The sequence below is a fragment of the Candidatus Vogelbacteria bacterium genome (genome assembly GCA_021414225.1).
Lineage (GTDB): Bacteria > Patescibacteriota > Minisyncoccia > Phycocordibacterales > XYD1-FULL-46-19 > JAIOOX01.
Map to the genome: position 1 here is coordinate 57,672 of JAIOOX010000001.1, position 40,456 is coordinate 98,127.

The window sequence follows — 40,456 nt, forward strand, 5'->3', positions numbered from 1 at the left end:
GTAAAATTTGAGTGGCTACGCGATCGGCCAGCTTTCCCGATTCATCTAACCCTTGTTTCGATTGTTCAGCCAAATCCCGTTGCTCTGAAGTATGGTAAAAAATAACTGAGCGATATTGCGTTCCAGTATCCGGACCCTGACGATCAATTTGGGTCGGGTCATGGTTCTCCCAAAAAACTTTTAGTAAACTCTCGTACTTAATCTTGGTTGGATCATAGGTAAGATGCACCACTTCAACATGACCAGTCTCATCGGTACACACTTCTTCATAAGTCGGATTAATCTTATCACCACCCATATAGCCCACAGCGGTCTCGATGACTCCTGTCAAAGTTCTGAAGGTTTCCTCCACCCCCCAAAAACAACCAGCCCCAAAAGTCGCTTGTTGTAAGTTTTGTTCCATTAGTTAATTATACCACCCTGGTCAATAACCCTATCCAGCGTGATGATAGCCCTCGCCTTTGATTATAGTGAGTGATCGATAGACTTGCTCGGCCACAATTAGACGAACAATCTGGTGCGGGAAAGTTAGTTTACCTAATGACCATACAATCTGACCTTTCTCTTTTACTTTCTTATCAAAACCATAAGCCCCACCAATTATAAAAACCAGGCGTTTATCACTTGACCCCATTCTTTCGTTCACTAATTCAGCTAATTTCTCTGACGAATAATTTATCCCTTCGTCGTCGAGTAATATACAAAAGTCGCCAGGCGCTAAAATAGACAAAATTTTTGAGCCTTCAGTTTTAGGATCGCTAGTGGGAATAATTTTCCAGTCAATCTGTGAATAATTTTTTATCCGTTTGGTATATTGTTCAATTCCCTCTCGAATAATGTCGTCGTGTTTCTTGCCGATCGTGATAATTAGAATCTTCATGCCGAATATTATAACAAACTTTGTTTGGGTGAAGTACAAAAAAAACAGAAACCCCACCAGACCGAGAGAGCGGGGCTCTGTTTGGTCTGGTGGGGACTAAGTTTGACTTGGTGTAGTAATTTGTTCACTTAGAAAAAAGAACTCCTCCGGAACTTCGAAAATTACGCACCTGGCCTTACCTATGGAACCCAACCCCTGCAACCAGGCTTCGCCTGTGAGCCACTGATAGTCTTCAAGCCGTTTGAAACGGTAGGTGACAAGTCGTGGCACACGTTCACACTGGGCCTCAAACTCAAGGGTGCCCGAATCGAGGTCCAAGAGGACTTTTTCGATAAAACAGACACCTCTCTCTTCACGCAATCTACCGGTAATGGCACCCTCAGCACAAACTTCCAGGAGTCCACTGAAGTGATTACCCGCCAAATCAGGGTCAAGGATGTTACGCGGCCCCCCTTGACCTGAGTTGGCCAGATCGATTTTTAATGCCCCAGGAACGAGAAAACCTTTCAAAAAGAAATATCGATTACCCAAATTTATCACCCCCTTTCTAATGAGATGTTCGGTCTGAAAACATTACTACCAAAAACAGGTTAGAAAAGCTAGTACTTACGAATCACCCCTTTCACTACTCCACCAATCGTTAAGGATTGTTCTGGATAGATCGCTTTAAAATCTTTGTTAGCTGGTTCGAGCCAGGATTTACCGTTTTTAGTTTTAAAATATTTCATCGTCCATTCGCCGTCCACCTCAGCTATGACAATATCACCATCACTAGCTCTATTGGTCTTCTCGACAATCACCATATCACCATCAGCGATATGCGCGTCGATCATCGAGTTCCCATCTACCTCTAGTAGATAGGTTTTCTCTTTTTTCTCGATCATCAAATCATCCAGACTAATACTATCAAGCATCGCTTCCTCCGCCATCGCCGGAAAACCAGCAGTCACCGAACCAAGTAAAGGTACTTCGCCAAAAATTTTATTTGGCAACAACTTCCCTTGGTTATCTTTAGTTACTATCCCCGCTTCGATCAACTTCTCTACCAAGCGATAAGCCGCATTAGAAGATTTGAATTGTAGCAGTGTCGCTATCTCGCGATACGACGGCATGCGCTTGTGCGTCCGATAAAAGTCTAGAATTTTGTTTTTGTATTGTTCAAACATTTAGAATAAGAAAGTAGAGACTAAACGAAAAGCCCGTGGCCAAAAATAAGACTTGGTACTCATTCGTCTCATTTGGGTAAGTAGTTGGCGGTGGCGACGGGCGTCATCGTGATAATCCAAACCAGTAATAATTTTAACGTCGATCTCTTTGTTAAGCTTGGAGAGCTCTCGCTCGATAGCTTGTCTGTATTGATTGTGATTCATAGTGATAATAAAGGTTAAACTTAATATCACTAGTTTAAGTGAACAAACGTTCACCGTCAATAATTTCCTTGGGGATAACTAAACTCGCTCGCCTGTTTGCTCACGCCACATCGCATAGTACAAACCTTTTTGCGCCACCAACTCTTCGTGAGTACCAGACTCACAAATCAACCCTTTCTCTAAAACATAAATCCGATCAGCGTGCATGATAGTCGACAAGCGGTGAGCAATCATGATCGACAAGTGTTCTTTGGTTAGGGATAACTCCCGGACAGTTTTAGTAATCTCTTCTTCGGTCAGCGAATCAAGGGCAGAGGTGGCTTCATCAAAAACTAGGATTGTCGGCTGACGCAGTAGAGCTCGAGCGATTGATAGTCGCTGTTTTTCACCACCAGAGACTTTCACCCCACCTTCCCCAATCAGAGTATCTATCCCCTTGTCTGCCCGAGCTAACAAATTCTGACAGGCACTTTTTTGGAGCACGGTCATTATCTCCTCATCGGTCGCTTTTGGATTCACAAACAGTAAGTTGTCTTTAATACTGCCAGCAAATAGTTGAGTGTCTTGGGTGACAAAACCAATTTGAGAACGGAACTCCGTGAAGTCTATTTCGCGTGAAGCAATATCGTTGTAATAAATTTCTCCACTATCCGACTGATACAAACCAACCAATAATTTCACCAGGCTAGTTTTACCCGAACCAGATGGTCCTACAAATGCAATGCTCTCACCTTTGGTCATACCAAAAGAAATATCTTTAAGGGCTTGATTGGTAGCTGATTGATAAGCAAAAGAAACATGGTCGAAAGTTAGTTTTTCAACTCGACCAAGCGGCTTAGGATTAGCTGGTACCACCTCTTTTGGTATTTCTAAAATTTCAGCAAACTTACGAAGTGATACTTCAGCTTCGCGATAACTGTTGATCACCCCTCCCATTTCTTGAAGCGGGTTAAAGACAAAGAAAGAATAGATGAAGAGTGAGAAGAATTCTCCAAACGTAATAGTTTGGGTGTACATTAAATACAGCATGAAAAACAAAATCGAAGTCCGTAAAAAGTTAATCAAAGTTCCTTGAACAAAACTTAAACTGCGCACATAGCGTAACTTTTTTAGTTCTAGATCAAGAATTTTTTCCGTCGTCGTATTGAGACGATTGATCTCTTGATCCACCAAACCTAAACTTTTGACCAATTCAATATTACGCAAAGACTCTGTCGTCGAACCAGCCAAGGCGGTCGTCTCTTTCATGATATCTTGTTGCACTACTTTCAACTTCCGACTCAGCACATAACTGATCCCTCCAATAATTGGGACAGTCAAAGCGTAGGCCAGGGCCACTCCCCAATAAATACTGATGGCGTAGATGGCGATAAAAGTGAACCCGATCAACGACACGAAAACAATATTAATAATCGCAGCGATAAACTTTTCGACGTCGCCTCGCACTTTTTGGAGTAAACCTAAAGTCTCCCCACTACGCTGATCTTCAAATACCGAATAAGGTAGACCTAAAGTATGTTTGACCCCATCAGCATACAGCTCCGCTCCCACTCGTTGAGTGACAGTATTCAGGTAATAGTCCTGAAAATTTTTGGCGACTCGTGACACAAAAGCCACACCGATCATGGCCAACATTAACCATAACGCTCCTTGCAAAAACTCGGCCTTGGAATACTGGTCAAAATTGGTTGTGTAACCATCTATCACGTGCCTAAAGATCAGTGGGTCAAGTAGTGAGAAAATCTGATTAATCGAGGCTAAGACTAAAACCCCCAAACACACTCGCCAATATTTTTTTAAATAAGATAATAATAATTTCATAGTTTAAATTTTTATTTGATCCATCCCTCGCCAAACATTGGAAGTGCCAATATCTTGATTGCCGGCGGATTTAACATACAAAAATAACTGCATTTTATACCCGGCCAGCATAGTTAGAACATTAAGTAAAAATAATCTCTTAGTTTGCTTAGTGCCAAACATTTCCACTTCTTGATCTAAATCTTCATCCGTAAACCGATTTAGTAATTCTGTAGTTTCAGCCAAAGACTCGTTCATTCGTTCGTCAAAATTAGCTCGAGTAGTACTCTCTGATTTAGCGGTATAGGCTCCAAAAACTGAATAATCAACAAGTGATATCATCTTCAACATCGACGGTGTCATAATACTGAGATATTGTAACAACTCTAGCAGGCTTCTTTGTTTATCAGTTGGCTTGTAACCATCCACACCATCTGGAATCTTACTAGCCAGGTGTTTAATTACATTCACTTCATGACTAATAGCACCCAAAAAATGATCTTTACTATACATAATGATTGTTGGTTAACTTTTAAGTCATGGCAGTATATCAAACAGAGCTCTGTCGAGCTATTCTCATTTTTCCTTCGGCCACTCAACCACCTCCGCCACCAACCTCTCTATCTTGTCAGCTAAACGCAATTTGGTTAAAACTGCTTTGGAAGCAATATTGTAATGTTTAATTTTGTCTAATTCCTCATCGATTCCCCACAAATCTTCCTCGGCTTGAGCCCAATCATCAGTGAAACTATTTAAATTAAGTGGCCGTGAATAACAACGCAAAGTTTTTACTCCGTCATAAGTGAAATACTCGTGAAAATAAGACATCACCAACTCTCGCACATTTTTATAAATTGGTTCTCGGTAACGTAAAACAGAGTGATTGGTTTTTGATAAAGCACCCCACAAATTATCCACTTTAAATAAAGTAATCACGTGATCCAAATCATCAGCTGTGGTTTGAAGATGAAGCAAGAGTGGTTCATGCCCGTGTAGTGACAAAATATAAGCCCCTAGAATTGCCCCCTCAATACAGTGAGCGTTGTTTTCGCGGATCACTCGCACTGGAGACTTGATGACATCCTCACCATCAGGTTCAAAATTAAATGGAATACTATTTAAAAAATCCTGAACCTTCGCTGGGGTGTTTAGTTTTTTAAGTAAATTGAGTTCAGCGGTGGTGAATTGAAGCATTGGTAGATTTTAGACCTCTAACACATAACCAAATCCGTTTTCGGAAGGAGTCACTTTGGCATAGCGACTAAAAAGACGCACTCTGGCTAACCGTCTTTGCTCTTCCCTTTCTTCAAGGGCATCTTTTCCAGATGGAAAGAACCAAAACTTTTCAATCCCAGAATCTTCAGCCACCATCTTAATACATTTGGTTATATATTCCATATTAACTCCCTCTAATCTATCAACTGGTTTATCGAAAGAGTTTTCGTTTAGTTGTGACGGATCAGCAAACGTTCCAAAAAGGATTTCTGGTAAATCTGGTTGATTTTTCCCTGTTGTATCTATAGCAACTGCAACATTTTTAAAAAAATATATCACAACGCCTTCTTTGTGTTCGGTTTTTTCAAACGAAAAATTTTCAAGTTCATTAGAACTTTCCTGGACTTGGTCAAATGATTGTCTTTCCATATTTAAAATTATACCCCGGAGTGGACGAGATTAGAAATTGGGTGCCGTAGTGGATAAGGGCACACTTAGTTAGGAATGTATTTGAGAGAAGGGATAATACAACGATTTATATTCCCAGGCTCAGTTAGGCTTCTTCCTAGTCACAATGGTAGTCAACGGATAATGAAGAAAGAATTTACCCCCTTCTTCCTCGACACCCAACATCTCTTCCGCTCCACGTAAACATTCTTCAGGAGTTGTTTTTGTCATTGCGTGAAGCTTGTAGAGAAAAACACCAATATCTTCTTTTTTGTCAAAAACCCATTTGGCATCAAAATCATAAAATTCGGGTTTTTCAAATCCGTTCAAAAAACATAACGTATCCGCATATTCTCGACTCCAAAAAGAAACTTCGTGACCGGTCACGCAATACTTAGCTACTCGATCATCAAAATGTTGGGCTAATACAGTTCCAGAAAAAACATCAGTGATAAGCATTCTAGCCCCAGGCTTTAAAGCACTAAAGAATCTTTTGAAACCTTCTGTTTTATCAAACAAATGATGTAGCGCTCCAAATGACCAAATTGCATCTACTGAATTAGGTTGTATGGTTAACGTATCTCCTCCTTCACGTCGAATTTCAATATTACTTCTTTTCAATTGGAGTACACCATCTGATTGATCTTCTGATGGATCAGTAACGATTACTTTACCGTTTGGAAGTACGGCATCGGCAATAGTTCCTGAAAAAACACCATTACCTGCACCGACTTCTAAAATAACTTCCCCTGGTTGAGGGTTTAGAAATCGTCGCATTACTTCAATGTCCCCTTTTCGAGCGTTAGGAAATTCTAGTAAAGCTTCACCATATAATTGAGCTCGTATACCATCAAATTCTGCCATATGGTTAAAACTCTACCAGGTTAGAAGTTAAAAGTCATTATATAAAACAAAAGCCGCTGGGCGAACCATACGGCATTTGTCGTAAAGATCCTACGATTTTCACGACAACTTTCTCATCTTATCAATGAGAGACGATAAACCTAGCTCGCTAGCAGCACCTTCCGAATGTTTGTCCCGAAAGATAAGCCAGCAGTGAACATGTCCAACCCTCTGACCAGCTTCTTGTCCTTGGTTAAAACTCAGATTGAATGATCTTCCAGCTATTGTCTGGCCAAAGTGATCACTTAAAAGCTGCTGCGTGGCCCCGTGCCAATCAGACGGCAAATCGATGATCGACTCAACATGCTCTTTGGGAATAATCAGAAAACGATCATCGATGACATTACCTCCTCCATCACAGGCGGCGACTAAATAAGCCATGTCATTTTGACACAAGGTTACCACCTTCCCATTCTCAACACAGAACGGACAGTCTTTTGGCATAAGAAAACCTCTTTTCTAAAGGATTTGGTTGTAGTTGGATGGTTCTTCTAGGTTAATTATTACAATATATTTAAATGATTGTCAACTTGGGTGCACTGCTCGCTTTTTGGAGAAGCTCCCAGCACACGCCAAAAATTAGAACTTGCCCTTCGATTACTCAGGACACTGGATTTTTATAGTCACTTCGTTCCTTAAAAATTCGTGGGTGCCTAGAGAGAATCGAACTCTCGATACCGGTTCCACAAACCGGAGTTTTGCCACTAAACTATAGGCACCATATGTTTTTACTTTCGCCAAAAAGCTATTTATAGCTTGGCGGTTCCTCTGTTATACCAGATTTAGCATTACTAAGTCTAGCTAAAGCGTATAGAAGACTCGATAAACGATTTAGATAAGGCAACGTAAATTCTCCTAATTTGACAGCTCCCTCTTCTGAGACACCCACCACCCGCCGCTCCGCCCGCCTAGCAATCGTTCGACCAATATCAAACAAGGCAGCTAATTCTGAACCACCGGAGACAAAGAAAGATGTGATCGGCGGTAATTCTTGTTCCATTCCGTCTACTAAAGTTTCTAAGCCTTTCACTTTCTCTTCAATAATATGTTTATCCGCTCCGGCCAACTCTGCCTGAATAATAAATAGATTATGTTGAACCTCGCCTACAATATCAGCAAAGGTTCTATCAGAAGCAATCGTAAAATTTTGTTCAGCCGACTTAACTTTACACAAACCCAAGAAAGAATTTATTTCATCCAAAGTCCCTAAAGCTTCAGCAATAGCCGAACTTTTAGAAATTCTTTGATCACAACCAAAAGTTTTGGTTGTACCTTTGTCACCTTTTCGAGTATAGAGCATAAGAAAATAATTCGGGGGGCGCAAGTCTTAAAACTCACGCCCCCCCCTAGAAGAATACATCTCTGGCGTTGGCCATTTGAGCTTCGGTACAGACCACCCAAGATTCACAACGCTCGTCGCTGGAACTAGATTCTACCGGGTACTGATCTCGCACCGCCTCTTCGGCTTCGGTCTTAGAATTAAAACATCCTTCAAGTTGGTACACCTCTGGCTGACCCTTGCCAGCAGGAGGGAAAAATATAACATTATATTTTTCCTTTGGCATGGGAGACCTCCTTTCTATCTAATTATAGACGAAGCAGACACCCCGCACAAGCAAGTTGTGCGGGGCTAAAAAAAAGGAAAGAACATCTGGCGGGTCAGTTTGTGTTTAGGGGCTTCAGGTAACTTCTGGCGACCCCAAATTCTCACATACTCAACACTGTCCAGTGGTGAAGAAAGAAGCTCTCTGTGTTTTTTCTTAACAAAAGCACAAGCCTGCCTAGCTGAAAAAGCATAAACTTCCCTGATAAACTCCACAACCTTATCTGGGCGCTTACCAAAAACATACCAGGTTTTCTTCTGTTTCCGTTTTTTCTTTTTGGCTTTTTTCTGTTTAGCCACAGGTATCACCCCCTTTCTATCTTTGACTTTACTCTCGGTAAATTAAAAATCAACTGTGCGCGGGGGGAGACTTGAACTCCCACGCCTTGCGGCACACGCACCTCAAGCGTGCTTGGCTACCAGTTACAACACCCGCGCATAGGTCATATTATTGTCTGTCTCCATCAAAAAAACAAGCGGACAATTGTCCGCTTGTTTTTTATTTCTCTTCAGTGGTTTCTGCTGGCGTTTCTGTTTCTGGTATCTCTTCACCCGTTGCTTCGGCGACAGCTACCTCATTGGCGGCAGTGATCACCTCTTCGGGTGTAACGTACAATTCTTCATCTTCGTTAACAGCCTTAACTCCTGTTTGTTTCATCCGACGACGAATCTCTTTAGCTGCTTTGTCACGGATATAATAAAGTTTAGCTTTGCGAACTTTAGAAGTTTTAACGATTTCAATCTTATCAATATTAGGAGAATAGAGTGGGAAAATCTTTTCCATGCCCACCCCACTAGCTACCTTGCGAACAGTAAAAGTCGCCCCTGGTTCAAAACCATGTTTGCGAGCAATAACCAAACCTTCATAAGCTTGAAGACGGGTCTTGCCTTTTTCCTGAATTTTTTGCCAAACTCGCACTGTCGTACCAGGGCGAAGGTCAACTTTTTGACGCTTAACCATATCGACAGACGAAACTTTGAAGGCGGTAGCTAATGACATAACAGTGAAGACATTATCACAAACTGGCTAGGTAATCAAGGGCAGAAGTGAAATCAGCCGGGGTTTCTGCCTCTAAATGAAAAACTTCCCCCTCTGGGCTCTTAAATTCCAAGATCTTAGCATGTAGAGCCTGGCGACCAAGTCCTGGTAAACACTCCCGACCGGGGGCATATAAGGAATCACAAACAATCGGATGACTGATAAACTTTAAATGCACCCTAATCTGATGAGTTCGCCCAGTCTCTGGTTTGACCTCCAAATAACTATACCCAGGAAATTGTTTAATCACTTGATAGTTCGTTTTAGCCTCCCGCAACTTACCCACCGCCTGTTTGTAGGCCGATCGGACCCGAGGATCTTTCCGACTACGACCAATTGCTGACTCTATGACCCCCTCTTCCTCTTTAAAGTTGCCATAAACCAGAGCTTGGTAGGTTTTTTTAATCTCGTGATTTTGAAAAGCTTCCTTTAACCAATCATAAGCTGACTGTTTTTTGGCAATCAATAAAATACCGCTAGTGTCTTTGTCTAGGCGATGAACAATACCCGGTCGATCAATTACTTCCCCGGAATCCAATTTCATTGACTCACCCACCCCTCGACACTCTGGATGGCACTTCAAAACCCAGTCGACTAAAGTTTGATTAGAAGAGTGACTATCACCATGAACAGCTAAACCGGCCGGCTTATTAACAGCCAAGAAATCATCACCCTCATAAACAACAGGAATATTAATCATCATGTCTTGATAAAATGACACAAATACTGTATTGTAGCAATGTTTGCAACCAAATAGGCGGGCGATTAGCTCAGTTGGTAGAGCAACTCATTTACACTGAGAAGGTCAGGGGTTCGAGTCCCTTATCGCCCACCACAAACAAAAAAGTCTTTGATCTAATCAAAGACTTTTTTGTTTGTGGGTGCCCCTGGTTGGAATCGAACCAACATTAACGGCTTAGAAGTCCGCTGTTCTATCCATTGAACTACGGGGGCAAGCTGGTTCGTTAACCCTCCAAATATACTGTCATTATAACGAAGGGTCAACAACCTTGGGTGCTGCTTTATAAAGTAAGTCAAATCGATCAGCTCTACGATCTAAAATAGAAACTGCCTCATCCAAATCTTTTTGATTAATTGTTGTTTTCTTGGCAATTTCTATTTGAATAGACTCAGCATCTCCGGCCCGCCACAAATTAAAATAATCAACAGCCAACCAACCACAAACAACCGCAGCTATCAGCAAAAAAACAGTAAGCAAAATAAACCAATCTCGATCAGGATTAATACTCTCCTGTTTGTCTAATTTACGAAGTATTAAAAGATTTTTCATAATTCAATTATTTTAGAGAAACTAATTATTCATTAAATAATGAACCTCAAGGTCAAACTAACCGTCCAAAGGCTTTTTCTCGGATCATCTGTAGAAACCGCCATGTCACTGGATTCAATAAAAACCGGGTAAGGCATAGTCTCGACTAGACCAATCAGTCTATAGATAGCAGAGAATGACCCGCTCCCTTTTACGATAAAAGTGGTTCCTTCATTACCGCCAACATGTTCCAAATTTATAACCACCCCAGCCTGCTTAGCGATTGATTCTAGAGATTCAATCAAAAGTACAATTTGATCTAATTTGAGATTAAATTTATCTAACTCTTCACGAGCTCCAGTAGTTTGTTTGTATTGTTGCTGAGCTTTAACTAAAGATATTTCTTGTTGTTTCTTTGTCGCTAAATCTGTGGCTAAATTTTCTAAACTGTGTACTTTTTGGTGAACAAAAAATCTAACAGCTAAAACCAGAATAATTAAAAACAAAGTTAGCATTAAAGCACTGATGGTTTTTAAAAATAAGGATCGGGGCATATACCAATTATAACTGATTTGTTTTAAGTTTAAGCTCAAGACTGAAAGATCCCGCTTTTTCTTTAATTAAGTTATCGACCGGAGAATTAACAGTTGCCACTTGAGCTGATTGTTTTAACTTTTCAACATAGTCAAGAAAAACTTTTCGACTAGTAAACTGACCTTTAATTGTCACCCCTTGGTTCTCACTACCACTATTATCAAAATTTAACGACTGAATACGAATACCATCTATTCTGTAAGTCATTATTAAATCTAAAACCGCCTGTAAAGAAATTTTATTATTAAGAGAGTTAATTATTGAGATATTACTATTAAGTCCAGCCACATAACTAGACACTTGCTCAAAATTTTCACTTTTATTCTCTGTAGGAACGCCACTCAACTCTCTAACCAAACTCTTTTCCTTCAATGATAAAACTAAAAAGATGGTAGTGGACACTACCAAGACAATAACCACTACTACAGCCGTTAGAACCACCCCAACAGTCACCACCCGATTGAGATATTCTTTTTTCAAAACTGATAAATTATTTGAAGGTAAAAGATTAATCATATATTTACTTGGCTTTATAGTAGGCAGCCCGCAAGGCTAAACCAATAGCCGTACTAAAACGTAAAGAATCTTCAAATGACAGCTGAGGCACTAAATCGACTATTTCTTTGGCATTATTCCACGGGTCACCAATAAAGACCGGTAAGTTTAACTGTCCAGATAAATATTCCACAAAACCAGGCAAAGAAGCTTGCCCACCACAAATCACAATTTTCTCAACTGGTTTTTCATAGTAATTAGACTCACTTTGTTCCGCCCTCCAAAACTCGATTACTCTTGTTAATTCATCTTTCAAGGAAGACATCATTGGGATGAGGGCAGTGAATACCTCCTCGTTATCTAAGGCTCGAGACAAGCCTTTGGTTTTTTTTAGCGTCTCTGCTTCTTTGGTTGTTATCTTTAAACTTCGTTCAATATTACGAGTCATGTCTCGACCACCGATATTAGATATTGTTGAAGTTAAGGCCACCACCCCTCTAGCCACTACCCCTAAACCGGTTCTTGTTTTACCAATATCTAAAATTAAAGTAGTGTCTCTATCGCCCGAGGCCAAGCAAGCCCTAGCTAAAGCTTGAGATTCTATTTCAAAAGCTAAAGGCATTAACCCGGCCTCCGACAAAACTGAAGCATAAACAGAAGCTTCCTTTTGAGGAAAAATAGAGACTACTACGTCACGCCCACCAGGACCAGCCTTGGGGGTGTCCACTAGTTCATAATCAAAGATAATATCTTTGATAGGCAAAGGAACATATTGATCCAACTGAAGCTCAATCGCCTGCTTCATTTCAGTTGGCGACATCTCCGGCAGAGAGAGTCTAACAATATAAGCTAATTCCTCAGGAAGAGCTGCCACTACCGCTGAAAATTTATAATCTTTTTTTAATTTTATTAAACTTTCAATTAAAATTTCTGGTTTTTTAATAACCCCAGACTCAATCACTCCTGGAGCCAGATCGACTTCTGCAAAATAATTTAAAGTTAACTTCTGGTTGGTATTAGAAATATTAACCAACTTCACAGATTGATCAGAAATATCTAAACCCACCGCTGGTATTGCTAAGAATCGAGGGGTGGGGAAAAATTTTAGAAAAGTAGAAAACACTACCCTAGTATACCAAATTTATATCCTAAGAAAGATGTTTAGACTGTGAACGACGATACCCTTTTAGTAATTCGTAGGCCGCCGGCATTAATGATAGACCGATAATAATAAAAATAATTATTGTAATGTACTCATCAACTCCAGGTATTAGTGAACCCAAGAAATAACCTAAGCTAATAAAACTAACACTCCACAACACTCCTCCCACGACGTTGTAATAAAAGAAAGTTTTATAGTTCATAGAACCAACACCAGCTAAAATCGGAGCGAAGGTTCGAACCACTGGTACAAACCGAGCCAACATAACAGTCTTAGCTCCATATCGATCGTAAAACTCTTGAGTTTTTTGAATATGACTCTTTCTGAAAAAGAAGGAGTCTTCTCTGGTAAATATTTTAGGGCCTACCTTGGATCCAAACCAATAACCAACATTGTCTCCCAAAATTGAAGCAATAGCACAACCTAAAATTAAAACTACAATATTAAAATGACCCTGAGAGGCCAAAAAGCCAGCGGTAAATAACAAAGAATCTCCTGGTAGAAAAAAACCAAAAAATAAACATGACTCGGCGAAGATTATACTAATCACCCCCAACAAACCTAGAGTCTGAATTAAAAATAGTGGATCAAGCCAATCAAACATACTTTTGTTTATCAATATAACTTTTTAAAATCAACGCGGCGGCCCGAGCATCAAACAGATTGTCCTTACCTATTATCCTTTGGGCTTCCTGACTAGTATAAAATTCTGGCTCAAAAACTACCTGACAGTTGGTTTTTTCGGCTAAAATTACAGCAAAAACTTTTATCTCCACCATTACTGGATTGGGACTACTGTCATAATTGGAAGACTCGCCTATCACTATAGTCTCGATACCCTCCTTTAGACAAATTTCAGCCACCTGATTAAGTACTTCTTTATTATTAGCTAAAACACTATGAGGCATAGCGAAACGACCAGTTTCGTCGGACAAAGCGAGGCCGATTCTTTTGGTGCCATAATCAATTCCCAATAAACGCATAGGATTATAATAGCACGTGGCCAGGGCCCACCAAAAAACTCTGTTTTTTTGGTGGGCCCCTTTAATTGATTTTCTTCAGTAATTTGTTAGGATTGTCAGGATAATCACCAAAGCAACATCCTTGGAGGGGTGGCAGAGTGGTCGATTGCACCTGTCTTGAAAACAGGAAGGCTGGTAACGGTCTCGCGAGTTCGAATCTCGCCCCCTCCGCAAAATAAGAAACGAAGAGACTATATTTTGCGAGAGTACTGAGGTACTCCGAAGTGCTTCCGCCAAAAAAAACAAATGAGTTGTATTTTTGCCGGATGGCACAGTCATCTGTGGCGCCGCAAAAAAAATCAATAGAAATAATATTTGTGTGTAACTTATTTTGTTCTGGGTTACACTCTTGTTACAATGATAACCAATGGACGAAGAAGAGCGCCAACTAAAAGTGCAGACAGCTCGATTGGAAAAAATACCCACCTTAGAGTGGCAAGCTTTTGAGTACAACTACAATGAAAAGAATTCAGATTGGTTTTGGATGGTCGGTATTGTCGGAGGGATAGCGGTTATTTTAGCTATCCTATTTAAAAACTTCCTATTTGCTATTATCTTACTACTGAGTACCTTCACTGTTTTAATGTACGGGGCTCGAAAACCAGAGCTAATCACTTTTGCTATCACTGCCAAGGGTATCAGAATAAAAAATGATCTCTATCCTTTCAAGAACCTAAAAGGTTTTGCTATCAAAGAAGATGACGACTTTGCTAAATTGATGATCCATTCTGACCGCTTGTTCCTTCCTCATATCATTATTCCACTTGAAGACATCGACCCCGAACTGATTCGTGAACGCCTTTCTATTTTTCTAGACGAGGAACACTTCGAAGAAACCTTCGTCGATATCTTTGTAGAACGTTTGGGATTTTAAAATCTGTATGCTAGTCTAATACTCGTTTAAATACAAACGCTCTTGTCGTTCAATGGATAGGACACTCCCCTGCGAAGGGAGAAATGCAGGTTCGATTCCTGCCAGGAGCACAAAAATAAGGCAGAAAATGTGGTAACATTTTCGAACTATACTTTTTGTAGTTCCTGGCAGGAATCGAACGCCGGAACGAACGAAGTCCAAAATTAGCAAATTTTGTTCGCGAGGCGGTGCCCAGGCAAACTTTTTGTGACGACAAAAAGTTTAGCCGCGGGAGATTCCTGCCTACCTATTCAGTCCAAAAGTACCCGCCCTCGTAGGGGGAGATTCCTGTTCTAATTTATTAATCCATGCTTCAATATTATCCATATGCAAACTAATCAAAAAGGCTTCCTTACCCCTTTAATAGCTGTCGTTGTAGCTGTATTGGTAATCGGTGGTGGAACTTCTTATTACTTTAAAAACAGAGACCAAACTTCTACAGTGGAAACCCTAGAAAAAGAAATCTTGACTAAAACTAACTCTCAACAAGATTCAATTACGAGCTGGAAAACCTATACTTCAGAAAAGGATATGTTTTCTTTTAAATATCCCCCTAGTTGGGACTTGGTTGATTCAGGTCACGGCATACTTCTTACAAATGGAGAGCAAAGAATAAGTATTAATGTCCGCCTAAGAAATATGGCTTACGAATATCAAAATACCTTAGAAAAAGATATTCGATCAAGAATCAGGGGTGAATTTTTATCTCAAGAAAAGGCAGACCAAAAATTATTCGAAAAGTTTATTGATACTAAAGAAGTGTTGGCATATGTATCACAATGGGAAATCACTGCCATGAAAGACACCTTTCAAACAACCCGAGTAGATTTTGAATTTAAAAATGAACCCATCGCAACAAATTCCATAAGTAGCTTCAAGAAGGTCATATCACTTACGACCGAAAAAGATTTTAACGACACAAATTTACTTAAATCAATAACGAACACTTTTACTCTCAGCAACTAAAATTCAACCTAAATCTACAAAAATCCCCTTACGGGGATTTTTTGGTTAGAATTTAGAATTTATTTAGCGGCAACTTTCTTGATCGCGGCCATTAATCGAGACTTCTTACGAGCGGCAGTATTTTTCTTGATTACTCCTCGCTTAGCGGCCTTATCAATTGCTTGATAAGCCTTAGCTAAAGCTTCTTTTGTGTTAGAGACATCTTTAGCTACAATCATTTTTTTAATAACCTTAGTGGTGTCTTTCATGATCGCCTTACGACGAACATTAAAAGCCGCTTTGCGAGCGGAACCACGTAAGGCTTTCTTAGCTGATGTAGTAATAGGCATGGGAGCAATAATAACCCATTTTCTTTAAATTGCAAGGTTGTTGGTGTATTATTGGGCCATGATTGGCACCCTACGAGGCACTGTAACCCAAACTACCGACCGAGCGGTTATCTTGGACGTCAACGGGGTTGGTTACCTAGTCTTTGCCTCCACCGAGACGTTGGGGCGGCTAAAAGAAGGCAGCTCGGCCGCTTTATGGACATACTTGGCTGTTCGTGAAAACGCCTTAGACTTATTTGGTTTTCTAGATAGGAATGAAAAAGACTTCTTTGAACTCCTTCTATCTGTGCCTGGGATTGGTCCAAGGAGTGCTCTAGCTATTCTCTCTCTAGCTCCGCCAGAAGTCCTGCGCAAGGCGATCCTCTCCAACAATACCGACTACTTAACCAAGGTCTCGGGTATCGGTCGTAAAAGTGCTGAGAAAATTGTGATTGAACTAAAGGACAAGATCGGTAAATTAGCCGAACACGAGCATGACGGCCTAGTTCAAGCCAGTGATGTAATAGATGCCCTCAAAGCTCTTGGCTATCCTCAAAAAGATGTTCGTGAAGCGGTTCAAAAATTACCACCTGATATGACTGACACTAGCGAACAAATCAAAGAGGCGCTTAAAATTTTAAGCCGCCAATAATTATGTACAAACTCACCCCCCTCCTTGATCTGACTGACTATGATGATAGATTGAAAAAGTTGGAAGCTCACTTTACTCAGAGTGAAACTTATCGACTGTGGCAGGAAAAAGCTGGCCGCGATGTTCGAGTTTTTGTATTAGAAAAAGAATCAGAAAATACTTTCACGCCAATTTTTGTTTTCTTAGCGCTTATTCACACTATTTCCTTTGGAAAAAAAATATTAGACATCCCCCATGGACCAGTAGCTCTCTCTAACCCCTCTGAAGAAGATAATAAAAACCTAATCAAAAAAATAAAAGAGTTTATTAAACAAGAAAAAATTGTCTTTGCTCGGATCAACTCTAAAAATAATCCTGGCTCTAATTTAAAACCAGTAGCCCAATTTCACTATCAAGCCGGCATTTTTCAACCTCGTTTTGAATGGTTAGTTGATACAACTCAAGACTTGGATACCTTAATGGCAAAAATGAAAAAAGGAACACGTTACTCTATTCGCTTGGCCGAACAAAAAGAAGTCAAAGTTGAAATCATAACCGATAACTTAGACCGGTATCTTGATGAATTTTATAATCTAACCATCCAAACCGGAAAAAGAAATGGTTTTCGATCTCACTCAAAGGAATATTATGAGAAAATCTTTAAAACTATTTATAATACTGATTCATTGTTTTTAACTGTTGCTTCTTATAAAAACAAAATTCTAGCTATGAATGTTATCTTTTGTTTTGGCAACCAAGCTGTCTACTTGTATTCCGCTTCGTGTGATGAACACAAAGATCTCCAGGCTTCATACTTAGCTCAGTGGACCAGTATTGAAGAAGTAAAAAGACGAGGCATAACTAAATACAGCTTAGGCGGCATCACTCCCGACGAGTTCCCCTCTCAATACCACTCTTGGCGATCAATCACTTCATTTAAAAAAAAGTTTCCCGGACAAGAAATTGATTACGGTTTATGGTTTGATATTCCTAATCAAACTTTGTGGTACTATTTTTATTGTCTTTACCGTTTTATCCAAAAAATTCGCCCCTAAACATCCATGAACACTCTCAAAAAAATCATTATTAAGCATCTCACGCCGAGCTGGACTCTACATACCTACCATTATTTATTGGCTCTGGCCGGTGCTTGTTTGTATCGTTTCCCTTCCCAACAAATGGTTGTCATTGGCATCACTGGCACCAAAGGCAAAACCTCTACTGCTAACTTTATTCATACCACTCTCAATGCCAGCGGCCATAAAACCGGAATCATTAGTACCGCCAATATCAAAATCGGCACCGAAGAATCTCTCAATAAATATCATATGACCATGCCTGGGCGCTTTACCATTCACAAACTAATGCGCCAAATGGTGAACACCGGTTGTACTCACTGTGTCGTAGAAACCACCTCCGAAGGGCTCAAGCAATATCGTCATATTGGTATTGCTTATGATTACGCGATTTTTACCAACCTCACCCCAGAACACCTTACTTCTCATGGTGGTAGTTTTGAAAAATACAAAGAGACCAAAGGTAAACTATTTAAAGCAGTAGCTGATAGAAAAAATAAAATTATATCCGGTAAAACAATTCCTAAAACAATCGTCGCTAACGCTGATAGCGATCACGCTTCTTACTTTTTAAATTTTAAGGTTGATAAAAAGATTACCTACAGCACCCAAAACAAAGGTAATGTAAACGCGAACGAAATCGGAACCACCACCCATGGTATTTCTTTTAAAGCAGACAACCACCAATACACCTCACCTATTTTAGGTACCTTTAATGTTGAAAATATCTTACCAGCTATTATTGTGGCTCAAGAAGAAGGCGGAACACCCGAACAGATTAATGTTGGGTTACATAATTTAAAAAGCATCCCAGGTCGAATGGAAATTATTGATGTTGGCCAAGACTTTACCGTTATTGTCGACTATGCTCACGAAAAAGAAAGTATGACTCGAGTCCTAGATACTGGCCGATCGATTGTTGGTTCTACTCACAAGGTAATCGTTCTGTTAGGGGCCGAGGGTGGTGGACGAGATAAGGCCAAGCGTCCAATCATGGGCGCCCTAGCCGGCCAAAAAGCCGACTTTGTGATTGTGTCTAACGTTGATCCCTATGATGATAATCCTCAAGAAATTTTAGAAGATATATCCAAAGCTTCTACTGAAAATGGTAAAACCTTGAATCAAAACCTTTTTGTTATTGCCGATCGTCGCGCCGGGATTGTCCAAGCTTTATTATTAGCCAACAGTGGTGATATTGTTTTAATCACCGGCAAAGGAGCTGAGCAATCAATGATCATAGGTAACCAGACTATCCCTTGGGATGATCGAAAAATTGTTAAGGAACAACTTGAAAAAATTCTCGCTTCGCGCTAGCGTGAAGCGATGCCTGAACTTCCTGAAGTCGAAACTTTAAAACGAGAGCTAACTAAAGCGGTGGTAGGAAAAACTATTACTTCGGTTGATATTGGTTGGCCTAAAACTATTTCCCCTCTTAAGCCAAAAGCCTTTAATGACCTAGTCTCTGGACAGAAAATTACTTCTATTGAAAGACGGGCTAAAGTTTTAATCATTACCCTCTCTGATCAAAACCATTTGATCGTTCATTTAAAAATGACGGGGCAACTTATTTTCAAACCAAAATCTGGTCAGATGGTTTCTGGAGGCCATCCACAACCAGGCGGTTTAGATAACTTACCCAATAAATTTACCCGAGTTAGTTTAAACTTTACTGATAGTACCGCTTTGTATTTCAATGACATGCGCAAGTTCGGCTGGCTCAGGCACATTAAAAATCATGAAAGAGAAAACATCTTTCTAAAAACCGGGATCGAGCCCCTATCCAAAAAATTTACCTATGAAACCTTTACCTCAATACTGGCCCGCTACCCGAAGCGAAATCTGAAACAGTTTTTACTTGATCAAACCTTGATTGCCGGCCTGGGAAACATTTATGTCGATGAGTCCTGCTTCATGTCGAGAGTCCGCCCCACCCGCCTAGTTGGCACCTTAACTAAAAAAGAGACAGCCGATTTATACCAAAATATTATCGCTGTCCTGAAACTATCCATCAGTAAAAAAGGGACCTCAGCCAAAAATTACGTTCGCAGTGACGGCTCCCAAGGTGGCTTCGTGCCTTATTTATTTGTTTACGGTCGAGCCAAACTCCCTTGTAAAGTTTGTAAGACCCCCATCACTAAAATAAAATTCGCCGGTCGCGGGACTCATTTTTGTGCCAAGTGCCAGAAATAATTAAGAAGACAAAAACTGAAAAACAACTATTCCGGTGGCTACAGAAACATTGAGCGACTCTTTACTCCCCTTCATCGGAATCTCGATAATCTCATCGCACAACTTTAAGATATTTTTGGGAATCCCTTCCGTTTCCTCGCCAAGAATTAACACGCAAGGCCACTGCGGTTTAAATTTTTTATAATTAACACCCCTCTCGTCTTGCTCCAAGGCAATTATTTGAACTCCTTGCTTTTTTAACTTTTTAATTAGACTCGAAAGACTTTTGACACTTTCCCATGGAACAGATTTTTCGGCACCTAAGGCGGATTTGGCAATTCGACTATTAGCTCGATTAAATTTGTCAGTCGGTGCTGGAGTCACCCCCACTAAATACACCTTACTCACCCCAGCTCCATCAGCGGTCCGCAAAATCGCCCCCACATTATAGGTACTGCGGATGTTGTCTAGTATTAAATATATTTCCTTCTTGTTTTTCATGGGTTATCGAGCTAAGCGAGAAATATAATACTAAGGTGAAGGCTTCGCAAGATCGACGGATCGAGACTTGAGGAATTTGTCAGCAGACAAATATCCGTACTCCACCTTAGTATTATATTTTGAGCCCTCATGTTAGAATAACAACATGTTTAACATCTTTCCGCAAACATTAAGTGTCTTCCCCCAATTACTAGACTACGGTTTTTTTGCTCCTTTAATCCTCAGGCTAGCGAGTGGTTTGTGTTTCTTGGCAGTTGCTTACAACGCTACTTTTACCTACAAAACCACCACCAAAGATATTCTCAAACACTTCCCGTGGTTAAAAGGTGAAAATTTCTGGATCGGCTTGTCTGGACTCCTCTCTTCTATTATAGCCATCTTCCTAATCATTGGTCTCTACACCCAAATAATGGCTATTTTAGCCATCTTGGCCGGCATTAAGTTAATGTTCCTAAAAACAGCTTACAAAGCTGATTACGGATTTGATACTTTCGCTTGTATCTTACTCATCGCTATTGGCCTCGCTCTTCTCGTCGCTGGCCCAGGTGCCCTAGCTATTGATCTGCCTTTATAAAACATAGACAAATCGGGTTTTTTCTAGTATTCTTTTTTTGTTATTTGCGCCTGCCCCGCTAGCTCAGTCGGTAGAGCAGCTCCCTTTTAAGGAGATGGTCGGGGGTTCGATTCCCTCGCGGGGCACAAAAACGTGAGTGTAAAAAGACTGGACTACTCCAGTCTTTTTCGCTTTTGTGAACCGGAAACATGTTTTTGTAACAACAAAAACAGTCGAGGTGGGGTCGCGACTTTTCTGAACTGGTGAGGAAAAAGTTGTGACCAAAAGTTATAGCCCCAAAATCACCCTCTCCAACGCCACCTCAAACTCCCTCTTCCCATGCCGAGCATCGGAATATAATTCTGTAAAAGATTTAGACATAGATTTTAGTTCAGCCATGGAAAATTTCAATAACGCTCGTTTAGTTTTTTGTAAAACAAATGGGTGCATTTTGACCGCTTCATCACTCTTAGCCCCAGCCACTAACAGCATATTCTTGACCTGACCCGCAAACCGCCAAAAGATCTCTTCAGCCGGAATTCCTTTATACAGCGCCTCTTGATACAGTACCCACAACTTCTGTTTATTCCTCTCCCCTAGACCATCAGCTAAAGAGAAAATATTAAAGGCGTCAGCTTTAGTGATATCTGTCTTAACATGCTCCAGAACCTTTTCGGCATATTTTTTAAATTTCGTCAGCAAGACTTTGGTCACTTCCCCTTCTAGCATTAAGACAATGTGTGGTGACTCGGCCAAATCTTTGATATGGCTATCGAGAAAATCTTTACCCTCAGGCGATTCAGTGAAACCACGCAAAACGATTAGATATTTAGAATCAAATAGTGAAGAACCAAATACCACTTCTTCTAGCTGGCTAACATCAAAACTATCACCATCCATGCGAAAGACGGCCGCCTCGGGACGCTTGGCCTGCAAAGTAGCTACTAGTTTATAAAAACTAGCTCGACTTTTTACTTCATCATTTCCATAGACAAGATAGAGCATAATTAGAATTTTATTTTCAAACCAACCGGGGCATGATCGGAGCCGTAAACATCTCCATCAATCCAAACTTTTTCAATTTTATCTTTTAACCTCTCACTAACCCAGAAATAATCTATTCTCCAGCCAATGTTCCTGTCTCTCGCTCGTGATTTTTGGTCCCACCAACTATACTCGACTTTCGTCGGATTAATGATCCGAAAAGTATCAACGAAACCAGCTTGTTCAAATTTATCCAACTTGATTCTTTCTTCCGGTAAAAAACCAATACTTTTGGCATTTTCCTTTGGTCGAGCAATATCTATTTCTTTATGAGCCACATTCACATCACCACAAAAGATCACTGGTTTAGTCTTATCAAGTTTTTTAATATAGGTTAAAAATTCATCAAAAAACTTCAATTTGTAAGCCAGGCGATGATCTTCTCCTCCCCCATTAGGAAAATAGATATTTAAAAAATAAAACTCAGGAAATTCTAATTGCACAATTCGTCCCTCCGTTGAAAGATTATTCTTACCAAAATTAGTGGTAAAACTGACCGGTTCGGTTTGACTATAAACCGCCGTACCACTGTACCCTTTCTTTTCTTGAGCGCTATGCCAAAAGGAAAAGTAACCAGTCGGATTACGAAGCTCTTCCGACAATAATCCAATATCTTGAACTTTGGTTTCCTGAAGAGCTACCACATCAGCCTTAGAGGCACCCAACCAGTCCAAAAACCCCTTCTTCTCAGCCGCTCGGATACCATTCACATTCCAAGAGATCAGTGTGTAGTTTTTGGCCATAGAGCCCCATTATAGCGCAAAATCTCTCTCGTTTTCTATAAGACCTAAACTTTAGGCTTTACCTCAATCACCTTCTTAAAATCTTCAAACAAGGTCACTTTTAAATGTTGATTGTAAATAGCCGCCGCTGGGTGGTATAAAGGTAAAATCCTGACTGGACCATAAATAGCTTGGGCTTGAAAAAATTGACCGTGATTTTGACTAATAGGAAGGTCAGCTTCAGCTAAACCAAATTTAGTCATAATATAACTCATCGAAAAACGTCCCAGGGTCACTATTAACTGTGGCTGAATAACCCCAATCTGCTGATCAAGAAACGGTCCATAAACAGCAATTTCCTCAGGCGAAGGATCACGGTTGGCCGGTGGGCGGTCTTTAACAATATTGGTGATGTAAACTTGGGCTCGAGAAATATTAACTGAAGCCAAAAGTTGGTCTAAAAATTTACCGGAAGCACCACAAAAAGGGCGGCCTGTTTTAGCCTCATTCTTACCAGGCGCTTCACCGACAAACATTATCTCGGCCGTATGGCTACCCTCTCCAATCACTGGTAAAGCTTTATTAGTTTGACGATAAGCAAATAAAGGTGAGGAGACTAAATTTAAAACCTCGTCACGAACAGTTCGAAGTTTAACATCTCGATCATCCAACATAAAATAAAATTAATTATCGCGCTCGTTAGCTGGTGGAGATATTTTTTTAATTAACAATTCAAAATACCAAAGGCCTGTAAAAATAAAAATCGTCAGAATCGCTGAAATAAAACCTAAGCCAAAGAAACCGAAGCCGACCGCCATTCCAATCCCAGCCGCAATCCACAAACCGGCCGCTGTGGTCACTCCTCGTAAGTGTTTACCGCCATTAAGAATAATTAGACCGCCTCCTAAAAAGCCAATTCCCATGACGATATTTGAAGCGATACGGGTTGGGTCAACATCAATCAACCCATAATACATACTAGTGACCAGTTGGGCTGTGATAATAAACAGAGCTGAGCCTAAAGAAACCAGGGCGTAAGTACGTACTCCAGCTTTTTTGTGAGCCATCACTCGCTCAATGCCCACCAACCCTCCAAATAACACCGCTGCACCTAAACGCAAAAGAATATCTAAATAAGTAAGAGTAATAATAGTCATAGGTTAATTATACCTTGACCCCTTCCTGCTGTAAAAGCTTTTGTTTATTTAACGAACCCCGATTGTATCCACCAACTTTTCCATCACTACGTACTACTCGATGACACGGAACCTTTGGATCGTGGTTCTTGGTTAAAATATTACCAACCGCCCTAAAAGCTAGTGGCCTACCAGCTAAAGCTGCCACTTCTTTATAGGTTAGAACCTGACCTTTGGGAATTTTTCTAACCACTTCATAGACAGCTTGAGAAAAGGTTTTCATTTTAAAAATATAACACAAAAACACCCGCTTTAAAGCGGGTGTTTTTGCTACAATCGGAAAAACGATTTAAGTTATTCTGTAGTTGTAGTAGATGCTGCATCACCAGTAGTTGTAGTGGTACTAGCATCAGTAGTGAAGCTACCATCTCCTTCAGTTGTGGTAGTTTCAGTGGTAGTAGTAGCTGTTGAATCATCAACCATAACGGCATTCTGGTTTTGCATGTACCATACAACTCCAGCGATGATTATAACAACAACTACAACGATTGCGATTACTGAATTTTTCATTGTGAATGTCAATTATTTGATAATCGACCTTTTGCTAAAACAGCAATAGGATTAGCCAAGGATAGCACTTTGGGGCTTAAAAATCAAGAAGCTTGGCAATGTGGATAAGGTATTGTCTAGTAAAACACCTATTTACTCAGGCTCCCCCAATCTGGCCCAGTGGCAATATTTACCACTAATGGAACCTCGGAAACAAGAGCTTCTTCCATGCCTTTTTTAATCAAAGGGGTTATTTCATTCAGATTATCTACCCTTACTTCATAAATCAATTCATCATGAACTTGGAGAAGTAGGTGAGCTGATTTCGCCAACCCCGCTTGATCAAGTAGTTGTTGAACTTTATTCATGGCAATTTTAGTAATATCTCCCGTAGCTGTTCCTTGAATCGGCGCATTCATAGCCATTCGCTCCGCTGAAGCTCTCAAGTAGGGTAGCTTTGACTTTAGCCCAGGGAAGTACCGACGTCGGCCAAAATATGTTTCCGTGTAACCTTGAGTATTGGCCTTATGGATCACCTCATCAAAATAATTTTTAATAGTAGGAAAAGTGGCAAAGTACTCATCATAGAATTGTTGCGCTTCCTCCCGAGTACTACCCAGGTTAGATCTTAGAGCATTAACCCCCATACCATAAATAATTCCAAAATTAATCACCTTCGCTTTTCGGCGCATTTCTTTGGTTACTTCGGTTTCAGACACTTTAAAAACCAATGAGGCCACTGCTCCGTGAACATCTTTTCCCTCTTTAAAAATGTTGATCAACGACCGATCCCCAGACAACAAAGCCAAGATCCTCATCTCGATTTGAGAATAATCTGCACCAACCCACACATATCCAGGACTCGCCACAAATGCTCGCCGAATCTTTTCACCAAAACCTTCTCGAACCGGGATGTTCTGCATATTAGGGTCGCTAGATGACATTCGACCAGTAGTAGTCCCAGTCTGATGCAACTTAGCGTGGAGCCGACCATCCTCACCAATCATGGTTGGAATAGTATCAATATAAGTAGACAGTAATTTCTGCAACTCTCGATAGTCTAAAATCTTACCAATCACTGGATGTAAATCTTTTATTTTTACTAATTCTGATTCCTTGGTGGAACGAGCACCTCCGGCTGTCTTTTTTAGACCTTTGGCAGTTAAATTAAGTTCATCAAACAGAATGGTGCCTAATTGTTTTGGAGAATTAATGTTAAACTCGTGCCCAACCAAGGCCCAAATTTCTTGTTCTAAAAGGTTTAGTTTTTTATGGTATTCAATTGATAAGGTTTTTAAATATTTAACATCCACTACAATCCCCCAACGTTCTGCCTCACTCAACAAATCTATAATCGGTAATTCTATATCCTCATAAAGTTTAACTAGATTCTGGTCTGACAATTTTTTTTGCAAAAATTTTTCAGCTTGAAGCCAATCACTTGTCTGACAGTAAGACAAAATATCTTCTGGAGTGGGATTGGTTTTTTCTGAATTAATTAGCCAGAGAGCGATCGCTAGTTTTTTCACTAATTTTTCATCAAGTGGATTATTAATGCTCTGTTTTTTAACAACCTGATTATCGGCCCGCACAGAGTCAGTATGAGCAAAAGCAGTTTTAACCCGCGATAAGAGTGATTTAAAGTCTAATTGCTGAAATAATTTTTCTACTTCACCAAAGTTAAAGGTGTTTACCCACTCTTTTTGTGGTAAAGAAAAATTAATTGGCGCATCGAGTCTAATTGTTGCTAAAGCTTTAGAAAACAAAGCTTCCTCTTCAAATTTTCTCAAAAGCTCTAGCGTCCGTGGTTTTAATCCGGCTTGTAAAAAAGGTTCGTCACTTTGTTTAAGTTTTTTATAAATATTTTCAATTGAACCAAAAGTACTAATTAAAGTCGTAGCAATTTTCTCCCCAATTCCCACAATTCCAATAATATTGTCGGACGGGTCACCACGTAAACCTTTATAGTCAGGTAAAAAAGTCGGTCCAAAACCAAAACGCTCCTTTACTAAAACTTCATTATATAAAACAGTATCATTAATTCCTTTCTTTAAAGTAAAGACCAGCACTTTATCATCAGACACCAATTGAAGAGTATCCATATCACCAGAGGCGATGATTACTCTTAGGTCCGGTTTATTTTTGGTTTCTGCAACAATCGTGCCAATAATATCGTCGGCTTCAAAGCCCGGCTTATCATAAATAGGAATATTAAAAGCAGTAAAAATTTCTCTAGAACGATCCATTTGCGCCACTAGAGCATCATCTGTTTTCGCCCGACCAGCTTTATAGGCTTCATACACCTGCTTACGAAAGGTGGGCTCCGGTAAATCATAACAAGCGGCCATATAATCAGGTTTTAACTCAGCAATAATCCTAATCAACATCGCCGCTAAACCATACAAGGCTCCAGTCGGTTCACCTGAAGTTGAAGTGAAGTCAGGTAAGGCATGATAAGCCCGATGTAAAATAGCGTGAGCATCAAACAAAACAAGGGTTTTAGTTTGATTATTTTTCTTCATAGGAAATTTCTCTAATCTCTTCATCAATAAACTTAAATGATATGGTTTGTGCGTCGGCTGGTATAACATCAGACACTTTTTCTGGCCATTCAATTATTACAATATTGTAAGGATCTTTTATGATCTCACCAAAACCAAGAGTCATCAACTCGGATCCCCCAGCTAACCGATAAGCATCGATATGGATTACCCTCTTCCACAAGGAAGAACCTGTTACTTGATAAATCTTTTCAATCACAAAAGTAGGGCTAGTGATTGCGTCTGAAATACCTAAGGCTTTCGCTAAACCTTGAGTAAAAGCTGTTTTACCAGAACCTAGGTCGCCACTTAAAGCTAAAATACTAGCTCCGGTGGTTTTTGGTCTTAGCCTAAAGACAATTGCTCTAGCTAAATCATAAGTCTCCATTAAATTACTCGTTCGAATAATCATAAAGCGATTGTAGCACGAAAAATATGTTAAAAAAGACATCAAAATCTCTAACCTGGTTGAAGTTAAATTAGTTTTCCCCTATTTTAAACTTGCGACTATAAAGCAATGTGCTAGAAATGGTATTTAGACGAACAGCAAGGATGAACTTTAGATAAAAAACGTGTACAATATAACTGCATGTCAAACTCTTTTAATGAAGAAAAGCAAGAAAAACGAATTGAGGAACTTCATCTTAAGGAAGCTGAAGATTTAGCTCAAGTCCTAGCCTCCCGCTATCAACTTCCTTATATCGATCTTTCAAAAACAGCCATAAACACAGATGCTTTGCGGTTAATATCAGAAGCTGAGGCCAAAATAGCAAACGTAGCCAGTTTTCGTTTGGTTGGCCGAACTCTCCATATAGCCATCCTATCTCCCAATAACTCTAAAGTTAAGGAATTAACTGATGAATTAAAAGAGAAAGGTTATCTAGTTACTCTATATCTTGTATCTGAGTCTGGTCTAAACAGAGCTTGGGGATTTTATGCTGAAGTTTCTAAAAGTACTGAAGCAACCGCTGGTCTAATAGATATCTCCGCTGAGCGAGTTAGTAAATTTTTGACTAATATCAAAAATATTAACGATATCAAACAGGAGATTGATAAAGAAACAGTCAACACTTTAGCTTCGGGAGGAATCTCCGGCACCTTGGAACTACTTTTGTCTGGTGCTCTGGTCACCAACGCTTCGGATATTCATTTAGAACCAGAAGAGACTGGTATTCGTCTCCGTTATCGTCTTGATGGTGTTTTACAGGATGTTACTAATTTTGATGAAAGAATTTACAAACAGATTCTCTCTCGAATTAAATTAATTTCCGGTTTAAAACTAAATGTAAAACAATCGGCTCAAGATGGGCGCTTCAGTATTAAGGCCCAAGAAGCCGAGATTGAAATTCGTACTTCTGTTATTCCAGGCTCATATGGTGAATCAGTGGTGATGCGTATTCTTGATCCAAAAAGTATTGCTGTCACCTTTGAGCAACTAGGGATTGAACCAGAACTATTTAAAGTTTTTGATCGAGAAATTCACAAACCAAATGGTTTAGTTCTTCTAACTGGTCCGACTGGTTCTGGTAAAACAACTACTCTCTATGCTTTCTTACGTCAGGTTAATTCTTCTGAAACTAAGATTATTACTATCGAAGACCCGGTTGAATATCACTTAAAGGGAGTTAACCAAACTCAGGTTAATGGCAAGAAGGGTTATACTTTCTTGTCAGGACTAAGAGCAGCCCTTCGCCAAGACCCAGATATTATCATGGTCGGTGAAATTAGAGATGGAGAAACAGCTAAAATCGCCATCAATTCCGCTTTAACTGGTCACTTAGTTTTTTCCACTCTTCACACTAATAATGCCGCCGGCGCTATTCCCCGTTTAATCGATTTGGGTATTAATCCTAAAATTATCAGTTCGGCCCTGACTCTCTCTATCGCCCAACGCTTGGTCCGCAAACTCTGTGTTAAATGTCGTAAAGAACAAACAACCACTCCGGAAGAAAACAAACTAATCACCGGCGTATTACAAAGTATTCCAAAAAAGAAACCTGGGTTTGATACTACTTTTTCTGGCACTATTTATGTACCAGGTGGTTGCGAGTTTTGTCATAACACTGGCTATAAAGGCCGTCAGGGTATCTTTGAAGCTATTGTTATGGATGATGTGATAGCCAATGTCGCCACCACCAACCCAAGTGAAAGAGATATTATTATAGCCTCTACTCCCCAAGGCATCCTCGATATGCGTCAAGACGGAATTATTAAAGTAGTCCAAGGTGTCACCTCTTTGGATGAGTTGGGTCGAGTAGTAGACTTGTTCGAAGAAATTTTGTAACAAAAAAGCACCCAGTGGTGACTAAGCGCTCCTTGCCATCAAGCTCATAAACCTCTAAACGATCTCTTGAGTAAGAAACTTACTTAAGTTAGGTAAATTATCAAGGATAGTTTTCGTCCCTTCCGACAAAATCGGAAAACCAAAACGTCCTGTCAAATGAACCCGTTAGACCGGAATCTAAATCGTTTAGAGGTTTATGCTCTTGATAAATAAACTAAACAATCTTATCTTAGCATATAAAGAATATTATGTCAAGTACCCCCTCCAACAACCTTGGTAGCCAGAAATCACCCCCTAAAGACGATCACTTTCTAGACAAATCTCTTAGGCCGTCTGTTTGGCCTGATTATATTGGCCAGGAGAACATCAAAAAGAACCTTCGTATTCTACTAGAAGCCGCCGTTGGTCGCAAACACCCTCCAGAACACGTCCTTTTCTATGGACCTCCAGGCCTCGGAAAAACCACTCTAGCTTATTTAATAGCTAAAGAACTTAACACTCAAATAAAAGTAACCTCTGGTCCCGCTATTGAGAAAGTTGGCGATTTGGCATCGATTTTAACCAACCTCTCTCCTGGAGATATTTTGTTTATTGATGAAATACACCGTCTCAACAAAATGATTGAGGAGGTTTTATATCCAGCTATGGAATCTGGAAACCTAAACATTGTTATTGGCAAAGGCCCAGGTGCTCGAGTAATCCAATTAGATTTACCACCCTTCACCTTAATAGCTGCTACTACCCGAATAGCCTTACTCTCCGCTCCTCTCCGGTCTCGTTTTTCCGGTGGTACCTTTCGATTAGAATTTTACACTGAGGAAGAGTTGGCCCAAATCATCAGACGCTCCGCTTCAATATTAAGTATCAATTTAGACCATGAGGCTAGTTTATTGATTAGTGCTCGTAGCCGTTTTACTCCCAGAATTGCTAATCACCTCCTTAAGCGTTGTCGAGACTTTGCTCAAATTAAAAAGGTAGAAATCACCACCTCAGTGGTTGAAGAAGCTTTAGAATTACTTGGTATAGATAATTTAGGTTTAACCAACTCCGATCGAGAGTTATTAAAAATAATTATTACCAAGTTTGACGGTGGACCTGTCGGAGTGGGCACTATTGCTACAGCTCTATCGGAAGAAGAAGCAACTGTGGAAGAGGTTTATGAACCTTACTTAATTCAACTTGGCTTTTTAGATCGAACCCCTCGAGGACGGATAGTCACCGATAAGGGTTATCAGCATTTAGGTTTAGATAGGCCGACCAATAAACTTTTTTAATATTATGTCCGGACATAACAAGTGGTCAAAAATCAAAAATAGAAAAGCGATAACTGACAGCAAAAAGAGTAAGATCTTTTCAATGTTAGCTAAAAACCTGACCGTGGAGTCAAAAAAAGTTAAGGGTGACAAAAATTCCCCCACTCTTCGAGCTGTTATTGATCGAGCTAAAGCTGCTAATATGCCAACCGACAATATAGATCGAGCTATAGCCAAAGGGGCTGGAGCTGATAGTGGTTCTTTTGAGGAGGTAATTTATGAAGCTTACGGCCCAGGAGGTATTGCTATTATTATAGAAGGAATAACTGATAATAAAAATCGCACCACTCCAGAGATTAAACATCTTTTACATTCTTGTGGTGGCTCTCTTGGTAGTCAAGGATCTGTCTTGTGGGCTTTTAGTAAAGGTGATGAGTTTTGGACGCCCAATAATACCCTCACCTTAAGTGAAGGTGATGAGGAAAAGCTACTCCACCTCCTAGATATCTTAGATGATCACGACGACATTAAAAACATCACAACCAATGCCGATTTTAGCGAATAATAAAATTATTATGGGCATTGACCCTGGTTATGATCGACTGGGTGTTGCAATAGTTCAAAAAGGAATAACCAACCAAGAAGAACTTATTTTCTCTGACTGTTTAACTTCGGACCGAAAAGACATCTTCCCAGAGCGGTTAAAAAAAATTGGTTTAGGGATTGAGTCTTTAATTAACAAATTTAATCCAGACTACTTAGTCCTAGAAAAACTGTTTGTCACCAACAACCAAAAAACAGCTATGATGGTTGGTGAAATTCGTGGAATGATCATGTATATTGGCGCAAAAGCCAGTCTCCCACTTTTGGAATACACCCCTTTAGAAATAAAATCAACCATTACTGGTTATGGTAAAGCAGACAAAGAACAGGTTATCTTGATGGTTAAAAATTTAATTAAAATAAATAGGGAGATTACTCACGATGATGAATTTGACGCTATTGCTATTGCTTTAACAGCCATCGCTCGAGAAGTGAACCTATAAAATAACACCTCTTATCCACATCAACTTAGAACAATGATTGCAAAAATAACCACCTTCTGTTACAAAATAACTACTTATAACAATAAGTAGTTATTAGATTAATTTGCTTTTGTCTTATGTCTTTAGACGATATCGCTAGTGGCCCTATTAGCCTTGGCGACGAACCATTAAATATTAATGATGAGGACCTATTAGAGGATCCTTTGGTAGAAGAGGTGGTGTCTGACGAATTTAGTTTACTAACACCTATTGAAACCGAAGATGATAAGGATGATATGGGTCTAGATGATTTAGAAAGTTACGATTAATCTTCTAGATAAATATAAAAAATCCTGGTTATTTAAATAACCAGGATTTTTTATATACAAAAATTTAATATGTGGTACAGTTCTGATTATATGACTTCAATCAAAAAATATTTTTCTATTAAAAAGATCTTGATCAAGCTTGGCTTAGTAGCTGTTATTTTCTTTTTTGCCACCAGCGGTTCCGCTACTTTATGGGCCATGACCTTACAAATTCCTGATTTTGATTCTTTTTTCAAAGAACGAAGTTTAACCCAATCGACTAAAATATATGATCGAACTGGTAAGGTTTTACTTTACGATGTCTTCGGAAATGCTCGAAGAACAACTGTCGCTTTAACTGATATTAGCCCTTACGCCCAAAAAGCGACAATAGCTATCGAGGATGCTGATTTTTATAATCACGGAGCAATAAAACTATCATCTATTGCTAGAGCCTTTTTAGTAAACGTTAGTTCTGGCGATATTCGTCAAGGTGGTTCAACTTTAACTCAACAAGTTATTAAAAATACCCTACTAACCCAAGATAAAAAAATATCTCGTAAAATAAAAGAGGTTATCTTGTCGGTTAAACTTGAGCAAACTATGAGCAAGAATGATATCTTGGCCCTTTATTTAAACGAAAGTCCTTACGGTGGAACTATTTATGGTATCGAGGAAGCGGCTCAATCTTTTTTTGGTAAAAAATCTAAAGATTTAACATTGGCTGAAGCAGCTTATTTAGCCTCTCTCCCCCAGTCTCCCACCTACCTATCTCCTTATGGCAAAAACAAAGACCGCTTAGACGCTAGAAAAAACCTAACTCTAAAAAAAATGTCTGATTTTGGCTGGATTACTAAAGACGAATATAACCAAGCCTTAAATGAAAAAGTTGTTTTCCTACCACCAGAAGGAAATGGTATTAAAGCTCCTCATTTTGTCTTTTATGTTATAGACCAACTAGAGAAGGAATACAGTGAAGAAACTCTAAAAAATAATGGTTTTAAGGTTATCACCACCTTAGATTGGGAGCTTCAAAAAAAAGCTGAGGAATTAGTTGATAAATATGCCACTAAGAACGAAAAAGACTTTGGAGCTAAAAACGTTGGTATTGTTGTCATTGATCCAAAAACTGGTCAAATTTTATCTATGATTGGATCTCGCGACTACTTTGACACAACAAATGACGGTAACTTTAATGTCACTACCGCCAAAAGACAACCTGGTTCAACCTTTAAACCTTTCGTTTACGCTACAGCTTTTATGAAAGGCTACACTCCGGAAACTGTTTTGTTTGATGTGCCAACTGAATTCAACACAAATTGTTCAGCTGACGTTAATTTAAATACCAATAATACTGCCTGTTATTCACCACAAAACTATGATGAATCTTATGTTGGTCCAATTACTCTTCGTAAGGCCTTAGGTAACTCTAGAAACGTTCCTGCAGTTAAATTATTATATTTAGCAGGTTTAAGCGACTCTATTAAAACCGCCCAAAATATGGGTATCACCACCTTAACCGATCCAAAACGCTATGGTTTGAGTTTGGTTTTGGGAGGTGGTGAAGTAACTTTACTAGAAATGACTGGGGCTTATAGTGCTTTTGCTAATGATGGGGTTAAAAATAAAACTGAATCTATTACTCAAATTATTGATCCTCAAGGTACTATTATTAAAGAATACAAACCTAACCCTAAACAAGTTATCCCAGCCAATGTCGCTCGTTTGATTTCTAATATCTTAAAAGATAATGACGCTAGACAACCTGTTTTTAGCGCCAACTCTGCTCTTAATGTTCCCAACTACGACGTTGCTGTTAAAACAGGTACCACCAACAATTACCGTGATGCTTGGATAATTGGTTACACCCCTAGTATTACTATTGGGGCTTGGGCTGGTAATAATGACAACACCCCTATGGATAAAAAAGTAGCCGGTTTAATTGTGGCTCCTTTATGGAATGAATTCATGCGTGGTTATTTATCTAATAAGCCAAATGAGTTATTTAATAGCCCTGATCCTATTGCAACCAACATAAAACCAACCTTGAGGGGTATTTGGCAAGGTGGTGAATCTTATATTATTGATAGTAGTACAGGTAAACCAGCCACTAATTCTACTCCTGATAACAACCGTAGTGAAAGAGTAATAAGAAGTGTCCACGATATATTGTATTGGGTTGATAAAAACGACCCATTAGGAACAAGACCAACTAATCCCTATAATGACCCTCAATTTAAGCTCTGGGAGCCTCCAGTAAGGGCTTGGGCGGCCGCTAGGGGCTTAGTTGATGAGTTGGGTGTATCTATCCCTAATACCCCAGGAATCTTTACTCCAGGGGTTGGCTCTGGTGTAAAAATAATCAATATAAAAAATGAACCTTATAACCTAACTGACACTGTCACTGTTAAACTTGATACTCAGAGTAATATTAGCCAAGCTGATTTTTTCATCAATAACATCTACCTAGCCTCTGTTACTAAAAACCCTTTTACTTACTCTTTTATACCAAAAGATCTAGAGGGTGTAGAAAATTCTAATGAAATAAAAGTAGTTACTTATGATATAAATAGAAACCGCAGTGAAGCTAAAGCCATTCTATTGGTTAATGAATCTTCACAATAGAGATGTTGGGTAGTTTTTCTTTAATATAACCAATTAAAGCTTCTTGTTGTAAAATCATCTCCGATTTAATAATCGGGGATGATTTTATTTTAATAATTCCATCTTTATAAACAATATCTGATTTTTCAATTTTAATATTTAAAACCTCCTTAAAAGCTAAAACTACTACGTCATTAATTAATAACCCCTTATCAAGTATCTTTTTATATTTTGATAGAAAACCACCAACTAAATCCATATTAAGTTCTTAGTGGCATTACTAATCCTTGAAAAGTTACATCATCAAATCCTTTTAAATATAAAGGTTTATTACTTTCATTAAAACCCAAAATAATATATTCATCATCAATAGACTGGAGAGCGTCTAACAAATAACGACTACTAATTGTTAAACTTAGTCCTTCTCCACTATAGGCTCGAGGGGTGATTTTTAAAATACTTTCTCCTGTTTCGTTATTCTTAGTACTAAGAGTCACTATTTCTTTATTTACATCAATAGTTAAACGATTAAATTTATCAGAAAAAACCCCAGCCAACTTTAAAGTATTAATAAAATCATTTTTATTAAGCTCTATTCTTGTTTTTAAATCTTTCGGCATCACTTGACGATAGTCTGGATAGACACCATCAATAATCCTGGAGGTAATATGAAGACCATCAGACATAATTGAGATCTGGTTATTATCGGTCATAATCACCAATTCCCCGTCAGTTGGTTGATCACTTAAAATTCTATTTATTTCTAAGGCGTTTTTAAGAGGAATAATTAAATTAATCAACTCTTTAGGGCTGAAGTTATCTAAAATAATAAACTTTTCTGATAATCTAAACCCATCAGTGGATACAAAAAACAGTTTCTGGTCTTCAGAATACAAATAAACACTAGCTATTTCTGGTTTTATATCAGATAAAGCAGCCGCATAAGCTACACTTTTAATTCCTTCTATAAAATTTTTAATTGATATATTAATAACCTTATCGCTTGTCACTTTAGGAATAATAGGAAAATCTTCTGTTGTTTGTGTTTTAAGATTAACTTGACCTTTATTGGTATTAATAATAAACAAATCTTCCTCTTTGTTTATTTCTATTTTTTCATTATTAGGTAAATTTTGAAGTAAATTATTAAGTAAAGAAGGGTTAACTGCCACCTTTAAATCACCTTCTATCTTAGCAGCTACTTCTATTTCTACTCCTATTTCTAAATTTGTTGATTTAACTATTAATTTTTTATTTTCTGTTTCTAAAATTATATTACTCAATATAGGTAAACTTAAATTCTTACCCACAGATCTTTCAGCTTGGTTTACAGCTTTCTGTAGCTTGTCTTTAATAAATTCTATTTTCATATACAAGTTTATTATTAGGGGTGTGGATTTGTGAATAAAAGCTATTTATGGTTGATGTATATAGGTTTTTTAGAATTAATTTCTGGGTATAAGTTTTTGATTAAAATTTAGAATTGATTTATTTTGCTCAAAAAGTAATTGTTTTCCGATGATTATCCCAGTCTTTTACTAAAGTTATACCCTATCTTATACCCAACCTATCCACACTAAGTGTTATATAGAAGGGTTCTAATTTGTTCTATTTCTTGAGTAAGTATTTGGTTAACTTTTAAATCAGTTTTTATTTTCTCATAAGCATGAATAACTGTTGTGTGGTCTCTACCACCTAATTTTTGACCAATATAAGGATAAGAAGTACTAAAATCCTCACGTAGTAAATACATGATTATTTGCCTAGGTTTAACAACCTCCTTTCTTCTAGTTTTTTCATATAAAAACCTCTCTTCAATATTATAAAAATCAGCCACTATTTTCATAACATCTTTAATAGAGATAGTTTTTTTAGGTTTAATATTGTTTTTAATTAAATTTTTTATTTCAGAGACTGTTAACATTCTTTTTTTAGCCTGACTCTGGCAGAGGATGGTATTTAAAGAACCTTCTAATTCCCTAACATTATCTTGAACAGTAGAAGCCACATACTCTAAAACCTCCTTAGGAACATCAAAATTCATAGTTTGAGCTTTAGTTTGTAAGATGGCTAACCGAGATTCATAATCTGGTTTAATCACATCTACAATCATTCCTCCTTCAAAGCGAGAACGGAGACGATCATCAATATTATCAATAAACTTAGGTGATTTATCTGAAGAAAAGACTATTTGTTTGTTGTTTTCATAAAAATTATTAAATAAATGAAATAATTCTTCCTGAGTCCCCTCTTTACCAGAAAAGAATTGAATATCATCCATAATTAAAAGGTCATACTTACGATACTTTTCTTTAAAATAATTACCCTTACCAGATCGGACCAGGTTAACGTAATCAATAGTGAAATTTTCCGAGGTTATATAATAAACTTTCTTATTAACATTTAGTTTTTTTAGGTAATTACCAATAGATTGGATTAAGTGGGTTTTTCCAAGTCCAGTATTACCATAAATAAACAGTGGATTATAATTAGTCCCTGGATTTTTAATTACCGCCTGAGCGGCTGCGTAAGCGACCTCATTGAACGGACCAGTTACAAAGGTATCAAAGGTGTATTTAGGGTTTAGATTGCTCTCCTTATTAATATAGAGGTCTTGAAGGCCTAAAGTGTTCTCAGTAGAAGGAGTACTCTCCATCTGTTGAGTTGCTTGTTTGTTTTGATTGTCACCTAATTTAGCAATAATGTATTCCAAACTTCTTATTTCGGGAGCGTGGGTGCGCAAAGAGCTTAAAATAGCCTTATGGTACTTATTGGTTAACCAATCACGGACAAAAGCGTTAGGGACGCTGATATAAACCACCCCATCGTCTTGTTTGTATATATGAGTATGCCTAAACCAGGTTCCAAAATTAGCCCTTGATAGAGTTAGTTCCATTTCTGCTAGCACTCCATCCCAAAGGGTTTTATTATTGACCATGATTTTAGTTAAAAGTTTAGGAACGGTTATGGAAGAATTATAGACCCGGTGGTTATTATAACAAAATCCTTAAAAATGTTGATAACCAGTGGATTAACTAGGGATATCTTTGTGGTGGTTGAAAAATATATCTATTACTGTATACTATCCAATTATGTCTATAACCTATCAACCTAAGCGTAAAAAACGCCGTCGAACCCACGGTTTTTTGGCTAGAAAGAATAGTCCAACTGGTAAAAATATTCTAATTCGTCGTCGTCGTAAAAAACGGGCTCGTTTAACGGTTTAATTTAAATACTGATCTATATGGCTGGGACTTCTCATAAAGTTTCCAGAGCCTTGTTTAAGGAGGTTTTTGTTGGTGGTCGAAGTACTCATTCGGCCTCCTTTACCCTTAAAAAAACAGTAAAACCAAACTCACTGACTTTATTTTCAGTGGTTGTGTCGGCCAAGGTGGCTAAAAAGGCGGTTAAAAGAAATTTAATCAAAAGACGGATTAGGGCTGCTTTGGTTGAGTTAAAATCTAGTATTCAACCAGGAAGTGTTATTATAGTCTTTACGAAGCCATCTATTGTTTCAATGTCTTATACGGAAATAAAAAAACAACTAGATACTTCTTTGAGAAGTCTTTAATTATCTAAACTATGATTTATTTCTTTAAAATAACCTTATTTATACCGTTTTATAACGCCCTGGCCTTATTGAGTAGTATTGTGCCTAAAAATGATATTGGTTTAGCTATTGTTTTGTTGACGTTGATTGTTAAAGTTATTTTATCCCCCCTTCAACATAAAGCCTCTAAAACTCAGTCAAAAATGAAAGTGATTGAACCAGAATTGGCTAAAATTAAAGAAAACAAAAATAAAGAAGAGCAAGCTAAGCAAATTATGGAATTGTATAGGAATCATGGAGTAAATCCTTTTACGAGTATTTTGTTGTTGTTTATTCAGATTCCTATTATTATTACTCTTTTTTACGTTTTTAAAAATGGTTTCCAATTAAATCTTGATATTCTATATTCATTTGTACCTAAGCCGGAGAATATAAACACTTTGTTTTTAGGCCTTTTAGATATTCACGAAAAGAGTTATGTGTTAGCGGTCTTAGTTGGGCTAACTCAATTCATTCAAATGAAGTTAGCTATTCCACCTTTACCCAAACTGACAAAGGAGAAGAGTTTATCAAACGACTTTGCTAGAAGTATGAACCTACAGATGCGCTACGTAATGCCTTTAATGATTGTTTTTATTGCCGCTTCCCTACCGTCAGCTATTTCTATTTACTGGATTACTAGTAATATTTTTGCAATTGGACACGAGTTGATAGTTAGGAAACTGTCTAAGGAACAAATCTCAGAATCCACAAACTAGAATTATTTTTGTTTATAAAACTAAGGACATTTTCATCTGGAGATAATTTTAAATTAGTTATATCAAACATATATTTAAGACCATCAACCATTAAATAAGTTTTACCTGATTCCCTATCAATTAACCATAAATTATCATGAGTGATATTTTGGCCTTTAAGCCAATTATTTAAATAATTTAAGTTTGTTGTTATTTTCGCTGGAGCAGCACAAAATATTTGAGAACTGTCATTAGCCCATAAACACTTACTAGCAATACTCTTTAGAGTGAGGGTTTTTGTTGACCTACTCTCTTTGTTATAAATATTCAAGTCCCCTTTGTTGTTAGAATAAAGGATGTATTTTTTATCGGGACTAACATTTGTGACTAGTCCAGCTATTGGTCCGAGGGTTTTTTCTAAAGATTTTGTTTTTAAATTAAACCAATAAGACAAACCCTTTAATCTTTCGTCCGGTTTGGTGGTGAAAGTTATAACATCATCTCCTACAACCTCTGTAATCCATGATTGAAACGGTGTCTTGTATAGCAACTCTTGAGAGAGAAAGTCTTTATTATTTAGTTTATAAAAACCAATATAGGAGCTGTCTTTTTGGGTTGTGATTATTAAATTAGAATCTAAAGATTTAGATTTTTGAAAGTTATTAATAAGACGTTGACTGAGAATATCTTTTGTTTGGTAGAGTGGAATTAAACTAGATCGACCATCGGTAGATCTAACGACAACCAAGTTTTTATCAAGGCCTAATAAGAAATCTGCTTTTTGGGGTTGATAGATAGTTGTTTGGCTAATCTTAGTTGGGGTTGCGTCTTGTTCAGAATTTAAATTGTATTCAAAAACGTGACCCTTTCTATCAACAAAAACTAGTAAAGATGTCGTCGCTTGGTTTTTATAATCAAAATCTATTACCGGTTCAGAACTGATTACCTTTAGTGGGTTTTCTAGCTTAAGGTCATCACTGGCGGATTCGTTTTTAGGGCTATTGTCTAAAGAGTTTTTTATCTGGTCAGGATTGTTTTTAATTATTTGGGCCGGAAATAAATTTTGGTTAATGTTTTGGGTGATAGTGGTAAACTTCTCACTTTTTGAGATAAAGAAATAAGTGAGTAACAAAAAAGTGCTTATAACAGTTAATGTGATTATTATAATAGTAAGGTTTTTTTTCATACTTTAGTTATTATAAACAGAAAAATGTTCCCCTGTAGCATGACCGATTACTTTGATTGTTCCTGTATAACCTTGAGATTTTAATTCAGCTTCCCTAGCTGAACTCGTTACTTCGTAGACCGGCCTAAGACCAGCTGATACGGCGTTATCGTAAAACTTTTGAATATTAGATCCGGTTTTTTCAGAGGTTAATCCAGCATCGATACAGGTGGCGTTGTAGTGACAAGGGTTTTTATGTGTATTGATTGTTGGAGGGTAACCTTCAGTTACTCTCCAGTTAATACCGTCATTGCTATTTAATTGGTTTAAAGTGCCTAGTTTTTCAGCTGTGGCCGCATTTAAACTACAAGATGAAGGGTCTTTACAAGTTAGTCCGTAATCAGTTAAAGAAACACAATCATCACAACCTGGTGGTGCTGGTGGGTTGTTTCCCCCTGAGTCAGTCCCAGAGTCAGTCTGACCCCCACCTCCCCCACTAGTCCCAACCACTGTATCGCTATTGTTGGTTATAATTTGTCCGAGGTTTAAATTAAGATTAACTAACTTAGGATTTAAGGTGTTTAAAAATAACCAGGCCGTTAAAGCGATAATTAAACCAAGA

At 38.5% G+C, this 40,456-nt stretch carries 53 protein-coding genes and 7 tRNA genes (1 of these 60 running past the window's edge); 20 read left to right on the plus strand and 40 right to left on the minus strand.

Translation table 11 applies throughout. The annotated features are described in order from the left end of the window. The 18 genes from msrA to K8Q91_00380 form a co-directional block, all read right to left on the minus strand. A protein-coding gene (msrA, locus tag K8Q91_00295) for a peptide-methionine (S)-S-oxide reductase MsrA (protein MCE9628435.1) crosses the window boundary here: on the minus strand, positions 1–403 show its 5' portion. Its footprint begins 77 nt before the window's first position; 403 of the gene's 480 nt are visible here — the first part of the coding sequence; its start codon is at positions 401–403; its stop codon lies off the left edge, out of view. 30 nt (positions 404–433) lie between these two features. Continuing rightward, positions 434–880: a 23S rRNA (pseudouridine(1915)-N(3))-methyltransferase RlmH gene (locus K8Q91_00300; protein ID MCE9628436.1), complete on the minus strand. Its 447-nt coding sequence runs from the start codon at positions 878–880 to the stop codon at positions 434–436. Between the two features lie 96 nt (positions 881–976). After that, on the minus strand, positions 977–1,411 hold the full coding sequence (locus K8Q91_00305) for a hypothetical protein (GenBank protein ID MCE9628437.1): 435 nt from the start codon (positions 1,409–1,411) through the stop codon (positions 977–979). A 68-nt stretch (positions 1,412–1,479) separates the two neighbouring features. Then, positions 1,480–2,046 (minus strand): transcriptional repressor LexA, encoded by a 567-nt coding sequence (gene lexA, locus K8Q91_00310; GenBank protein MCE9628438.1) that lies wholly within the window; start codon positions 2,044–2,046, stop codon positions 1,480–1,482. Further along, positions 2,047–2,250 carry a hypothetical protein gene (locus K8Q91_00315; GenBank protein MCE9628439.1) on the minus strand — a complete coding sequence of 68 codons (204 nt, stop codon included), beginning with the start codon at positions 2,248–2,250 and terminating at the stop codon, positions 2,047–2,049. A gap of 78 nt (positions 2,251–2,328) precedes the next feature. Continuing rightward, positions 2,329–4,071, minus strand: a complete 1,743-nt coding sequence (locus K8Q91_00320) for an ABC transporter ATP-binding protein/permease (GenBank protein ID MCE9628440.1) — start codon at positions 4,069–4,071, stop codon at positions 2,329–2,331. 3 nt (positions 4,072–4,074) lie between these two features. Next, positions 4,075–4,563 (minus strand): hypothetical protein, encoded by a 489-nt coding sequence (locus K8Q91_00325; protein ID MCE9628441.1) that lies wholly within the window; start codon positions 4,561–4,563, stop codon positions 4,075–4,077. Between the two features lie 63 nt (positions 4,564–4,626). Continuing rightward, a complete protein-coding gene (locus K8Q91_00330; protein MCE9628442.1) occupies positions 4,627–5,244 on the minus strand; it encodes a hypothetical protein in 618 nt (205 codons plus the stop codon). Positions 5,245–5,253: 9 nt separating this feature from the next. Continuing rightward, positions 5,254–5,694: a hypothetical protein gene (locus K8Q91_00335; GenBank protein ID MCE9628443.1), complete on the minus strand. Its 441-nt coding sequence runs from the start codon at positions 5,692–5,694 to the stop codon at positions 5,254–5,256. Positions 5,695–5,814: 120 nt separating this feature from the next. Then, on the minus strand, positions 5,815–6,576 hold the full coding sequence (locus tag K8Q91_00340) for a class I SAM-dependent methyltransferase (protein MCE9628444.1): 762 nt from the start codon (positions 6,574–6,576) through the stop codon (positions 5,815–5,817). A gap of 99 nt (positions 6,577–6,675) precedes the next feature. Continuing rightward, positions 6,676–7,059 (minus strand): HIT domain-containing protein, encoded by a 384-nt coding sequence (locus K8Q91_00345; GenBank protein ID MCE9628445.1) that lies wholly within the window; start codon positions 7,057–7,059, stop codon positions 6,676–6,678. Between the two features lie 204 nt (positions 7,060–7,263). Further along, positions 7,264–7,334, minus strand: a tRNA-His gene (locus tag K8Q91_00350). A gap of 26 nt (positions 7,335–7,360) precedes the next feature. Then, positions 7,361–7,915 carry a cob(I)yrinic acid a,c-diamide adenosyltransferase gene (locus K8Q91_00355; protein ID MCE9628446.1) on the minus strand — a complete coding sequence of 185 codons (555 nt, stop codon included), beginning with the start codon at positions 7,913–7,915 and terminating at the stop codon, positions 7,361–7,363. Positions 7,916–7,961: 46 nt separating this feature from the next. Beyond that, on the minus strand, positions 7,962–8,180 hold the full coding sequence (locus tag K8Q91_00360) for a hypothetical protein (protein MCE9628447.1): 219 nt from the start codon (positions 8,178–8,180) through the stop codon (positions 7,962–7,964). Positions 8,181–8,245: 65 nt separating this feature from the next. After that, positions 8,246–8,518 (minus strand): hypothetical protein, encoded by a 273-nt coding sequence (locus tag K8Q91_00365; GenBank protein ID MCE9628448.1) that lies wholly within the window; start codon positions 8,516–8,518, stop codon positions 8,246–8,248. A 56-nt stretch (positions 8,519–8,574) separates the two neighbouring features. Then, positions 8,575–8,656 (minus strand) — tRNA-Leu (locus K8Q91_00370). A 61-nt stretch (positions 8,657–8,717) separates the two neighbouring features. Continuing rightward, positions 8,718–9,218 carry a 50S ribosomal protein L19 gene (rplS, locus tag K8Q91_00375; GenBank protein MCE9628449.1) on the minus strand — a complete coding sequence of 167 codons (501 nt, stop codon included), beginning with the start codon at positions 9,216–9,218 and terminating at the stop codon, positions 8,718–8,720. A 16-nt stretch (positions 9,219–9,234) separates the two neighbouring features. Beyond that, complete coding sequence (locus K8Q91_00380; protein ID MCE9628450.1) at positions 9,235–9,978, minus strand: RluA family pseudouridine synthase; 744 nt, start codon at positions 9,976–9,978, stop codon at positions 9,235–9,237. Between the two features lie 38 nt (positions 9,979–10,016). On the opposite strand from K8Q91_00380, the gene K8Q91_00385 reads away from it, so the two are divergent. Next, positions 10,017–10,092: transfer RNA gene (locus tag K8Q91_00385), tRNA-Val, on the plus strand. 47 nt (positions 10,093–10,139) lie between these two features. Here K8Q91_00385 and K8Q91_00390 read toward each other — a convergent pair. From K8Q91_00390 to ruvX, 7 genes are all read right to left on the minus strand, one after another. After that, a tRNA-Arg gene (locus tag K8Q91_00390) sits at positions 10,140–10,211 on the minus strand. A gap of 34 nt (positions 10,212–10,245) precedes the next feature. Beyond that, positions 10,246–10,548 (minus strand): hypothetical protein, encoded by a 303-nt coding sequence (locus tag K8Q91_00395; protein ID MCE9628451.1) that lies wholly within the window; start codon positions 10,546–10,548, stop codon positions 10,246–10,248. A gap of 32 nt (positions 10,549–10,580) precedes the next feature. Further along, positions 10,581–11,081 carry a hypothetical protein gene (locus tag K8Q91_00400; protein MCE9628452.1) on the minus strand — a complete coding sequence of 167 codons (501 nt, stop codon included), beginning with the start codon at positions 11,079–11,081 and terminating at the stop codon, positions 10,581–10,583. A gap of 7 nt (positions 11,082–11,088) precedes the next feature. Further along, positions 11,089–11,637, minus strand: a complete 549-nt coding sequence (locus K8Q91_00405; GenBank protein ID MCE9628453.1) for a hypothetical protein — start codon at positions 11,635–11,637, stop codon at positions 11,089–11,091. Positions 11,638–11,641: 4 nt separating this feature from the next. Further along, positions 11,642–12,739: a type IV pilus assembly protein PilM gene (gene pilM / locus K8Q91_00410; GenBank protein ID MCE9628454.1), complete on the minus strand. Its 1,098-nt coding sequence runs from the start codon at positions 12,737–12,739 to the stop codon at positions 11,642–11,644. Between the two features lie 25 nt (positions 12,740–12,764). After that, positions 12,765–13,382 (minus strand): VTT domain-containing protein, encoded by a 618-nt coding sequence (locus tag K8Q91_00415; GenBank protein MCE9628455.1) that lies wholly within the window; start codon positions 13,380–13,382, stop codon positions 12,765–12,767. Then, a complete protein-coding gene (gene ruvX / locus K8Q91_00420; GenBank protein MCE9628456.1) occupies positions 13,375–13,761 on the minus strand; it encodes a Holliday junction resolvase RuvX in 387 nt (128 codons plus the stop codon). The genes K8Q91_00415 and ruvX overlap by 8 nt, the downstream gene beginning before the upstream one ends. Positions 13,762–13,884: 123 nt before the next feature. On the opposite strand from ruvX, the gene K8Q91_00425 reads away from it, so the two are divergent. The 4 genes from K8Q91_00425 (at position 13,885) to K8Q91_00440 (ending at position 15,679) form a co-directional block, all read left to right on the plus strand. Beyond that, positions 13,885–13,971, plus strand: a tRNA-Ser gene (locus K8Q91_00425). A gap of 196 nt (positions 13,972–14,167) precedes the next feature. After that, positions 14,168–14,674 carry a hypothetical protein gene (locus K8Q91_00430; GenBank protein ID MCE9628457.1) on the plus strand — a complete coding sequence of 169 codons (507 nt, stop codon included), beginning with the start codon at positions 14,168–14,170 and terminating at the stop codon, positions 14,672–14,674. A gap of 38 nt (positions 14,675–14,712) precedes the next feature. After that, positions 14,713–14,784, plus strand: a tRNA-Arg gene (locus K8Q91_00435). A gap of 256 nt (positions 14,785–15,040) precedes the next feature. Continuing rightward, positions 15,041–15,679 carry a hypothetical protein gene (locus K8Q91_00440; GenBank protein ID MCE9628458.1) on the plus strand — a complete coding sequence of 213 codons (639 nt, stop codon included), beginning with the start codon at positions 15,041–15,043 and terminating at the stop codon, positions 15,677–15,679. Positions 15,680–15,738: 59 nt separating this feature from the next. On the opposite strand, the gene rpsT is transcribed toward K8Q91_00440, so the two are convergent. Further along, on the minus strand, positions 15,739–16,008 hold the full coding sequence (rpsT, locus tag K8Q91_00445; protein MCE9628459.1) for a 30S ribosomal protein S20: 270 nt from the start codon (positions 16,006–16,008) through the stop codon (positions 15,739–15,741). Positions 16,009–16,066: 58 nt separating this feature from the next. Between rpsT and ruvA the strand changes: the two genes are divergently transcribed. The 4 genes from ruvA to mutM are packed head-to-tail and all read left to right on the plus strand — an operon-like array spanning position 16,067 to position 19,884. Continuing rightward, positions 16,067–16,639 (plus strand): Holliday junction branch migration protein RuvA, encoded by a 573-nt coding sequence (gene ruvA / locus K8Q91_00450; protein MCE9628460.1) that lies wholly within the window; start codon positions 16,067–16,069, stop codon positions 16,637–16,639. Positions 16,640–16,641: 2 nt separating this feature from the next. Further along, positions 16,642–17,673, plus strand: a complete 1,032-nt coding sequence (locus K8Q91_00455; protein MCE9628461.1) for a peptidoglycan bridge formation glycyltransferase FemA/FemB family protein — start codon at positions 16,642–16,644, stop codon at positions 17,671–17,673. Between the two features lie 6 nt (positions 17,674–17,679). Then, positions 17,680–19,008: a UDP-N-acetylmuramoyl-L-alanyl-D-glutamate--2,6-diaminopimelate ligase gene (locus K8Q91_00460; GenBank protein MCE9628462.1), complete on the plus strand. Its 1,329-nt coding sequence runs from the start codon at positions 17,680–17,682 to the stop codon at positions 19,006–19,008. 9 nt (positions 19,009–19,017) lie between these two features. After that, entirely contained in the window at positions 19,018–19,884 is an 867-nt protein-coding gene (mutM, locus tag K8Q91_00465) for a DNA-formamidopyrimidine glycosylase (protein ID MCE9628463.1), read from the plus strand. Here mutM and K8Q91_00470 read toward each other — a convergent pair whose 3' ends face one another. Then, a complete protein-coding gene (locus K8Q91_00470; GenBank protein ID MCE9628464.1) occupies positions 19,885–20,364 on the minus strand; it encodes a TrmH family RNA methyltransferase in 480 nt (159 codons plus the stop codon). A 145-nt stretch (positions 20,365–20,509) separates the two neighbouring features. Here K8Q91_00470 and K8Q91_00475 point away from each other — a divergent pair, with 145 nt between their 5' ends. Both K8Q91_00475 and K8Q91_00480 read left to right on the plus strand, forming a co-directional pair. After that, positions 20,510–20,938, plus strand: a complete 429-nt coding sequence (locus K8Q91_00475) for a hypothetical protein (protein MCE9628465.1) — start codon at positions 20,510–20,512, stop codon at positions 20,936–20,938. Positions 20,939–20,990: 52 nt separating this feature from the next. Then, positions 20,991–21,063, plus strand: a tRNA-Lys gene (locus tag K8Q91_00480). Between the two features lie 142 nt (positions 21,064–21,205). Here K8Q91_00480 and K8Q91_00485 read toward each other — a convergent pair. The 8 genes from K8Q91_00485 to tsaE all read right to left on the minus strand — a co-directional run bounded on the left by K8Q91_00485 (position 21,206) and on the right by tsaE (position 27,320). Then, positions 21,206–21,922, minus strand: a complete 717-nt coding sequence (locus K8Q91_00485) for a hypothetical protein (GenBank protein MCE9628466.1) — start codon at positions 21,920–21,922, stop codon at positions 21,206–21,208. 2 nt (positions 21,923–21,924) lie between these two features. Then, positions 21,925–22,704 carry an exodeoxyribonuclease III gene (xth, locus tag K8Q91_00490; protein ID MCE9628467.1) on the minus strand — a complete coding sequence of 260 codons (780 nt, stop codon included), beginning with the start codon at positions 22,702–22,704 and terminating at the stop codon, positions 21,925–21,927. A 44-nt stretch (positions 22,705–22,748) separates the two neighbouring features. After that, positions 22,749–23,357, minus strand: a complete 609-nt coding sequence (locus K8Q91_00495; protein MCE9628468.1) for a uracil-DNA glycosylase — start codon at positions 23,355–23,357, stop codon at positions 22,749–22,751. Positions 23,358–23,366: 9 nt separating this feature from the next. Next, positions 23,367–23,840, minus strand: coding sequence for an MgtC/SapB family protein (locus K8Q91_00500; GenBank protein MCE9628469.1), 474 nt, complete (start codon positions 23,838–23,840; stop codon positions 23,367–23,369). 7 nt (positions 23,841–23,847) lie between these two features. Beyond that, positions 23,848–24,102 carry an MGMT family protein gene (locus tag K8Q91_00505; protein MCE9628470.1) on the minus strand — a complete coding sequence of 85 codons (255 nt, stop codon included), beginning with the start codon at positions 24,100–24,102 and terminating at the stop codon, positions 23,848–23,850. Positions 24,103–24,173: 71 nt separating this feature from the next. Beyond that, entirely contained in the window at positions 24,174–24,323 is a 150-nt protein-coding gene (locus K8Q91_00510) for a hypothetical protein (protein MCE9628471.1), read from the minus strand. 194 nt (positions 24,324–24,517) lie between these two features. Next, complete coding sequence (locus K8Q91_00515; protein ID MCE9628472.1) at positions 24,518–26,890, minus strand: hypothetical protein; 2,373 nt, start codon at positions 26,888–26,890, stop codon at positions 24,518–24,520. Continuing rightward, entirely contained in the window at positions 26,877–27,320 is a 444-nt protein-coding gene (tsaE, locus tag K8Q91_00520) for a tRNA (adenosine(37)-N6)-threonylcarbamoyltransferase complex ATPase subunit type 1 TsaE (protein MCE9628473.1), read from the minus strand. Before tsaE ends, K8Q91_00515 begins: the two co-directional genes overlap by 14 nt. A 177-nt stretch (positions 27,321–27,497) precedes the next feature. Between tsaE and K8Q91_00525 the strand changes: the two genes are divergently transcribed. The 6 genes from K8Q91_00525 to K8Q91_00550 all read left to right on the plus strand — a co-directional run bounded on the left by K8Q91_00525 (position 27,498) and on the right by K8Q91_00550 (position 34,403). Further along, a complete protein-coding gene (locus K8Q91_00525; GenBank protein MCE9628474.1) occupies positions 27,498–29,192 on the plus strand; it encodes a type II/IV secretion system protein in 1,695 nt (564 codons plus the stop codon). Positions 29,193–29,440: 248 nt separating this feature from the next. Further along, the gene (gene ruvB / locus K8Q91_00530; GenBank protein ID MCE9628475.1) at positions 29,441–30,466 is read left to right on the plus strand and encodes a Holliday junction branch migration DNA helicase RuvB; all 1,026 of its coding nucleotides are present in this window, start codon (positions 29,441–29,443) and stop codon (positions 30,464–30,466) included. A 4-nt stretch (positions 30,467–30,470) separates the two neighbouring features. Then, positions 30,471–31,010, plus strand: coding sequence for a YebC/PmpR family DNA-binding transcriptional regulator (locus tag K8Q91_00535; GenBank protein ID MCE9628476.1), 540 nt, complete (start codon positions 30,471–30,473; stop codon positions 31,008–31,010). A gap of 10 nt (positions 31,011–31,020) precedes the next feature. Continuing rightward, on the plus strand, positions 31,021–31,491 hold the full coding sequence (ruvC, locus tag K8Q91_00540) for a crossover junction endodeoxyribonuclease RuvC (GenBank protein ID MCE9628477.1): 471 nt from the start codon (positions 31,021–31,023) through the stop codon (positions 31,489–31,491). A 116-nt stretch (positions 31,492–31,607) separates the two neighbouring features. Beyond that, on the plus strand, positions 31,608–31,799 hold the full coding sequence (locus K8Q91_00545) for a hypothetical protein (GenBank protein ID MCE9628478.1): 192 nt from the start codon (positions 31,608–31,610) through the stop codon (positions 31,797–31,799). 90 nt (positions 31,800–31,889) lie between these two features. Further along, the gene (locus K8Q91_00550; GenBank protein MCE9628479.1) at positions 31,890–34,403 is read left to right on the plus strand and encodes a PBP1A family penicillin-binding protein; all 2,514 of its coding nucleotides are present in this window, start codon (positions 31,890–31,892) and stop codon (positions 34,401–34,403) included. Here the strand turns inward: K8Q91_00550 and K8Q91_00555 are convergent. The 3 genes from K8Q91_00555 to dnaA form a co-directional block, all read right to left on the minus strand. Further along, positions 34,384–34,641, minus strand: coding sequence for a hypothetical protein (locus K8Q91_00555; protein ID MCE9628480.1), 258 nt, complete (start codon positions 34,639–34,641; stop codon positions 34,384–34,386). The two genes, K8Q91_00550 and K8Q91_00555, sit on opposite strands and share 20 nt — an antisense overlap. Position 34,642: 1 nt before the next feature. Then, complete coding sequence (dnaN, locus tag K8Q91_00560; GenBank protein MCE9628481.1) at positions 34,643–35,752, minus strand: DNA polymerase III subunit beta; 1,110 nt, start codon at positions 35,750–35,752, stop codon at positions 34,643–34,645. Positions 35,753–35,958: 206 nt separating this feature from the next. After that, a complete protein-coding gene (gene dnaA, locus K8Q91_00565) occupies positions 35,959–37,320 on the minus strand; it encodes a chromosomal replication initiator protein DnaA (protein MCE9628482.1) in 1,362 nt (453 codons plus the stop codon). 154 nt (positions 37,321–37,474) lie between these two features. On the opposite strand from dnaA, the gene rpmH reads away from it, so the two are divergent. The 3 genes from rpmH to K8Q91_00580 are packed head-to-tail and all read left to right on the plus strand — an operon-like array spanning position 37,475 to position 38,690. Further along, positions 37,475–37,609 (plus strand): 50S ribosomal protein L34, encoded by a 135-nt coding sequence (gene rpmH, locus K8Q91_00570; GenBank protein ID MCE9628483.1) that lies wholly within the window; start codon positions 37,475–37,477, stop codon positions 37,607–37,609. 17 nt (positions 37,610–37,626) lie between these two features. After that, entirely contained in the window at positions 37,627–37,953 is a 327-nt protein-coding gene (gene rnpA, locus K8Q91_00575; protein ID MCE9628484.1) for a ribonuclease P protein component, read from the plus strand. 11 nt (positions 37,954–37,964) lie between these two features. Beyond that, positions 37,965–38,690: a YidC/Oxa1 family membrane protein insertase gene (locus tag K8Q91_00580; GenBank protein ID MCE9628485.1), complete on the plus strand. Its 726-nt coding sequence runs from the start codon at positions 37,965–37,967 to the stop codon at positions 38,688–38,690. On the opposite strand, the gene K8Q91_00585 is transcribed toward K8Q91_00580, so the two are convergent. Together K8Q91_00585 and K8Q91_00590 are read right to left on the minus strand one after the other, a co-directional pair. Then, on the minus strand, positions 38,659–39,855 hold the full coding sequence (locus K8Q91_00585) for a hypothetical protein (protein MCE9628486.1): 1,197 nt from the start codon (positions 39,853–39,855) through the stop codon (positions 38,659–38,661). The two genes, K8Q91_00580 and K8Q91_00585, sit on opposite strands and share 32 nt — an antisense overlap. 3 nt (positions 39,856–39,858) lie before the next feature. Continuing rightward, a partial coding sequence (locus tag K8Q91_00590; protein MCE9628487.1) for a hypothetical protein occupies positions 39,859–40,456 on the minus strand: 598 nt, incomplete at its 5' end.

Coding starts and splice junctions, on each gene's coding strand:
- K8Q91_00300 (MCE9628436.1), bottom strand. CDS start 880: ATGAAGATTCTAATTATCACGATCGGCAAGAAACACGACGACATTATT.
- lexA (MCE9628438.1), bottom strand. CDS start 2,046: ATGTTTGAACAATACAAAAACAAAATTCTAGACTTTTATCGGACGCAC.
- K8Q91_00315 (MCE9628439.1), bottom strand. CDS start 2,250: ATGAATCACAATCAATACAGACAAGCTATCGAGCGAGAGCTCTCCAAG.
- K8Q91_00320 (MCE9628440.1), bottom strand. CDS start 4,071: ATGAAATTATTATTATCTTATTTAAAAAAATATTGGCGAGTGTGTTTG.
- K8Q91_00325 (MCE9628441.1), bottom strand. CDS start 4,563: ATGTATAGTAAAGATCATTTTTTGGGTGCTATTAGTCATGAAGTGAAT.
- K8Q91_00330 (MCE9628442.1), bottom strand. CDS start 5,244: ATGCTTCAATTCACCACCGCTGAACTCAATTTACTTAAAAAACTAAAC.
- K8Q91_00335 (MCE9628443.1), bottom strand. CDS start 5,694: ATGGAAAGACAATCATTTGACCAAGTCCAGGAAAGTTCTAATGAACTT.
- K8Q91_00340 (MCE9628444.1), bottom strand. CDS start 6,576: ATGGCAGAATTTGATGGTATACGAGCTCAATTATATGGTGAAGCTTTA.
- K8Q91_00345 (MCE9628445.1), bottom strand. CDS start 7,059: ATGCCAAAAGACTGTCCGTTCTGTGTTGAGAATGGGAAGGTGGTAACC.
- K8Q91_00355 (MCE9628446.1), bottom strand. CDS start 7,915: ATGCTCTATACTCGAAAAGGTGACAAAGGTACAACCAAAACTTTTGGT.
- K8Q91_00360 (MCE9628447.1), bottom strand. CDS start 8,180: ATGCCAAAGGAAAAATATAATGTTATATTTTTCCCTCCTGCTGGCAAG.
- rplS (MCE9628449.1), bottom strand. CDS start 9,218: ATGTCATTAGCTACCGCCTTCAAAGTTTCGTCTGTCGATATGGTTAAG.
- K8Q91_00395 (MCE9628451.1), bottom strand. CDS start 10,548: ATGAAAAATCTTTTAATACTTCGTAAATTAGACAAACAGGAGAGTATT.
- K8Q91_00400 (MCE9628452.1), bottom strand. CDS start 11,081: ATGCCCCGATCCTTATTTTTAAAAACCATCAGTGCTTTAATGCTAACT.
- K8Q91_00405 (MCE9628453.1), bottom strand. CDS start 11,637: ATGATTAATCTTTTACCTTCAAATAATTTATCAGTTTTGAAAAAAGAA.
- K8Q91_00415 (MCE9628455.1), bottom strand. CDS start 13,382: ATGTTTGATTGGCTTGATCCACTATTTTTAATTCAGACTCTAGGTTTG.
- ruvX (MCE9628456.1), bottom strand. CDS start 13,761: ATGCGTTTATTGGGAATTGATTATGGCACCAAAAGAATCGGCCTCGCT.
- K8Q91_00430 (MCE9628457.1), top strand. CDS start 14,168: ATGGACGAAGAAGAGCGCCAACTAAAAGTGCAGACAGCTCGATTGGAA.
- K8Q91_00440 (MCE9628458.1), top strand. CDS start 15,041: ATGCAAACTAATCAAAAAGGCTTCCTTACCCCTTTAATAGCTGTCGTT.
- rpsT (MCE9628459.1), bottom strand. CDS start 16,008: ATGCCTATTACTACATCAGCTAAGAAAGCCTTACGTGGTTCCGCTCGC.
- ruvA (MCE9628460.1), top strand. CDS start 16,067: ATGATTGGCACCCTACGAGGCACTGTAACCCAAACTACCGACCGAGCG.
- K8Q91_00455 (MCE9628461.1), top strand. CDS start 16,642: ATGTACAAACTCACCCCCCTCCTTGATCTGACTGACTATGATGATAGA.
- K8Q91_00460 (MCE9628462.1), top strand. CDS start 17,680: ATGAACACTCTCAAAAAAATCATTATTAAGCATCTCACGCCGAGCTGG.
- mutM (MCE9628463.1), top strand. CDS start 19,018: ATGCCTGAACTTCCTGAAGTCGAAACTTTAAAACGAGAGCTAACTAAA.
- K8Q91_00470 (MCE9628464.1), bottom strand. CDS start 20,364: ATGAAAAACAAGAAGGAAATATATTTAATACTAGACAACATCCGCAGT.
- K8Q91_00475 (MCE9628465.1), top strand. CDS start 20,510: ATGTTTAACATCTTTCCGCAAACATTAAGTGTCTTCCCCCAATTACTA.
- K8Q91_00485 (MCE9628466.1), bottom strand. CDS start 21,922: ATGCTCTATCTTGTCTATGGAAATGATGAAGTAAAAAGTCGAGCTAGT.
- xth (MCE9628467.1), bottom strand. CDS start 22,704: ATGGCCAAAAACTACACACTGATCTCTTGGAATGTGAATGGTATCCGA.
- K8Q91_00495 (MCE9628468.1), bottom strand. CDS start 23,357: ATGTTGGATGATCGAGATGTTAAACTTCGAACTGTTCGTGACGAGGTT.
- K8Q91_00500 (MCE9628469.1), bottom strand. CDS start 23,840: ATGACTATTATTACTCTTACTTATTTAGATATTCTTTTGCGTTTAGGT.
- K8Q91_00505 (MCE9628470.1), bottom strand. CDS start 24,102: ATGAAAACCTTTTCTCAAGCTGTCTATGAAGTGGTTAGAAAAATTCCC.
- K8Q91_00510 (MCE9628471.1), bottom strand. CDS start 24,323: ATGCAAAACCAGAATGCCGTTATGGTTGATGATTCAACAGCTACTACT.
- K8Q91_00515 (MCE9628472.1), bottom strand. CDS start 26,890: ATGAAGAAAAATAATCAAACTAAAACCCTTGTTTTGTTTGATGCTCAC.
- tsaE (MCE9628473.1), bottom strand. CDS start 27,320: ATGATTATTCGAACGAGTAATTTAATGGAGACTTATGATTTAGCTAGA.
- K8Q91_00525 (MCE9628474.1), top strand. CDS start 27,498: ATGTCAAACTCTTTTAATGAAGAAAAGCAAGAAAAACGAATTGAGGAA.
- ruvB (MCE9628475.1), top strand. CDS start 29,441: ATGTCAAGTACCCCCTCCAACAACCTTGGTAGCCAGAAATCACCCCCT.
- K8Q91_00535 (MCE9628476.1), top strand. CDS start 30,471: ATGTCCGGACATAACAAGTGGTCAAAAATCAAAAATAGAAAAGCGATA.
- ruvC (MCE9628477.1), top strand. CDS start 31,021: ATGGGCATTGACCCTGGTTATGATCGACTGGGTGTTGCAATAGTTCAA.
- K8Q91_00545 (MCE9628478.1), top strand. CDS start 31,608: ATGTCTTTAGACGATATCGCTAGTGGCCCTATTAGCCTTGGCGACGAA.
- K8Q91_00550 (MCE9628479.1), top strand. CDS start 31,890: ATGACTTCAATCAAAAAATATTTTTCTATTAAAAAGATCTTGATCAAG.
- K8Q91_00555 (MCE9628480.1), bottom strand. CDS start 34,641: ATGGATTTAGTTGGTGGTTTTCTATCAAAATATAAAAAGATACTTGAT.
- dnaN (MCE9628481.1), bottom strand. CDS start 35,752: ATGAAAATAGAATTTATTAAAGACAAGCTACAGAAAGCTGTAAACCAA.
- dnaA (MCE9628482.1), bottom strand. CDS start 37,320: ATGGTCAATAATAAAACCCTTTGGGATGGAGTGCTAGCAGAAATGGAA.
- rpmH (MCE9628483.1), top strand. CDS start 37,475: ATGTCTATAACCTATCAACCTAAGCGTAAAAAACGCCGTCGAACCCAC.
- rnpA (MCE9628484.1), top strand. CDS start 37,627: ATGGCTGGGACTTCTCATAAAGTTTCCAGAGCCTTGTTTAAGGAGGTT.
- K8Q91_00580 (MCE9628485.1), top strand. CDS start 37,965: ATGATTTATTTCTTTAAAATAACCTTATTTATACCGTTTTATAACGCC.
- K8Q91_00585 (MCE9628486.1), bottom strand. CDS start 39,855: ATGAAAAAAAACCTTACTATTATAATAATCACATTAACTGTTATAAGC.